The following is a 57,671-nucleotide window of genomic DNA, read 5'->3' on the forward strand; positions in this document are numbered from 1 at the left end:
ACGCTCTTTGTCCCCCTCGTTTTGATGCAGGAACACGTCCGTACTGTTGTCGTCAATGTAACGGCCCGGCACGATGTCGACGTAAAGATCCTTGCCCTTCTTGGACTTCAGCCGCAGTGCTGAACGTTTGCGCACGACGATGTATTCGTCCTCGAGCATCTCGGCGACGTTGTTGTAAATCTCTTCGAGAGTTTCGCCGGGCCCGGTGTCGTCATTGTCGAAGTAGCAGACCTCGTCGAGGTCATAGTCCTCGCGGATCATCGTGCCTTTCGCACGCGAACCGCCGTGGGTGAAATCCGGATCGGAGTTCGGGAAGGCTTCCCTGAGCAGCGCGTCGACCTTGTCGCGCTCCTCATCCAATGCGACCAACTGGTCGCAGCCCTCTTCCATCCTCTGGCTTTTGAGCAGATCCTTCAAATAATCGTTGTCACTCATAGTGGTTCACCCTGATCCTTTCTGCGAAACCGCCCACCCGTTTATCGAAGTCGTAGATGGCCAAGGCCGGGTGTGCTTTGGGCAACAAATCGAAACCGAGCGAAATCGCGACGGGGGCCGCGACCGCAGGAAAGACGTGGATCACCTTGTGGGTCGGATGCCGTCGCACGAGGTCGGCGAGCAACTGGCGGTAAGCCAGCCGGAACGCTGCGAGATCACCGCGCGTGCGCAAGAAGCCGGGGTTAGGCGCGACGCCATGGAGAGTTAGACGGTAGAGCCAGAACGTCTCATCTACCAGCAACGGCAAGGCCGGTTCCGAGATTGCGCCGCTCAAGGATAGGATCACCGCGACGTTGTCCTCGACGCTGCCTTCGCGCACCAGATCGACCGCGTATTTGGTCGAGTCTTCACCGGCATGCCAAGTCCAGCGGTCTGCCTTGTCGCGATGGCTCTGAAATAGATCGGTCTGCACTGTGTTGCTGAGCGCATTGCCAAGTACGACCAACAAGGGGATCGGCGCCAGGCCGAACACAGACAGGTGTTTCACTTCATTCATCGGGCCGCCATCGACGTAGACCGCTCGGACGCGCTCACGCAGCTTGCGCGCAGCGAACTGGTAAAAGTCAGGGTCCATCTCATCGCCAAGATCGGTCAGATCAACGACATGAAACTGCGACGAAGCCGGATAGCGCGGACGCAGCGCCGCGACGACTTCGTCCTTGCCGATTTCGACAACGCGCTCACCGATGCGGCTCTTGAGCGTCAGCACATTGGTGCGGAGTTCGGGACCGAGGTCGGCTAACATGCGGATGCGGTCCTCGTGCTCGCGTTTGTGCGCCAGCAACTCCTCGCGCGGAAAGGCCTCGGGATGCGTGTCGATGTTGTGGTGGCACTCGGCGCAGAGCAGCATCAGATTCTCGATATTGTTGATTTCGGCTGGCCGATCCGCGACGTCGCCGCGCGGCCCCGCCGCGCGGAAGGCAACAACATGCGCTGCCTCACTGAAGTTGCCGGGGTCCTTGGTCAGGGAATGCTCGAAGAGGAACTTGTTGCAGCCCCGGAACTCGCAACGGCCCGCGGACAGCGCGGCTAGGGTGGACCGGGTCAATTCCGGAATGCCGCGAGCCGTCACGACCGGCAAGGTATCGTCACCCTCCACTGCAATGGCCCGCTTGCGGAGGATCATGTTGTTCTCCCGCGGGTGCTTGCTTGCCGAACAGGCGATTTGCGCGCCCGTGTGTCATCGTCGCGCACCGGCTTGGGCACAAATGTGAACGACTCGTTGGAAACGAAGATGTCAGCGTGGTCGGGTATGGTCATGATCGCCTCCGGATGGCGGAAGTCGCCGATGCCCGGAGCCTAGCAGCTCGTCGATCAAAGTCAATTTTGTGTTACGCTTTGCGTATCATTTTTTTTCATATTTTATGAGGCGCAATCGGTATCAAGTCATTCTGATTTCCAGCCAAGCCGTTCCTTGAGGTGGTTGAGTGCATGATGTCCAAGCGCGCCGTTGTGCTGCAACTGACCGACGACGATGCCGGGGGCGATTCCACACTTGGATGCGAACTCGACTACCTCCGCGCCGTCGCCTGAGAATGTCTCCTGGAACTTTTTCATAGCAGCCGAAGGAACCAGAAAGTCTGCCGCCCATAGGTTCGCCTCGGCTTCTTGCTGCGGATTAGCGCTGCCAGGCCCCGAATGGACATCGATGAATATCTCCTTGCGGCTGTGAAGGAGAAGGTGCGCGCATTCATGGAAGAAAGTGAACCAGAAATGATCGCCGGTTAGATAACGTGCACTCTGCTGTATTAGAGCCTTGCGAGGCGATAGCCAGCGTGACGCACCGCTCGCCCGAGTCTTCGGAAGCGCCTTTTCGAGCACGAACACGACGCCGGCAGCCGCACAACGGCGCTCTATTTCTGGTAAGGCCTTATCTAACGGTACGCATGTAAGCTTACGCAGATCCCTTAACGTTCGCAGAAAGACGTCCTTATCATAAGAATCTGCTTCAATCGAAGCGGCACGTTTTTCGCCAATTCGTAACCAAGCAGCTAATGCGGGTCGATCTGCATCGAATTTCGGCGATGTTCTGAAGTCAACTTGTAATAAATCTGCTATCTTCTCCTCGCATGCCTTGACACTTCCGACACCAAAGAAGGTTAGTATTTCTCTAACTTGGTTAGGGTGGTCGGAAAACTTCTGAAGGCAGCGTCGCTCGGCCAACTCCTTGATAGGGAACACCTTCGCCCACTCGTAGGAAACAGCCAGAGACTGGTCTTCGGATGCCCGTGCCACATGTAGCCGATACGCAGCTTCCATGTTCATCCAGACCGATGCCGATACCTCCAGCACGCGTTCGAGCTGAAGTGCGGTCTCTGGCTCAACTGGTGCCTTTCCGGCGATGATCTCGGAGATAAGCTTGCCAGATCGTCCGCACCGCCGAGCAAGCTCACGCGCGGAAATGCCTAGCTCGTCCAGATACTCTTGGATTAGGTCCCCTGGTGGTGTGCTATGATCCGGCTGAAAAGTGTGAACTTGGTTTGTCATTTTGCTTTCCCTTCCGCAGCGGGAATCCTAGTCAAATCTACGATTTCGATTTCTGTGACGGAAGCCGGAACGACGCGCCGCACCTTCGCACGGCTTTTCACGCGTAGTTCAAGCCTGTGGCTCTTTCCAACGGCAATGGTGAACTTTCCAGATGACCTGCCGGGGGCAAGGCTGATCGGTGGTGAGGTGGGCACCTCGGCCAATGTGGGCGCGGCTTGGAGAACTGCCAACCGGCAGCAGAGCAGGCGCGCCACATCCTTGCCCAGAAAACGAACGAGGTTGCTACGGCAATTGTACAAGTCCTGTCGGGCTTGATCGGGGAAACAAATCTTCAAGCGCCGCCTCGAATCTGTTTCCCATTAGGTAACAGATTTCCTGGAGCAGCGCAACGCCGTGGGACTCACCGTCCTTGCCAAGTGATCGCCCGTCCGATGCCGCGAGTTAAGACGCTTCAGCTTCGGCGCCATATATCCACCAATGCGCAAAGCGGCCGTTTTGATCCTAGCCGGTACCGCCGCTTGCGATATCTAGCTGCGGATGGTCTTGGCTTGGCTGGTCGGAATTGCCGAAGGAGCAGCGCTTTGGTCAACTGCCACGCGCTATCAGATTCAACGTCGGCTTGCGCGAAAACCCATCTCAACGTCCGACATCGTTGACCGCACAGGCCCATTTAGTGTCGTTTGATCGTCCCCGACTTTTTTCTAGAGAGCAACTCCGCCACTTCGATTTCCAGCGCCTTGGCGAGACGATCGACTACATCAATGCTGGCGTTGTAGACGCCTCTCTCCAAGGAGCTGATGTACGTACGATCAATGTCGGCGCGGTGTGCAAGCTCCTCCTGCGACAGACCTTTGGCTAGCCGGGCCGTTCGCAAATTCCGAGCGAATACCTCACGTATCTCCATGGGTGGGAGATCAACTAATTGAAGAGTATTTCTCCACGGAGTATTCTCTACAAAGATTCATTGTGCTAGGATCCTCGCAGCTAAGCACGGGAGCCTGGAACTGATGGTCGATCGAATGATGGCTGCAGCACTTAAGGCCACTTTAGGCCGGAACGGCGGGCTAGCACCCCAGCGTCGGGAGAGCGGCACGGGCATGGAAACCAGCTCGGATCCGGCTATTGCGTTATTCACAAGCTGGCGGCAGGCCCAACGGGTCTCACTGGTGTTGTGTCGTCTGCAACAGCGGTTGGAGACGCGCGTACTCGACGCAGCGCGCCGGGAAGCGATGGATGAGAAGGTTAGCTACTCGATCGCCTATCAAGCGGAAGTCGAAGCTATGACGGCTGCCTTAAAGCTTCAGGACGAACTGCCTCAAACACCGGCGCGGTCGCTTCTTGGCGTTGTCGCAAAGCTCGAAATCATCGCCGGCGCAGATCGCGACATCGACGATCCCACCGACTTTCCCTGGCCGCATATAGCTTCAGTACTTGATGACTTGAAGGAGATCACGGGGGGCCTGCCGCTAGGGCGGCCAGATCGATCGGTCATCGATGCAGATTGCAGGCGATACCGCGCGATGGCTGCCGACTTAGTCGGTCTGGAGCAGCAAACCGAGGATCCGGACTTGAGGCAGAGACCCACCCTTGCCATAAAAGCGGAGTGAGAAAAGAAACAACAGCGTACATAACGGCCATTCGCCACTGAGGCAATTTCAGCGAATCTTGTCCCGATGCAGATGTGGTCGGGGCGGAACTGGTGAAACCGAAGCGGCGCGTTACAAAGCGCAGCGTTGAGCGCAACGCCCACACCAATCTGTTTTCGCGCCAGCGCGTCGTTGACGAGGCCTTCCTGGAAGGAACGGCTCGCTTGTTTAAGGCTCGTACGGGACGGTCGCTCTCAACGGAGGATGCGCGGCAAATCGTCGACAATCTCGGTAGCTTCTTCCGCATCCTTGCTGAGTGGGACCGGATTGACCGGGACAAATAGCGGCGCGTTGTGCTCACCTAATAGCCTTTGCTTTTGCGACCGTGCGATAAACGAGGGACGCCCCGATGAACCACCTTGCCAAGCCTACAGGCCTTGTGAAGGCGCTGCTATACGCGCGCGTCTCCTCCAAGGAGCAGGATAAGGAAGGCTTCTCCATCCCGGCGCAATGCAAGCTGCTGCGTGACTACGCCCTGCAGCAGCGGTTCGACATTGTGCAGGAGTTTATCGACGTCGAGACGGCCAAGACCACCGGCCGGACCAACTTTACCGAAATGGTCAAATACCTGCGAAAGCATCCCGGCATTCGAAGCGTGCTGGTCGAGAAGACCGACCGGCTCTATCGCAACCTGAAGGACTGGGTGACGCTCGATGAATTGGATGTGGAAATCCACCTTGCGAAGGAGGGTGTGACGCTGTCGCGCGACTCGCGCTCATCTGAAAAGTTCATGCACGGCATCAAGGTCTTGATGGCCAAGAACTATATCGACAACCTTTCGGAAGAAGCCCGCAAGGGGCAAATGGAGAAGGCGGAGCAGGGCATCTGGCCGACAAAGGCTCCGCTGGGCTATGTCAACACCACCGGCAAGGATGGCAGAAAGGTCATCGAGCCGCATCCTGAATTGGCGCCAGTCGTCACACAGCTGTTCGAGCGCTACGCGACTGGCCAGTATTCGCTCAAGGCCTTGGCTAAGGCAGCCCATGGCGATGGGCTGATCTATCCCAAGAGCGGCAATCCGGTTCCGGTCAGCACTGTGCATATGATCCTGCGCAACCGCCTTTACACGGGACTGTTCCAGTGGAACGGCAAACTGCACCAGGGCAAGCACGAACCTCTCGTATCAATCGAACTATGGGAGCGGGTCCAAGGCATCCTGACGGGCCGCAATGCGGTGCCGACGCACCCGATAGGGAACGAGTTCGCCTTCACCGGCCTGATGACGTGCACCGAATGCGGTTGCGCCATCGTGGCGGAGATCAAGAAGGGCAAATACGTCTACTATCACTGCACGGGGCACGCGAACAAAGGCCGAGGCGGATACGCAAACTGCCGCCGAAAATATGTCCGCGAGGAGGTGCTCGATCAGGAATTCGCCAATCTGCTCGACCGGTTGCATTTTGACGAAGAGATATTGGAATGGGTAAAGGCAGCCCTCATGGCCAGCCATGCCGACGAGCGCCGCGAGCATGAACAGGCGATCCATCGATGCCAGGTCGAGCACAAGCGGCTTGAGGATCGGCTGCACGCCATGTACCTCGACAAACTCGATGGTCGCATCGACAACGCCTTTTACGACCGGATGTCGGCACAGTGGCGAACCGAACAGACGCGGCTGCTTCGCGAGATTGAGCGCCATGGTAGCGCCGAGGAATCATATATGGACGACGGCATCCGGCTGTTGGAACTGGCGCGCAATGCCAGCCGACTGTTTGCGAAACAGCCCGTGCATGAGAAAAAGCGGCTCTTGAATCTCGTGCTGTCGAACTGCCAATGGGACCAAGGCGTGGTTCACGCGGCTTTCAGACAACCGTTTGATCTACTTGCGAAAACGGTCGCATCCGGAGCAGCAACAGGCGCACAGCAGAGCGCCTTGTCGACAGAGAGTCCAGTTTGGCTGGGGCGCCAGGATTCGAACCTGGGAATGTCGGTACCAAAAACCGATGCCTTACCACTTGGCGACGCCCCAGCAGGCGGTGGATGCCGCGCTGCGCGCGGCCTTATAGGACGAGGCGGAGCAAAGCTCAATGCCGGCTGTGCAGGAAACGCGACGGCAATCCGCCGTCACCGGCTAAGCGCGGCGATTGGTCAGCCGGACATAGAGCTCGGCATAGGCCTGCCCCATTTTTTCGGCGGTGAAGAGAGCGGAAAACCGTTCGCGCGCGGCGCGGCCCCATTTTTCCGCTTCGTCAGGCGAATCGAGAAGCCGGTTGATGGCTTCGGCAAGCCGAGCCGGATCGGAAGGCGGGACGACCAGGCCGGTGACGCCGGCCTTGTTGACATAGGAGGTTCCGGTTCCGATCTCGCATGAGATCATCGGCTTGCCGCACATCGCCGCCTCCACCAGCGAGACGCCATAGGCCTCGGAGCGCTGATTCGAGGGGAAGACGAAACCGCTGCAGGCCTGAAGCAGGGCCATTTTCCGCTGCTCGGAAACCTCGCCGAGGAAGATCACATTGCCGCGCTTGAGCTTTTCGGCCTGGCGCTTCAGTTGCTGCTCGATCGGTCCCGACCCGGCAATGGCGATCTTGCACCGCACTCGCTCCGCGGCCTCGATAAGGATATCCAGCCCCTTGTAGTAGCGCAGCACGCCGACGAAGAGTACGAAAGGCTCCGACACGATCGATTGGCGCCAGGCGCTGTCCGCCGCCGTCGGCGCAGGATAGGCGTCCTCTTCTATGCCGATCGGAATGACCTGCGATTTGTCCTTGAATTTTCTTAAGGTTGCGCTCGACGCAAGATAGTCCGGCGATGTCGCCACGATCGCGTCGACGCCGCTCAGGAAGCGCTGCATCAGCGGGTTGTAGAACGGCAGCAGCAGGCGCTGCTTGACGATGTCGGAATGGTAGGTGACGACGGCCGGCTTGCCGTGGCGCGATCTGAGATGCGCGATGTCCATGACCGGCCAGGGAAAATGGTAGTGCACCAGGTCGGACTGCCGGGCGAGCGTATCGAATTTGCGGAACACCTCGCGGGAAAATCCGGTCGAGGCCAGTTCGAAATCCAGCCTCGCTTTCACCGCCATATGGCCGCCGATGCGCCTGGTGTTTTGCTGCGGCGCCTTGCTCAGCGACAGGACTTGCGTTTCGACGCCATGGCCGGCCGTGCTTTCGGCGATGGCATGGATGGTCCGCTCCACGCCGCCGAAGCTGTCCGGCCAGTATGTCTTGAAGAAGTGCAGGACTTTCAAACAGGCGTCTTTCGTCTTAGCCGGATGGCTTGCTCGAAGATTTGCAGCATGCCCTTGGCGTGGTTCTCCCAGGTGAAGCGCTCCGCGTTGCGGCGCGCGCCGGAAGCAAGCTTTTGGCGCAATTGCGCATCGAGGCAAAGATGACGAAAGCCACTGGCGATCGCCTCGGCATCGTGCGGGTCGACGAGCAGAGCGCTGTCGCCGGCCACTTCCGGCATCGACGACGTGTTCGACGTCAATACCGGTTTGCCGAACGATTGCGCTTCCACGATCGGGAAGCCGAAGCCCTCGTAGAGCGACGGCATGGCCAGAAAGAGGCAGTTCGCATAGAGCGTCGCGAGCAAGCCGTCGTCGACGAAGCCGGTGAAGATGACTTTTTCCTCGAGCCCGCCGCGGCAGACCTCGTCCGCCAGCCCGGTCTGCTTCCAGCCGCTGCCGCCGACGATGACGAGATCGCAGCCCGAGCGGGCGCTCTCAGGCAGGAGCCCATAGGCCTTGATGAGGTTGCCGAGATTCTTTCTGGGCTCCAGCGTGCCGACGAAAAGCGCGTAAGGCCTGGCGATGCCGAGAGGTTCGAGGCTGGAAAAGCCGCCCGGTGCGGGGAGGGGGGTGGTGCCGGGCGCGATCGTGCGGATCGGCGCCTTCAGCCACGAAAACTCCGTCTTCAACGCGCTCGCCGTGGCGCCGGAATCGGCCGCCACGATATCGGCCCTTCGCAAGGCGGGTTTCATGAGCAGGCGCTCGCCGAGCAAGGTCCGCATCCGCATGGTTTCCGGCGCGTGCACCCAGACGAGATCGTGGATGGTCACCACCCGCGCGATTCCGCTGTCCAGAACGAGCGGCAGGCGATGCGACGGCCCCCAGAAAACGTCGACCGCATCGCGCGCGGCTGCAGCTGGCAGGATGGCTTGCCCCCATAGTGCCCGCGCTGGAAGCGATTGGTATCCGCCCGTCCGCAAGGCAACTTCGCGCGGCAGTTCATAGTCGGCATTGATCTGGGCGGGAGCATAGACGCAAAGCTCTGCGCCGAGCGCCGACAGCGCCTTGATCGACTTGTGAACGAACCGGCCTATGCCGTCCGTGGCCGATCTCAGGTTCCTGCCATCGATGCCGATTCTCAATGGGTACTCCGGGACGAGGGCACGGGGATGTCGAAGGACAGGCCTGGCTCGATCAGCCGGCACTTCGCCGGCGCTTGAGAATATCTGAGTCGGCAAGCTTTGCTCAGGTCGTCCCTGAAACGCCTATTTCCTGAACAGTTCGGACAGGCCCTGTTTGAAGTTGTCGTAAGCGAACTGCCGCGACGCGACGTCCCTGGCATCCTTCTGCCTGTGCGCCGCCGCGGGCCGGTCGCCGAGGATCGCCATGACGCGGTCGGCGAAGCCGTCAACGTCGCCGACGTCGACCAGATCGAGGCAGGCCGATACATCGCCGAGCTCCAGGGTGATGAGGGGGATGTTCGTGGCGACCACCGGAACGCCGAGATGCAGCGCCTCGGTGATCTGCGTCGGGAAATTTCCCTCCATCTCCGATGTGAACAGCAGGCAGAGCGCATGTCTGTAGAGATGGCCGAGTTCCGCGTCCGTGAGCTCCGGCAGCGAAATCAGATCGCTTTCCGCGCCGCCTGCCGATTTGCCGCTCAAGGGTGTGGTCAAAAGTCCGAAGAGCCGGTCCTTGCTGCCCGCCTTCTCCAGTCGCTCATTCACGATCGCCACGGTTCTTGCGAAGTCGGCGAGCCGTTTCGAGGGCCGGTTCCGGGTCGGATAGAACACGTAATGTTTCGGCAGCTTTCCCAACTGGCCGGGTGTCGCGGCGTTGAGTGAGCCGTCATTGAGGAACGGCAAGGGAATGTGGGCGATGTTCTGCGCCTGCACGGCCAATTCCGTCTCGGGCAGGTACGAGGCCGTGAAGGCGGAGTTCGTCAGGACGCGCCGTGCCTTGCCGGCCAGGCTTTTGCCAATCATGGCGGCTTGCCGCGTCGCTCCCATCTCCGCCGAACCCTTGTAGAAATGCGGCATATAGTCGGGAAGATAGAGAACGACGTCCTTGTCTTTCAAACGCGAAAGCTCGGGGAACATATAGTAGTGCGGGATCAGGACGTGATCGATGCCCGCGTCCGCGTTGATCAGATCGACATATTTCTCATGTGGCACGACACCGATCGAGACCTTGACGCCGGCGAGCTGCTGTTGCGCCTTGCGCAGAACCTTGAAGGCTGCCACGGCCACGGTCGATGCCAGTGCGCGCGGCATGCCCTTGAAATTTCTTGACCGGTAGAGCCCCTTCAGGTGATCGACATTGGCCGAGAATGGCCGTGTCGACGCGATCTCGCGAAGACGCCCTATGGCCGTCATGGGCTTTCCGCCGCCGGTACCGTCATCGTCGACCAGCATGATCCTCAGATCGGAGTTTCCGGCGGGAGCGAGGAAGCCGTGAACGCGGCCGGCGTCTTGCTTTCGGCTCGTGACGACGATCTTGAAACCGAGATCGGAGAGCGCGCGAATGATCTGGCGCACGACGCGCGCTATCCCCTCCGCGCAGTGATATTTGCCGTCGCGATGCACGATCAGCGGGCCGAAGCCATGGAAGGCGACCAGCACGGTCTCGGCGGTCGGTGCCGTCGTCTTCACGGTGGGCGTGTAGATCAACCCCGGCGCGCGGTTGGCGCCGTCGTCGCCCAGCGCCCTTGCCATCGCGGCGTCGAACAGCGGCCAGACATATTCGGGCTGATAAAGCTTGCGCACCTCGGCCTGGCTTTCGATGATTTCGCGCGAAAGCGGGCCGTCGCCTTTCCTCAATCGTTCCGAACGCCTCACCAGCTCTTCGATGCTGTCGACCCTGCCTGGCGCGTCGGCCGGGAAATAGCGCGAAAGCAGCGACCCGTCCTTGAACACCACCGGGCCGCCAAGCGTCATGAACTCGATCGGCGGAAGATAGCAGACGGTCGGCTCTTCATAGTGATAGGCAAAGCCGCGCATAAGCGCCAATCGCCTGAAGAATTCGGACCGCTCGACCGTGCCGACGACCTGCTCGTCGTGGACGGGTACATTTTGCGCGCCGAAGATTCTATAGCCCCTGGCTGGGAAGTAATGCTTTAAGTGTCTATAATTGTTGATGTAATAAGGTATGTCCATTGCCCGCGGGCAAAGCAGCCCCAGTTCCGGAACCGCCGCATCGATGGTCCATGTGTCTCGTCGGTCGACAACATCTTGCGTGAGGCAATAGGGAACGACCATCATGCGCGACCGCAGCCATTCGTCCTCTATCTCGGCCACTTTTTCGGAATGCGGCATGAACCAGAAATCGTTCCGCTCGGTGATCAGCGGCAGCCCGCCTATGTTGGTGAGTTCATTCGACAGGCTGTAAGGCTGGCCATAAGTGCGGTAGATGACGCGCCCGCGATAGACCTTGAGGAAATGCACCAGCCATAGCGGATTGATGGTTACGATCGCGGCATCGAAATAGGCATTGAGAACCTCGGCTGCGTCCACCGGTATTTCGTCATAGAAGAAATTGGTCCTGGTGAGGGTTTCCAGGGCCTCTTTCGGCAGGCTGGAGTCTGACGGTGCCCAGCCGTAGACTGCGGATTGATCGTAAACGTCGCTCAGGTAAGGGGGATTGAACACCTCGTAGCCCATCGCCCGCAGGCGGGGGAGCTCGGTCTGCGAGAGAACCTTGTGCATGCCCAGCCAGAAAATTCGTTTCTTAGTCATCCGTTTTTCCGGCTCTTGAGGGTGGTCTGGTGTTGCGATGCATCGTCGATTGCTGAAATTGAGTCCTTTGACGTCGAGGAAGATGCCGATGCACGGAGATCCCGACGCTGACGAGATCTAGTGCGCGAGCCTCCTGGCGGCGCGCGCCAGAATTCGTATCGGCTCGGTGATACGCCACGAGGTTGAGGTGTAAATTGCGCCGAGCTGGCTTTCCAAAGCTAGCCTAGCGCGTTCCTCCTCACCAATACGCGCTTCTAAGGCGGCTTTTGTTTTCTCCGCCTGAGCTGTAAGAGAGGCTCTCGCATTCTGCTCTTCGGCAAGACGCAGCTCCAGGACCGCCCGGAGGCGTTCTTGATCGGCAAGAAGTTCTTGGGCAACGGCCTTGTTTTTACTCTCGTCTGCCAGCTCTTGACGAAGAGCGCTCATTTCGGCGTTGATATTGCGCGAAAGCCAGGACGTCGTGCTGGCCGCGAACCAGTCGAAATAATTAGGTCCAACGTCAAATTGTGATTTAAGTTCAGGGTGCGAAAGATTTAAATAGAATCTATTCAAGCCATCAAAATAAACAAACTCATACCCAAGATCCAGAAGCTCCTGTTCCCAGGTCTCGTGGTTCTGCTCCTGTGAATTTGGTTTTGTGCTCTCGACGACGACGATCCACGGTCGAGCAGCCGAAGGCAGCCAGCTTTTTATCACCTGATGTTCCATGCCCTCGACATCGATTTTCATCCAGTGGATGTCTCGATCGGCATGGAGGGACAGGATCGCTGAAAGCGGCTGGGACGAAACCGATATCGGGCTGACTTTGAACCCGTTGTTCTGATGCTGCCTGGCTATTTCTTCATTGCCGGTGCTCATGCCTGTATCGGCGATCTCGAAGAACCCGATTTCGCCCGTCTCCAGGGCGATGGCCGATTGGATGACGTCCTCGTCGGGTCGCGCGGCACGGAGCTTTTCCGCGTAAATGGCGCTCGGCTCGACGTGAACGCCCCGCCAGCCTCGCTCGTAAAAGGCAAGGCTCACGGAATCGACGACCGGATCCTGTGCACCGATGTCGATGTAGAAACCATGCTCCACATGCCTCAGCGCCCGCCAAAGGATGACATCTTCAAAGTTTTGGGCGTAACACGTGATCGGCATCGTCAGGAATCTCTCCGCACTTACCTTCGCTCAAGCCACGACCTCAGTCGAACCGGGCTGAACCTGTTGGGTGGGCCACTGGCGCTCAACCATGCCCCGCTCCGCACGACCTCGCGCAGCTGCGTTTCTGTTTTAAGTCTTCGTGGCCGGTCGAAAAACCAATGGTCAAAAACGCCTGCCTCCTGTTCGCGCCCGGCCCTGCACCCGATGGAATGGCGACAGGCGCCGGTTATGAAGATCTTTGGTATGTGCGGGAAATAATCTTGGCGGTCCCATTCATTTATGAGGTTTCGGCGTCGATCGTTTCAGCGCTTCGAAAAGATTTCGTCACATAGCGCGGCGATTTGCGACTTGGCAACTGTTTGCCGGGATTGGGGCGTTAATTAAGAATGTGCTGATAAGTCAACACATTCTTATGCGAGGCTTCTTCATCTGCACGTCGCTATGATCGGGTTGTTCGCTATCTGATTTCGGCTCCGGCGGCCGTGTCCGACGGCGAAACGTGCTGCCTGTTGTCAACGCGTGTTTCTCCCTTGCCATTCTGCGGTTCCGATGCGTAGGAAGCTGGTACTCCAGGATTGGGAAGGCATGGTCGACTGCGACATCGTATTTGACATGAGATGCCTGCAGGATCCGTCCTACAAGGATCGCGGCGTCGGCAAGCTTTCGGCGAATCTGGTCCGGAATGTAGGCAGCTTCCGCACGAAAATCGAAACATCGACCCTCGGGCTGATCGATCCGCGTTTGCCTCCTTTGGAGGACCGGTTCCTTCGCCTTGTCGACCGGATCCAGGGCAACGCTTATCTGGGCGCGAACGGACGTTCGACGGTGTTTGTCGAACTATCGCCGATGACGCACGACCCGTTGTTCCCGGGTCGCATCGTGAATGACCCGGACATCCTCAAGCTTGCGATCGTTTACGACTTCATCCCGCTGATGAAGCCGGAACGCTATCTGCCGACCGCCTCCGATCGGCTCGACTACCACACACAGCTCGTCTGGCTGTCTCGCCACGATCACTTTTTCCCTATTTCGCAATACACGTCGAACGAGCTCCGGCGCATCCTCAATGTGGAATCCCGGCACATTACGAACACCGGAGCCCCGATAGGCAGCGCCTTCGAGGCTGTCGACGGATGGGGACAATGGGAAGGTTTGTCCCAACGCTACGTTCTTGCCAGTGGTGGGGCCGAACCACGCAAAAACATCGAGTGCCCGATGCTTGCTCACGCGGGAAGCCGCGTGATGCAGGACGCCGGCATCCGGCTTGTGGTCACCGGAAACTATCCGCCGGGCTGGCAGGCAAGCTTGCGCGATCTCTATGTCGCCAATGGCGGCAAATCGGAGCTTTTGATTTTTCCGGGTTTTGTCGACGAGGATGAACTCGTGGCCATCTATCGCGGCGCCCAGTGCGCGGTTGTCGCGGCGCAGATGGAAGGATTCTCGATGCCGGTCGTGGAGGCGATGGCGGCGGGCACGCCGGTACTCGCATCTTCCATACCCGCCCACAAGGAACTGGTTGGCCGCAACGATTTGATGTTTTCTCCCGAAGACGTCGAAGACGTCAGGAACAAGGTCGAGGCGCTCGTCCTGGACCCCGTGAAACGCGCTGAAATCGTCAGCGACCAGTCGACACGTTGGCAGAGATTTCGAGCCGGCAAGATTGCCGGTGAATTCTGGGCGAAGGTGAGCGATCTGGTTGCGCATCGCCAACCAAAGCCCAGGGCTATCCTCAGGCGCGCGCGGCCACGAATTGCATTTCTCAGCCCCATGCCACCCGATCAGTCCGGCGTTGCCGACTATTCTGCCGCGACCATCAGGGAACTCGGGAAGTTGGCCGATGTCCATGTGTTTTCAAAACACGCATGCGCGGCAATGCCCGAGGGCGCTGCGTCGGTCCAGCAAATCACGGCTCTGCCGTGCTTGTCGTCGGACTTTGATCGGGTGATTGGGGTTGTGGGGAACTCACATTTTCACCTGGAGGTATTCCAACTCCTTGAAAGATACGGCGGAGCCTGCATCGAGCACGACAACCGCCTGCTTGGCTTCTATAGAATTCTTCTCGGCTCGCAGCGCGCGCGCTCGCTTGCGGAGCGCGAGCTTGGACGGTCTGTGACGGAGGAGGAAATCGCCTCATGGATGCAGGACGAGTCACGGCTCAAGGCCACGTTTCTCGGAGAGATCGCTGAATGGGCTTCACCGATGTTCGTGCACTCGCGTGTGACGGCCCGGATTGTTCGGGAGCGCTTCGCAAAAGCGGCGGTTTATTTGCCTTTTTCGATCTATCGACAGTGGCAGATCGACCCCACCGAGCACGAGCTTAAACTTGCCGCCAGGACGAGGCTCGGCATCGGGTCGGAGGAATTCGCAGTCGTATCCTTAGGGCTCGTTCATTCCAACAAAGCGGTCGAGGAATGTATCTGGGCCGTCGACCTGCTGCGCAGTTGGCAGATACCTGCAAAGCTCTATCTCGTCGGCGGATTTGCCGATGACGAAGGCCGGTTCAGGAATTTGGTGTCCTACCTCGATCTGGCCGATCATGTATCCTTCTCATCGGGGTTTGTCGGCGAGGCACAATATCGCGACTATCTGCTCGCGGCCGACGCGGCGGTTCAATTGCGAACGCACTTCTTCGGAGGTCTATCCGGGGCGCTGCTTGACTGCATAGCCGTTGGGCTGCCGACCGTTGCGAACGAAGATCTGGCGATGGCGATGGAGGCGCCTCCATATGTCTCTGCCGTGCCCGATCACCCAAGTCCCGTCCTTATTGCCGAGTCGCTCGCCGAGATTCGTGGCAAAGGCGTTGATAGGTCTCAATTTGATCAGGCACGGCGACACTATTGCGAGGCGCACAGTTTCGAAAATTATGCACGCAAGCTGTGCGAAGGACTAGGTCTTGAAATCGACGCCAGTCGGCGAAGCCCATGAGAGAGGCACGATTGCCGCCAGCCCCGATCTTTATCGATTTGACCGAACTGACGACGCACCCGTTGCGCACCGGGATTCAGCGGGTGGAGCGCGAGATTCTACGCCGCTGGCGGGGCCCAAGGCCGCTTGTGCCGTGCCGCTTCGATGCCGAGAAGCTGCGGTTCTTCGCATTGCCTGACGCGGTGGTGGAAATACTGACGGACAGCAATCACACTGTGGAAGAGGACAAGGAGCGGCTCCGTACCCATCTTGAAAAAGGGACGTCGGTCTCGCAGGGCGATATCGAGGCCGGCTTGCACAATCCTGAAGTCTTTTACGAGCAACGGCGCGCCGAGGCATACAGGGCTCTGTGTCGCGGCGGCACCGCTTCGGTCAGCTGGCTCGTCTATGATTTCTTGCCCTTTCTTCATCCGCAGGGCTGGGAGCCGCGGACGACGGAGCGTCTGATGCATTACGTGCGCACGCTTCGCGAAATACCGCGCGTTGCCTTCATCAGCGAACAGACCCGCAATGACTACCTGCACCGTATCGTCCGGGATGCCGGGCGCGCGGGCCCGGTGATCCCGCTTGGCGGCGATGGAATTGCCCTGTCCCGCCAGGAATTCGATCCCCGGCGGCGGACGTTCACCTATATCGGGACGATCGAGCCCAGAAAGAACGTGGCAGATATCCTCGAGGCCTTCGAGATGCTTTGGCAGCAGGATGTCGACGTCGAATTGACCGTCATCGGCCGGATGGAAAACCGATCGACACGCGAGCCGCCGATCCTCGAGCGCCTCAAGGCCGAACCTCGGTTCAGCTACCTTGGTCACGCCAGCGACGATGCGATCAGGCAAGCCCTGCAAAGAACCAGGGCAACCCTGTTCGTCAGTTCATTGGAAGGCTTCGGCATTCCGCCTTACGAAAGTCTGGCAAGCGGCATTCCGGTTATAGCGTCCGCGAACCTGCCGAGCCTCGACCTGTTGCCGGCGGGCGGACGCGTCATCTTGGGCGACATAAGCCCCAAGGCGATCGCGGGCGCCGTGCTTCAACTGCTGGATGATCCATTCGCCGAAAAGCTCTGGGGTGAGGTGACCAGCCTGCGGATACCGACCTGGGACGGGTTCGTGCAGGGGCTTGCGCGGTGGCTGCACGATGAGAGCAATTCCAGGAAAAGTGTGTAACGTGTAGGCTCGCCGACTTCGGCATAGCCTATCCGTCCGGAATTGCGCGGAAACAAATACTGAGCGCGGTTCGGCGATTCCGTGAAGCGCTCTAAGATCAGCGCTCTCGCGACGCGTTCGATGCTATTGTGAGGGCGAGCGTTTCCAGGCTTTTCACCAACTGGGCCTGCTCCTCACGCAGCGCCTTCATGTCATCCGACAGAGGGTGACTTCCCAGGCTTCTCGCGAGCTGGACCTGCTCTTGTCGCAATCCCCGCATGTCGTCCGAGAGCGACTGATTTTGCGCGCTCCTGGCGATCTCGGCTTGCCCCTGTCGCAAGAGCTCGATCTCGCCTGAGCGGGAGCGGACGAGGGTTTCGTTTGAGTGGTCAAACCGCTCGAAGATGGGCTGCAACAGAAATGTTCTGACGCGCCACATTGCTGGCCGCACGATGGGCCTGAATAGAGCCTTGTAGATGCCGAAAACGCCCTTCTTCACGATCGGCCGTAAGCCGCCCCCAGCAGGATTTTCGGCCGGCGACATGCCAGTCGGCATGACAACGGAGCCCGGCGCCGGAGAGGGGCGGGTGGAGTTGTCGCGGCGGACAGCATTGTGAAACCGGCGAACATGCCGTGCCAATGGCAGCACCGACTTTAAGGCTCTTGGACCATCCTCGTCGCGAAGTTCAAGGACAAGACGATCGTAACGTGAGGCGCGGGAGGCCGCCAATGCGAGGGAGCCGGACAGCGCGGCGGTATCAGCCGCAAAACGCTTGCCTTCGGCCTGCGCCAGTTCCCGCTCTTGTGCGAGTTGTTTGGACAGTGCGTCCACCAGGGCTGTGAGGTGTTTGGCTTCGGTATGCGCCTGCTCTCGTTGTTGCATAAGCTGGTCGGACAGCGCTGCCGTGTCGGCGGCCTGGCGCTTGGCCTCGGCGAGCGCCAATTCCCGCTCTTGGGCAAGTTGCGTCGACAGGGACGCCATGCGGGCTGCCAGGCGCTTGCGTTTGGATTCGCCTCGGTCGATTGCCGCGGTGAGATCGGTCGATCGTTTTTGGATATCCGCGCTCTTTTGATGTTGAGCGTTGCTTTCCGCGAAAAATTGATCCCGCTCCGCAATGATCTGGGTTCGTTCAGCCGCCAGCTGCGCCACAGCCGTGTCGGAACGCCATTGCTCGAACGGCACATAGTTGTCGAGAACATTCACCGGCGCCTGGAAGTGGCGAAGCAGTCCTTCGCTCTCTGCCCTTACATAGAAGACGTTGATGCCGTCGAAATATGCGCGCAGGAACCCGTTTGCGAGCAGAACGGGTTCCCAATTCTGATTGACGAGTTCGCTGGACCATGGCGCGGTTGCTTCAATCACCAGCACCTGCGGTCGAATCGATTTCCAATTCGCGGCTCCAATGATCGCAGCCTCGGACCCCTCGGCATCGATCTTCAGAAAGTTGATCTCTTGTCCTGCGGCATGCTGGGCGATCAGGCTGTCCAGCGTCACGGCCCGGACTTGAAGCGTCCTCCCTTCACCATCTGCGGCGACCGGCCCTTCGGTCACCTTGGACATGCCTGGATCGGATGAGTTTTCGAAGAAGGCGACGTCGCCGTCGCGATCCATGACCACGGCTCTTACGTTTATGTCGCGCGGCCGTTCACGTGCCAGCTCATCGAACACCGCTCCGGGTTCGACATTTATGCCGGACCATCCGCGGTCGTAGAAGGTCTTGGTGACGGACCCTATCGTCGGATGGTAGGCGCCAATGTCGATATAGAAACCGGTCGCCGTGTCTTTGAAAACGCGATCGAGCAGAACGTCTTCCCGATTTTGCGCGTAGCTGATCATTGTAAGCGCGGCGCGCGGAGGTGCCGCCTCGACGCCCATGGCTTCTTCGTGCACCGCATTTCGAATCGAAGAGCTCCGTTGATCCCGCAATTGGTTGTCTACCTTAGCAGAGGCTGTTGACCTCGGTTGCGAAACCCCCAACCGCAATATGCCGGTATTCTCCCCGCTGGCAACCGTCGGCGCGGTGCGCAAGTCCTGCTTTTGCCGCTGGCCGGTTTGGCCCGAAAGCCAAGAGCGGTTTTGCCGAATGGCGCGCATCGGCTAAGAGACCTGCAAATCACCAAGGGGTCTTCATGCACGGCTTCGCGATCTGCACGGCGCCACGCTCGGGCAGCAATTTCCTGTCCCAACTGCTTTCGAGCACCGGCCAGCTCGGCCGCCCGCTGGAATATTTCAACGGTCCGGGACGGCGTTATTTTGACGATCCGGACTATCCCGACGACAGGAACGCGCAGATCGAAAAAATCCTGACCATGGGCGCGACGCCCAACGGAATCTACGGGCTGAAGATATTCGCCTATCAGAACGACTGGGTCGAAGACGAGATCGAGTGGACCGCGCGGCTGCCGAACCTGCAATTCATATTCCTGCGCCGGCGCGATATTTTGGGGCAGGCGATCTCCTGGGCCCGGGCGCTGCAGACCGGACAGTACCGCCATGGGCAGACGTCGACCGGTGAAGCGGCATTCGATGGCCAAGCAATACTAGATCGTCTTCGCGCGATCGCGATCGAGTATGCCCGGTGGGAGATGTATTTCGCCCGCAATGAAATAGCAGCACTTCCTGTCGTCTATGAGGACGTCGCGAATGCGCCGCAACAGGCGGTCGACAGCATAGCCGGGCTCTTCAATCTCCACCATGTGCGCGCCGACGCGCGTCAAGTCAGTGTCATCTTGCAACGGGACGAGAGCACCGAAAAATGGCGCAGGCGTTTTGTCGAGGAATTCGGCAACCTGGGCAGGGTCGATAAACTATGGAGCTAATCGTGGAGTCGTGCGATCCGGACCGCTTGGGTGCGGACAGTTCACCGTAGGAGCCCTGCCGGTCCATGATCTTCGAACGGCCCCTGACGGTCCTCATCGCCAACATCTATCTGACCGGACGGTCGGGAACCGAGATCGTCACGCGCGAAGTCGCCTTTGCGCTGCGGCGCGCCGGGCACAGGCCGATCGTCTACGCCGCCGGATTGGGACCGATCGCTGAAGAGATTAGGGCGCGCGGCATACCGGTTACCGACGACATCTCGACCATCGCCGCGGATGTCGACATCATCCATGGCAACCACAATCAGGTCACCGCCATTGCAGCGGCGCGTTTCCCGAACGCTCCGGCGCTTTATTTCGCGCATGACTTCACCGCCTGGCACAGCGCGCCGCCGTTTCTCGCCAATATCTGGAAATACGTCGCCGTCGACGACACGGTCGCCGAGCGCCTGCAGTTCGAGGCCGGCATTCCGGCGAAGCGCATCGTCACGCTGCTCAATGCCGTCGATACCGATCGTTTCGTGCCCGGGCCGCCGCTGCCGGAGCGCCCGAGCCGGGCCTTGGCCTTCGCCAAGAACGTGCAGCATCTCCATGCCGTGCGCATCGCCTGCGAGCGGCACGGCATCGCGCTGGACGTGGCGGGCGGTATCGTGGGCAACCTCGTCGACGAGCCCGAGAACCTGCTGCCGCAATACGACCTTCTCTTCACCTCCGCCCTCAGCGCCCTCGAAGCGATGGCATGCGGGCGCGCCGTTGTCGTTTGCGACGGCCGCGGCCTTGCCGGGATGGCCCGCTCCGACAATTGGGATGCGTGGCGGCGGCGCAATTTCGGACTGGGAGTGCTGCGGCAGCGCTTGTCGCCAGACGCGATCTCGGCCGAGATCGAACGCTATGACGCCATCGACGCCGCAGAGGTGACGGGGAGGACACGCCAGGATGCGGGAATGTCGCAATGGCTGGATGCTTGCCTGTCGCTGTATGACGAAGCGATCAGGCAACACAGTGCCGCGCCTGCGGACATGCGAGACATGAACCTCTCGCTGGCTCGCCATATGCAGATCTGGTTGCCAAAACCTGGACCGATCTGGCCCTGGATGACGGAGCGCGAGGATCTGCTGGCACGGTTAGCGCAGCCGGTAGAACCTGTCCCGGTCGAGCTCAAGCCGGTGAAGTTGGACGAGCCGGTGTCGTTGGCGCTGGCCGACGAACCGCAAAGCACGGTGCGCCTGACAGGCTTCTCGACGGTCGAGCATTGGGGCGTCTGGACGGAGGGCGAACTGGCAACGGTCGAATGCAGGATCGTCTCCTCGAGCCCCGTTCCGGCTGCGCTCAGGTTGAGCCTTGTGCCATTTCTTCACGGCGATCACGCGGAAGTCGCCGTCGAGCTTTTCGTCAACGGCATGAAGATCGAGCGGCAGGTTTTCCGGCCGATTGTCCGTAGTGCCCCGGTTTTTGAAGCGCGGGACTGGCTGGTGGCGTTGCCGCCCGAAGCCATGGCGGGTTCGAGCCTTATCATCGGCTTTCGCATCGATAATCCCGCAAGTCCGCAGCAGCTTGGCCTGTCGAGCGATGGACGGCGGCTTGGGGTGGGGCTGTGTCAGATCGAGCTCAAACGATGACGCGCTTGGCCAGCCGTCTGGCGATCGGCTCGACATGCTCCCTGAAACGTAGCACCGTCGTGTAATAGCCGCTCTTTACCCGCTCCTCGCCCCAGCGCTCATAGGCCGGCGGTTGCTCGCAGCAGTCTGAAACATCGAGCAGATAGTCCACCGGGGTAAGGCGCTCGACGCCGAAACTCGCCATGCCATGCGCCGCGCGCAGCCGGTCGGCCTCCTCGGTCAATTCCGGATAATTGTCGACCGCCTTGAGCTTGCGATCGAGGGCGCCGGCATCGAGATGCAGCTCTATTCCGCCTCGCGTCTGGCGCTTCAGCGTGGCGGCTTCAAGCGGAAACTCGAGGTTGGGCAGATCGCGACCATTCCGACCGCGCAGCCTTGCCAGCGCTGCATTGACGAGCAGCCGGCAGACATCGTGTCCCGGATTGAACCCTTCGACCGCGTCGGCGGCGACATAGTCGATCTCCTCATTGGCCAAGATCGTGGCGATTTCGTCGGCAAGCGCCCTGAAGGTCTCCATTTCGCCAGCCAGAATGGCGCGATAAAGCTCCCGGTCTGGCATTTTGCCGAAGAAATTCGCCGATGGGGAAGCGCCCGCGCCGGCCAGAACCGCCGCCGTACGGTCGAGCCGGCCGGCGCCGAGATGGCCCGAACCATCGGTCAGGACCAGGACCAGCGGTCTCGCGTTTTCCATCCAATGGTGGACCCGCAATTCATGTCCTGGATGAGCAACGACCAGCGCCGCCTTCTTGCCCTGCCACCAACCTTGCTCGCTGCCAGCCATGGATGCGCCTCGTACCGGTTAGGGCAATCCCGGGAAATGTGCGCAGTGGTTTTCCGTCCGGAATTGCGTAAAAAATGAAAGTTAGACAATTCTAATGAAGGTTGAACTGTTCTGATGAACGCATAGACACAGGATGAATCCCAATAAGATCCGCCCCGAGGCATTCGTTATTGTAATTCGTTCGTGGCAAAGGTGTTCCAAGGCGCCCCCTTGTCCACCTTAATCGAAAATTGCCCGGCGTCAGCCGAAAAATTCTCAGCCGAAATAGGCTGGCAGGACGTCGTTGGCAGGCCCGTCCATGCGCACGCGGCCATGGTCCATCCATAGAATGCGGTTGCAATTCTTCTGCAGCAGCTCGCGCGAGTGGCTGGCAAGGACAAGGATCTTGGTCGTGCTGACGATCTCGCGCAGCCGCTTGTCGGCCTTGTGCTTGAAATCCTCGTCGCCGGTCGACAGCCATTCGTCCATGACCAGTATTTCCGGTCGGATCGCCGTCGATGTCGAGAACGCCAGGCGAAGCTGCATGCCGGACGAATAGGTTCGGAACGGCATGTCGAGGAAATCGCCCAGTCCGCTGAACTCGGCGATCTCGTCGAACTGCTTGCGCAACTCTTCCGGACGCATGCCCATCATCGCGGCGCGGAGCCGGATGTTCTCGCGGCCGGTTGCCTCCGGATCGATGCCCAGCGAGATGTTGATCAGGGACACGCAATCGCCATCGATCGCCGCGGATCCGCTGGTCGGCCTGTAGATGCCCGACAGCACGCGAAGCAGCGTCGTTTTGCCGGAGCCATTGTGACCGACGAGTCCGATCCGGTCGCCATCCTTGATGGCACAACTGACGTCCTCGAGGCCGCGCACGATGACATGGCCATCCGTACGCCGGTCGATCGCGCCGCCGGTTGCGACGCTGAGGACCCTGTTCTTGAGCGAGCGGCTCGCCGCGTTGAACACCGGGAATTCGACCGAGACGCCGGCCAGTGTGATGGAAGCCATGGGAGTGCTCAGAGCCAATAGGGAACGCGATGACGATAACGGCTGAAGAGCAACAGCGCCGCCGTCCATCCGACGACCGCAAACCCGACGCATGCCATCCAGTTGGTTGCGGAGGGCAGGTTGCCCAGCAGCGGGTCCCGCACGACACTGATCAGATGGTAGAAGGGGTTGAGGTCCAGCAGCAGTCCCGAAATACCCTCGGGCAGCGTTTTGGGCATCCACATCACCGGGGTCAGGTACAGGATCACTTGAAGCATATTCTGCACCACCTGCGTCATGTCGCGATAACGGGCGCAGAGCACGGCCAGGATCAGCATGATCCATAGCAAGTTGAGCGTCAAAATGACGAAACCGGGCAGCGCCAGGAAAACATCCCATGTCGGCATGCGTCCCACGGACAGGAGGACGAGAGGATATATCAGGATGTTGTGGCCGAGGATGATGGCGTTGCGGTACAGCGTCCTGAGCACATGGGTGAACAGCGGCATGCGCACCTGAAGGATAATGCCCTCGGCTCCGATAAAGGCCGTGCAGCCTTCGTTGATCGACGTCGAAATGAAACCCCAGAAGATCAGGCTGACGCAGATGTAGGGCAGGTACTCGTGCATCGGGGTGCGGAAGAGCGTGCCGAAGACAAACCCGAGCGCGCCGATCAGCACGCCCATGTTGATCGTCAGCCAGAACGCCCCGACCCGCGACCGGCGGTAGCGCTGGGCCACGTCCTGCCAGCTGAAAGTCGTCGCAAGGTGGTGTTTCCGGAGCGCAGCGCCGATATCGGCGAATGCGTCTGCAACGAAGCCTGTTCTGGTCGGCAGCATATATCCCGTTCGTTTGTTCTGCCCAGGCCCGACTGTGCGCGAAAGGTGCGATACATTATTGGCTTGGCGACATCAAGTTTGACGAGCCGTCTTTTCCAGCCGGACCCTGCCGAGCGTTTTGCGCGCGACGAAATTGCACAGCGCATTTGACGGAAGTGTTCCCTACGACTTGCGCCGGGAAGGGCTACGAATGCCGCTCATGTCTCGCAACCATCCCGGCGATCCACCCGACGTCCGGCATGGGCAAGGCGCACAAGGAAAATGCTTTGATATCGTCTGTGAAGCGGCTCATGGATTGGAAGGACAGGCGGGTCCGCGCGCGGGACTGCCCGATCTATTTCCAACACATTCCCAAAACGGCCGGCGTTTCCGTCAGGACATGGCTGCATTCGCACTATACTGACCGCCTTTGTCCTGCCTGGCTCGCGGACGATCTGGTGCGGTCGACGCCGGAGATGTTGCGCAACTACCAGGCTTTCGCGGGTCACTTTCACAGCTATCTCAAGCAGTATCTCGGTCGCGATCTTGTGACGGTCACCGTCCTGCGGGAGCCTGTGGCCAGAACGCGCTCGCACTGGCAGCATGTTCGCCGCGCGCCCGAGCACCCGCATCATCTTCGGGTCCTGGGCCAGACCTTCACCGACTTTGTGATGGACGACCTCAATCGGGTAATGATCGAGGATTATCAGGCCCGGTATCTTATGAAGCTACCGCTTAGCTTGAGCGTTATGGCCGGTCGGTATTCCGACGCCGATCCCGCGCTGCCTGTCCTGTCGGAAGCGCTGGAGCAAACCTCGCTGCCGTTGCTCAAGCCGGAATTGTTGAAAGGCGCCAGAGCCGCACTCAAGAGTATGTCGGTGGTCGGGGTCACCGACCGCCTCCATGATTTTCTGGTTCGAGTGGCCAGGGTGGCAAATGTCCCTTCACCTGCGGCTCAAGCGGTGCCACGCGCAAACGCCTCCGAACAGGCCGATGCCGAGGAACTCTCACCCGCAGCCCTTCGGAAGCTGCACGACCTCACGCAAATCGATCGCGAAATCTATAACGCGGCCATTTGATTTGCCGACGGCCAGTTGGCGAAGCAGTTCTATCTTTTTTGTTCTACGCAATTCGGACGGACAGGCTACGCCGAACTCGGCGAGCCTAAACGTTTCACGCTTTTCCTGGGATCGCCCTAGATGATCTCGATCTCCGGGAACGGGAAGATGAACTTGCCGCCGTCCGCGAGATATTCACGTTCCCGGCGTAGGATTCCGTCCTTGAAATGCCAAGGCAGGACCAGAAAATAGTCCGGCTTCATCGCCCGCGCTTCCGCTTCGGAAATGATTGGGATGTGGGTTCCCGGCGTCATGCGGCCGAATTTTTCAGGGTTGACCTCGGCGATGGCCGGGATTTCGGCGGCGGTGAAGTTGCAAAATTGCAGGACGACATTGCCCTTGGTTGAAGCGCCGTAACCCAGCACCTTTTTGCCGTCGGCGACCAGTGCCTGAATGAGGCGCGATAGGTCCTGCCTGTGCCTGAACACGCGCTCCTCGAAGTCGCGGAACGGCCGCGGCGTCGACAGCCCCATGCGATCCTCCTGCTCGAGCAGCCAATCGATGACCGCCCGGTCGGGCTTGACGCTTTGGTTGCTTTTGTGGGCGGCGGTGACGGCGAAACTGCCGCCATTGATGTTGTTCATGACGACATTGACGATCTTCAGCCCGGCCGCCTCCAGGATCTTCGCCACGACTCCCAGGGAATAATATTCGACATGCTCGTGACAGATCGTGTCGTAGGAGTTCAGCCGCAGCATCGACGGCATGTAGCTCTGTTCGAAATGCCAGATGCCGTCCTCGGCGAGCACCTCGGCCACCTGACGGGCAAAGGCGATGGGGTCTTCAAGATCGTAGAACATGGCAATGGACGTCACGATCTTCGCCCGCTTCTGGCTGGCGCCGCGATAGGCTTCGGCCGAGAAGAAGTCCGGCACCAGCTTCACGTCGTCCGGATAATACTGCGCGAACTTCCTGGCCGTCGGATCGATGCCCACGCGTGTCAGCCCGGCAATTGAATAGGCCTTGAGCGTCGTGCAGTCGTTGCTGCCGATATCGAGTACGACCTCGCCGCTGCGCGGAGAAGCGAGCCGTTCGAGGAACCGGACCTTGTGCGTCAGATGATCGACCATCGACTGGTTCAGGCCCGAGCGATAGCCGTAATTGTCGCCATACATCTCGCTCGGCTCATAGGAGTGCTTCAACTGCAAAAGCCCGCTCGAGGGGGACCAGACCAGTTCGAGCGGTCCTTTTGTCACCGGCTCCGCGGCGGATTTCGGGAACACACCCGTGAGCGCCTGCTCACCCAGATTGAGGACGGAGACGAGATCCTTTTCCTTGCCGACACGGCAGGCCTCGATGGCGTGGTATCTTACCTCAGTCATGATTTCCGTACTCTCGGTTGGTGTTGGAAGGGTGGCCTTGCTTACGCCTTGGCCACGCGTGCGCGGCAATCTCTCAGAACCGCCGCAAGCGTATCTTCGAACCGATGCTCGGGCGCCCAGCCGAGTTGGTTCCGGGCACGTGTCGCATCGCCCACGATGGATGGCAGATCGCTCGGCCGCAGCCGCAGCGGATCCTGCTCTGTGACGATCTTGGCGCTGCTTTGCGCCAGCAAGAGATCGAGAATGTCGCCCATCCGCCAGGAAACGCCGGATGCGACGTTGAAAATGGTGTTTGGCGCAAGATCGCTGCTGGCCGAGACGACGCGCGCATAGGCATTGGCGATGTCGCGCGCGTCAAGGAAATCGCGCTTTGCGTCGAGATTGCCGACGCGGATGACCGGCGGAGCCAGACCTGCTTCGATCCTCGCGATCTGCATGGCGAAGGCCGGCACGGCAAATGCCTCCGTCTGGCCCGGTCCGGTGTGGTTGAAGGGACGCATGCGAACGCATTTCAACCCCTGGCGTGCCAGCGCCCCCAGGGCGAGATCGGCCGCCGCCTTGGTCACGGCGTAGTCGTCGATCGGAGCAAGCAGCGTGCTTTCGTCGAGCGGCCGTCCTGTTTTCGCGCTTTCGCCATAGACCAGGCCCGATCCGACATGGATCAGCCAGCAGCCCGGAGCATTGGCGAGGACGGCATTGGCCACGTTGAGCGCGCCGCCCACATGGATGCGCCATGTGTTCTGAGGATCGGCCTGGGCGGCGCCCAGGGCCGCGACCGCCGCCAGGTTGATGACATGCGTGGGCCGATGACGGGCAATGGCGTCATGGACGGCGGCCGGGTCGGTCACGTCCAGCGCTTCGACATGGCCGAAAGCAGGGTGCGGACCGCCATCCTTGGAGGTTGCGATTACGGCGACCTCAGCGCCGCAGACACTGCGCAGCGCGTCGTAGACATAGGGGCCGACGAACCCCTTCGCGCCGGTGATCAAAACCCGCATGCCGACCTCGCTGACCGTGACGTGTCGCGCGCGAGCACGGCCGCCACCTGCGTTGCGGGGCGGGGCGGATCTTGCCGGCGGCTTCCGGAAGCGTGCCGGCCTCTGCCCGTAACGGCAATCCGCCGGCCGACCGGGTCGTCCGTGCCAATGATCACAACATGCGTCAAGCTATCGACCATGAAAGCTGGGGCTACCTACGTGCGGGCGTCGGAATGGCGTTTGAGATCGGCATCCACCATCTCCTTGATCATCTCTTCCAGCGAAATCGTCGCCTCCCATCCGAGCTTCGCCTTTGCCTTGGCGGGATTGCCGAGCAGGATTTCGACTTCCGCCGGCCTGAACAGGTCAGGATCGATGACAAGATGGTCGTCCATCTTCAGCCCGACATGTTCGAAGGCGATCCTGCACATGTCTCGCACCGTCGTCGTCCTGCCCGTGGCAACGACGAAATCGTCGGGCTGATCCTGCTGCAGCATCAGCCACATGGCGCGGACATAGTCTTTCGAGTGGCCCCAGTCGCGCTTGGCGTCGATATTGCCAAGCCGCAGTTCCTTTGCCAGGCCCCTCTTGATGCGCGCGACCGCGTCCGTGACCTTGCGTGTCACGAATTCGATGCCGCGAAGCGGCGATTCGTGATTGAACAGGATGCCGCTCGAAGCGTGCAGTCCGAAGCTTTCGCGATAGTTGACGGTGATCCAGTGACCATAGAGCTTGGCCACCGCATAGGGGGAGCGTGGGTAAAAGGGCGTGGTCTCCGACTGCATCGGCTCCTGGATGAGGCCGTACATCTCCGACGACGAAGCCTGATAGAAACGTGCCCCGGGGATTTCGAGACGCAGCGCCTCGAGAACATTGGTGACGCCGATACCGGTGACGTTGCCGGTCAGTATCGGTTGCTGCCATGAGGATTTGACGAAGGACTGCGCGGCAAGGTTGTAGACCTCGTCCGGCCTGATGTCGCGCATGGTTCGGGCCAGGCCCGACAGGTCCGTCAGGTTGCCATCCACGATCCGCACGTCTTTTTCGACGCCCAGCCATTTCAGGCGCGTGGTGTTGACGTCGGCCGTGCTCGACCGCCGCGCAAGACCGTGGACCTCATAACCCTTCGAGAGCAGGAGCTCAGCCAGATAAGCGCCGTCCTGCCCGGTAATGCCGGTTATCAATGCTGTCTTTGTCATCAAATGCTCTCAGTATGTTTTGATAATTTCTCCCCAAGCCCCCGTTGTCGTTGCCCGCCCAGCCCCGCGGACCAATGAATCGCTATGCGCGACCGTATACGTCGTCGAAGCGCACTATGTCATCCTCGCCGAGATAGTCGCCGCTCTGAACTTCGATGATCACCAGGTCGATCTTGCCCGGATTCTCGAGCCTGTGCTTGTGCCCGCAAGGGATGTAGGTCGATTGGTTCGTCGCCAGGAACAGTTCCTCGTCGCCGTTGACCACTTTCGCCGAGCCACTGACCACGACCCAATGCTCCGAACGATGATGGTGCATCTGCAGGCTCAGGCGCCGCCCGGGCTTGACCTCGATGCGCTTGATCTTGAAGCGGTCGCCTTCCTCCAGAACCGTATAGGTGCCCCATGGCCGGTGCACGGTCGAGTGAAGCAGATGCGCCTCGTGCCCGGAAGCCTTCAGCCCCTCGAACAGTTTCTTTACGTCCTGGACCCGGTCGCGGGAAGCCACCAGCAGCGCGTCCGGTGAATCCACGATCACCAGGTCGCTCACGCCGACAGTGCCGATGACGCGTTTGTCCGAACTGATATAGCTGTCCGCCGTGTCCACCGTGTGGACATCCCCGCGGATCCTGTTCCCGCGGCCATCCGCCGGGGTCAGCTCCGCCATCGCGTTCCACGATCCGATGTCGTTCCACGCCATCTCGCAGGGCACCACCGCGAGGTTGCGCGTCTTCTCCATCACCGCGTGATCGAGCGAGATGCGCGGCGCGAGCGCGAAATGTTCGGACGAAAGTTCGATCCTGTCGGACTCTCCGTTGTTGTTGGCGTGTCCGTGCTCATAGCTCGCGGCAACCGCCTCGAGCACGGCAGGACAATGCGCGGCCATCGCATCGAGCATGGTCTGTGACTTGAAGCAGAAGATGCCGGCGTTCCAGAAGAAGCGCCCCGATGCAAGGTAGGCCTTGGCCGTTTCGAGGTCAGGCTTCTCCACGAAACGGATGACCTTCTCGCCATCGGCTTCGATATAGCCGAAGGCGGTGTCCGGCCGGCTTGGCCTGATGCCAAGGGTGGCGATCAGCCCTTGCCGCGCATGCTCGATGGCCCGGCCCATGACATTTGTGAACGCCGCCAGGTCGCCGATCATGTGGTCGGCCGGGAAAACGCACAAGATCGCGTCCGGGCCTTGGGTTGCGTTGGCGTGGATCACGGCCGCGGCAACCGCGGCCGCCGTGTCGCGCCCTTCCGGCTCGAGAAGGAAAGTATGCGGCGGAACCGCCGGCGATAATTCGTCGAAATCGTCCTTCGTCAGGAAGAGGTGGTCCCTGGAGGTCACCGCGACGAGTTCCGCGACGTCCTTCAGCGAGATCGCCCGCAGCACGGTGTGCTGGATCAGCGAGCGTCCGTCCGCCACCTTGAGGAAGGGCTTGGGGTGCGATTGCCTGGACGCCGGCCAGAGCCGCGACCCGGCGCCGCCGCTGATGATGACGGGAACCACTTTCATTCAAGGGCCTCTCACTCGTCCGCCAGTCTGGTGTTCCGCGCCCGTTCGAGGGCTATTGTCACAATTTCAGTCGCCCTGTCATGGCTGGCGGCCTCGGCATAGCAACGAAACTCCGGAGCGTTGCCCGAAGGCCGCAGATGGACGATCTCGCCGCTGGCCATCCGCGCCCGCAGGCCGTCGGTCACATCGACGTCCGCGACGGTGCCGAAAGGAGAGAGGAACTCTTGCAGCGCGTCGCGGTCGGTCAATCGACGCATCAGCCCGCGCGATTTCTCGACCGGGAAGTTCTCGAGCCGCTCGCTGGCGCAGACCGGAAGATTCCAGGTTTCGCGCAGGCTGCACAGCGATTTGCCCGTCGATGCCATCGTGCCCAGCACCGCCAGGATCGGCAAGAAGGAGTCCCGCGTCGGCAGCGCCGACAAAATCCTGCCGTTCACCGGGCAGTCCGATCCCAGAAGAACCCCGCCATTGGCTTCGAAGCCGACGACGACACCGCCCGCCTGCCGCGCGGCGTCCATTCCCGCGATGACGAAGGGGGACCCGACCTTCGTTCTCCTGACGCTGAATCCGAAAGCCTCGGAGATGCCTGAATTGGAGGTGACCGGCGTCACCACGGTGTCGGCCTTAAGAAACAGGGCCGTGGCCAGCCCGATCAGGTCGCCGCGGAACAGCTCGCCATTTTCATCGATGACAAGCGGACGATCGGCATCGGCATCGGCCGAGAGCACGGCGTCGAACTTGAATTCGCGCGCCCAGCCGTTCGCCTTTGCCATCGTTTCCTGGCTGACGGCTTCCGTATCGACCGGCACGAACGTTTCTGATTTGCCGACGGGGATTACTTCGGCGCCGTAGGATCGCAGGACCTCGACCAGCGGCTCCGCCGCGACGGTGCTGTGCTGGTAGACGCCGAGCCTCATTCCGGAAAGGGCGCCAGGAGCGAGGATAGCCTCGACACGGTCTCGAAACGCCGCGAGCGCCTGTTCATGGCCAGTTTCCCGGTCGGCACGGACCGGCGGCCATGGATATTGGTCCGACAGGTCAGCGACATAAGAGGTGATCGCTGCCTCGTCGGCTTTGTCGATCTCGCCCTTTGGCCCATAGAACTTGATGCCGTTGCGGTCGGCGGGAATATGCGAGCCGGTCACCATCAACGCCGCGCCGCCCTGACGAAGAGCGTAAAAGGCGAGAGCCGGTGTCGGGATCGGCCCGCAATCGACCGGCTGAAAACCGGACGCGGCCAGTGCCGCCATGCAGTCCTCGGCAATTGCCGGACTGCTGTCGCGCAAGTCGCGACCGACGAAAACCTTGCCTTGCTGAAATCCGGTCGCCCGCAAGCGCCGGGCAAAACCCTCGGTGTAAAGTCCGCTTGGCCTTCCAACCAATTCGGAAGCCAAACCCCGAACGCCGCTTGACCCGAACTTCATCAGTCTGCTTTTGCCGTTGGAAGATCGCCGCTACTTATTGGAGTGAGCCGGGCTGTCAACAGCAAAAAATACCTCGAAACCTGCGCTTTCCCTAATATCCCCACACCGCCAGTTCGTTGCCGGCCGGATCGGTGAAATGAAACCGCCTCCCGCCGGGGAAGGAAAAGATCGGCTTGACGACGGTGCCGCCGGCGTTTTCCACCGCGTCCAGCGTTTCCTCGAGATTTTCCGAGTAGAGAACGGGCAGCGGCTTGGCCGCTGCTTCGCCGGCATCGGCCTGGAAACCGCCGTCGAGCCCTTCGGCAAAGGCGGAATAGGTCGGGCCGTAATCGGTGAACGACCATGAAAAGGCGGCGCTGTAGAAAGATTTGACGCTGTCCAGCGTGCCGCCTGTCGCCGGCAATTCCAGATAGTCGAGTTTTCCGTTGAGTTTCATTACGCTACTCCACTATGTTCCTGTTATGTTCTATATGGCGCCATACCCGTCGGCAAGTCTTTTTGACGCAGCGTTTGCTTAATCGATTTTAGCGGCGGTGCTTGCTTTGCCGGTGCCTTGCCTTTCGCACTGCAGCATCCTATCGCTCGAACCGCGAGGGCGGGGAACCGGGCCATGGTCCGGATGTTTCTATCTTCCACGAACTGGAGGGCAAGCATGACCAAGTGGGTTTACACCTTCGGCGACGGCGCCGCTGAAGGCCGTGCTGGCGACCGCAACCTTCTCGGCGGCAAGGGTGCCAATCTGGCCGAGATGTGCAGCCTCGGACTGCCGGTGCCGCCTGGTTTCACCATCACCACCGAAGTCTGCAACGCCTATTACGCCAATGGCCGTACCTATCCCGGCGCGCTTGAGGCGAATGTCGTCTCCGCGCTCGACCATATCGGCCAGATCACCGGCCGCCGCTTCGGCGATCCTTCGAAGCTGCTGCTGGTCTCCGTGCGCTCCGGCGCGCGCGCCTCCATGCCAGGCATGATGGATACGGTGCTCAATCTCGGCCTCAACGACGAGACGGTCGAGGCTTTGGCTGCCGATTCCGGCGATCCGCGTTTTGCCTATGACAGCTACCGCCGCTTCATCCAGATGTATTCCGACGTCGTCATGGGCCTCGACCACGAAGTGTTCGAGGAAATCCTCGAGGACGAGAAGGCGAGCCTCGGCCACGAGCTCGACACCGAGCTGACGGCCGCCGAATGGCAGGGCGTGATTTCGCTCTACAAGGCCAAGGTCGAGGAAGAGCTCGACAAGCCGTTCCCGCAGGATCCGCGCGAGCAGCTCTGGGGCGCGATCGGCGCCGTGTTCTCGAGCTGGATGAACAACCGCGCCATCACCTATCGGCGCCTGCACGACATTCCCGAAAGCTGGGGCACGGCGGTCAACGTCCAGGCCATGGTGTTCGGCAATATGGGCGATACGTCCGCCACCGGCGTCGCCTTCACCCGCAATCCCTCGACCGGCGACAGGCAGCTTTACGGCGAGTTCCTGGTCAACGCGCAGGGCGAGGACGTTGTGGCCGGCATCCGCACGCCGCAGAACATCACCGAGGCGGCGCGCATCGCCGCCGGCTCCGACAAGCCGTCGCTGCAGAAACTGATGCCCGACGCCTTCCAGGCCTTCGTCGACATCTCCGACCGGCTGGAGAAGCACTACCGCGACATGCAGGACCTCGAATTCACCATCGAGCGCGGCAAATTGTGGATGCTGCAGACCCGCTCCGGCAAGCGCACCGCCAAGGCGGCGCTGAAGATCGCCGTCGAGATGGCGAAGGACGGGCTGATCACCAAGGAGGAGGCGGTCGCTCGCATCGATGCGGCCTCGCTCGACCAGCTCCTGCATCCGACCATCGACCCGAAGGCGGCGCGCGACGTCATCGGCATGGGCCTGCCTGCCTCGCCGGGCGCCGCCACCGGCGAGATCGTCTTTTCGTCCGCCGATGCCGAGGACGCCAGGGCGCAGGGGCGCAAGGTGATCCTGGTGCGCATCGAGACCAGCCCGGAGGACATCCACGGCATGCATGCCGCCGAAGGCATCCTCACCACGCGCGGCGGCATGACCAGCCATGCCGCGGTGGTGGCGCGCGGCATGGGCAAGCCCTGCGTGTCGGGCGCCGGCTCGCTGCGCGTCGATTACAAGGCCGGCACGCTGCTCTCGATGGGCCAGACCTTCCGCAAGGGCGACATCATCACCATCGACGGCGGCAATGGCCAGGTGCTGAAGGGCGCGGTCGCCATGCTGCAGCCGGAGCTGTCGGGCGACTTCGCCGCCATCATGGAATGGGCCGACGCCGCGCGCCGCATGAAGGTGCGCACCAATGCCGAGACGCCGCTGGATGCGCGCATGGCGCGCTCCTTCGGCGCCGAGGGCATCGGCCTTTGCCGCACCGAGCATATGTTCTTCGACGGCGCCCGCATCGTGGCCATGCGCGAGATGATACTGGCCGACACCGAGAAGGACAGGCGAGCGGCGCTCGGCAAGCTGCTGCCCATGCAGCGCTCCGACTTCCTCGAACTGTTCGAGATCATGGCCGGCCTGCCGGTGACGATCCGCCTGCTCGACCCGCCGCTGCATGAATTCCTGCCGAAGACCGAGGCCGAGCTCGCCGAGGTGGCGACTGCCATGAATGTTTCGGCCGACAAGCTCAGGCAGCGCACCGAGGCGCTCCACGAGTTCAACCCGATGCTCGGTCATCGCGGCTGTCGGCTCGCCGTCTCCTATCCGGAGATCGCCGAGATGCAGGCGCGCGCCATCTTCGAGGCGGCGGTCGAGGCTGGCCGCAAGGCCGGCGCGCTGGTGGTGCCGGAGATCATGGTGCCGCTGGTCGGCCTCGTGAAGGAGCTGGAATACGTCAAGGCGCGCATCGACGCGGTGGCGCAAAGCGTCATGCAGGAGACCGGCACCAAGATCGACTACCTGACCGGCACGATGATCGAATTGCCGCGCGCGGCGATCCGGGCCCACGTCATTGCAGAAGCGGCCGAATTCTTCTCCTTCGGCACCAACGATCTGACCCAGACGACCTTCGGCATCTCGCGCGACGACGCGGCTTCCTTCCTCGAAACCTACCGGCAGAAGGGCATCATCGAGCAGGATCCTTTCGTCTCGCTCGACATCGACGGCGTCGGCGAGCTGGTGCGTATCGCGGCCGAAAAAGGCAAGGCGACGCGGCCAGACATCAAGCTCGGCATCTGCGGCGAGCATGGCGGCGACCCGGCATCGATCCGCTTTTGCGAGGCGGTCGGCCTCGACTATGTGTCGTGCTCGCCCTATCGCGTGCCGATCGCCCGGCTGGCCGCGGCGCAGGCCGCAGTTGCGACTGCGAAGGGTGCCGCAAAACGCGCCTGACCGGAGCTTGGTCAGCGGCATCCGGATGCCTTACCGTTTTGTATGGAATGTCACGCGAACGTGCGCGTGACGGCCCTGAATCTCGACATCGTTTCGAGGCAGTTTCCAACACCGAACTTATTGGTGTCAGAAACTCATGCTGCAGATTTCCCCCACGACCTACCGATCGATCCTGATCCTGCAGACCAAGTTCATCGGTGACATCGTGCTAGCCTCGGCGCTGGCGAAGAACCTGCAGCTCGAATATCCGGGCGCCAGGATCGTGTTTCTGTGCGAAGCGCATTTCGCCAGGTTCCTGACGGCACACGGCATTGCCGCCCAAGTCGTCCCCTTCAGCCGCGCCAGGATGCGCGGCTCGCCGTTCGAGCGGGGACGCGAGTTGTTCCGTACGGTGCGCACTCTGCGGCAGCACCGCTTCGACATGACCATCGACATCACCGACTCGAAAACCTCGCGGATTATTTCCAGACTGGTCAATACGCCCGTCAGGGTCGGCTATTTTCCGTCGGAGCGGCGGCTGCGCTGGTATGAGCGCCAGCCAGCCAATGTCAGGATGAAGCCGTTCGGATTCGGCGAAAAACATCATCTCTACCGTTATTTGTCTCCATTGGAGGCGCTTGGCGTCGACCTGCGCGTCAGGGTGCCGGCCATTCGACCGCTGCCTTTCGAGACGACACGCGCGCTGGCGCTGCTGGCCAGACACCATATCCAGCCGGACGCCTTTGTCGCGGTCCATGCCGGAGCAAGCTTCGTCGGGCGCCGCTGGCAGCCGGAGCGCTTTGCCGAGGCAATCGACAGGATCGCCGGCGAAACCGGCCTGCGTGTGGTTCTGGTCGGCGGCCCGGGCGAAAACGAAGCGGCCGACGCGATCCTGGCCGCGGCGAAGACGCCTGTCGTCGACCTGACGGGTGCGCTGCGTCTGGAAACGCTGCTTGCCTTGCTCAAGGAGGCGCGGCTGTTTCTCGGCAACGAAAGCGGCCCGATGCATATGGCCGCTGCGGCCGGCACGCCGGTCGTTGGCCTGTTCGGCCTGACCAACCCGGTCCGCTGGGCGCCGGTCGGCGTCCCCAGCATCTCGCTGCGGCCATCCATGCCTTGCGACTGTGTCGGCGGCGACCTGTGCCGGCGGACCGACCCAAGCAAGGCATGCTGCGTCTGGCGCCTGGAAGTCGATCCGGTGGTGGAAGCGGTGCTGGAACTCCTGGCGCGCACCGAGATGGTTCTGGACGCCGCGGTCTGACATTTACGGAATTTCATTGCCGCCTCGAAGCTTTTGGGGGCGCGCAAAGACTCATTATGGTCCAGGGCGTAATCGTCCTGTATATGAGATCACGTTCACATAAGCGTGATGGTCCACATGTCGACATCTCCGCCCAGCTTCGCGGATTCCGATCCGTCCGATGCCCTGACACGGATCTTGCCGGTTCGCCCTGGCCCCATCCGCTCGATCCTGATCCTGCAAACGAAGTACATTGGCGATCTCGTTCTTTCCTCCGCGCTGGCCAAAAACCTGCAGCTCGAATATCCCGGCGTCCGCATCGTCTTTCTCTGCGACGGCCGCTTCGCCGGTCTCCTCACGGCCAACGATATCGCCTCGGAGGTCGTGACCTTCCGCCGTTCCCACATGCGCGGATCGCCGCTGCGACGCGCGCAGGAGCTCGTTCTCACGCTCTTCAGGTTGCGCCGCTACCGTTTCGACATGGCCATCGACATCACCGATACGCGGACGTCGCGGTTCATCCTGGGGCTGGTGGGTGCACGGGTTCGCGTGGGGTATCAACGGCGCAAAAGACCCTTGCCATGGCTCGACCTCCAACCCGCCAATGTCAAGGCAAAGCCGTTCGGCTATGGCGAGCGGCACTTTCTATATCGCTATCTTTCGCCGCTGGAGGCGCTCGGCATAGACCTGCGCCAGCGGGTTCCCGCCATCGAGCCGCCATCGTCTCAGGCGACGAAAGCCTTGGCGCTGCTGGACAAGTTCCACCTTCGGCCGAACGCCTTCGTTGCGGTGCATGCCGGGGCAAGCTTCCCCGGTCGCCGCTGGCTGCCCGAGCGCTTCGCCGCCGCAATCGACCGGATATCGGCCGAAACTGGTCTGGGCGTCGCCCTGGTCGGCGGTCCGGATGAGAACGAGGCGGTCGAAAAGATCCTGGCGACGGCGAAGACGCCGGTCGTCAACCTCGTCGGAGAGCTCCCGCTCGAAACGTTGCCGGCGCTGTTCAAGCAGGCAAGGCTGTTTATCGGCAACGACAGCGGCCCCATGCACATGGCGGCCGCGGCCGGCACTCCCGTCGTCGGCCTGTTCGGCCTGCAGAAGCCGATCCACTGGGGACCGGTCGGCGCGCCGAGCATCTCGGTTCGCCCGTCCATGCCTTGCGACTGCGTCGCTAAAGATATCTGCCAACGGCCCGACGGCAACAAGGCATGTTGCGTCTGGCGCTTGGAGGTCGACACGGTCGTCGACGCCACGCTCGAATTGTTGGCGCGGACGCGGACGGCTCTGGAAGCCGCGGTGTAGGGCAAAGCAAATTTTCGCGACTGCTGCTCTTTGCGCTGTTTGCTGTCCCCATTTTCGCCTAGATGCCAGTTTTGTTGAGGCAAGTTTTGGCGCGGCGAATTGCCGAGCGCGCCGGCTTGGAATGGATGATGGGTTTGCTTCGAAACTCTATTTGCGCAATGGCGCTGTCGCTCTTCACCGCGTCGGCGGGCAATGCCACCGCCTTGCTCGAGCCGACGCTGCATGTGAAGCCACAGGGTGCCGAAGGCGGCGGTGGCCGCGTCGCCCTGACGCTCGATGCCTGCGGCGGAAAGACCGATACGAGGATCCTCTCGGCGCTTGTCGACAACAGGATACCGGCGACGATTTTCGTCACCGGCATCTGGCTGAAGCACAATGCCGAAGCCGTGGAGATCATGCGGGCGCACCCTGATCTGTTCGAACTGGAAAACCATGGTGGCCGCCACATTCCGGCGGTCGATACGCCGCGGAAGATCTACGGCATCCGCAGCGCCGGCAGTCCGGACGCCGTGCAGGCCGAGGTCGAGTCCGGGGCCGCGGCCCTGGCCAGCGCAGGCGGATCGGCGCCGAAATGGTTTCGCGGCGCCACCGCCGAGTACAGTCCGTCGGCAATCGCCATGATCCGCAAGCTGGGCTTCAAGGTCGCCGGCTTCTCGATCAACGGCGACGGCGGCTCGCTGCTCGGAGCGAAGGAGACCACCCGGCGTATCGCCGCCGCCAAGGATGGCGACGTCATCATAGCCCACATCAACCAGCCGACCCACGCGGCCGGCGAGGGCGTGGTTCAAGGGCTGCTCGCCCTGAAGCAGAAGGGCATGACCTTCGTGCGTCTGGACGACGCAGAGGGTGTCGGCAATGACGGCACCACGGATTGACCGGGTCACGGCCGGCGGGCTGAGATTAGGTCAGGCCGGCTTCACCCGAGTATCAATACAGCCTCAGTCGGGCTTGGCTTCGACTGCTACCTTGCTCGCATAGAACGCGCCGTGGTTGCGGATCTCGGTCATTTCGTCGAATGGCTGCTCATAGGCCCACATCGCATTCTGGCCGGCTTCGCCGGCAGGCAGGACGGTCCAGTAGCTGGCATCGCCCTTATACGGGCAATGCGTCGAATGCTCGGTGCCGGCGAGCTTGCTGAAATCGATATCGTCGAACGGGATGTAGAAGGCGTCCGGATAGGGCGCTTCCGACAGCACCTTGGCCCGGGTCGATCTGGCGATGACGGTGTCGCCGGCGCGCACGGTGACGCTGCCGCGATAGGGTTCGACGGTGATCACCTTGTCGGGATTGCGCTGAAAGCCGGGGGCAGGATTGGCGAGCTTGTCCATGAATAGTCTCCTGGAGCAATTCCAGGAAAGTACGAAGCGGTTTTCCGTTCGGAATTGCGTCAAAACAAAGAGAGAGCGTTTCGCCGTTCGGTGAAACGGTGAAACGTTCTCGGGGGGAGACTTACATGTGTCGGGCAAGCGCGCAGCGCAAGCTCGCGCGGCATGCTTACGCCATCACCATTCATTGAACCGTCTGTTGCCCGGTCCGTCAGGCGGCCGTCTTGAAGGCATCCATCAGGCCGGCATAGGCGGCGGCGATGCCTGCGACCGGATTGGTGCTTCTCGCCGCGGTTTCGACCTTCAGCGCCCCTCCGGAGGTCGGCAGCGTGAGCAGCAGGAACTGGCGATTGCCGGCATCGCCGATGCAGGCGGCCGCGACATGCTCGCCGTCAGCGCCGTTTTCAACGCGCATCTTGAACAGCAGCGTTCCGCCGACGGCCTCCAGCGCGCCGCCGACGACTTCGGCAAATTCATCTTCGGAAACGGCCTTGGTGTCCGGCGTCGGATCGTCCAGACTTTCGGCAAGCGTGCTTTCGAGAGCTTTTTCGTCGAGCTGCGCGTCCATGCGAACCACTCCATTCGCCAATCTCACCCAGCCCGTTAATGAACCTTAACGGCGACGATGGCCGGATTATGGCGGTTTCCGCAGGGGTTTCGTTCCGTCCACCGCCTTGAACTTATGGAAGCTGGACAATCCGCCGGATCGTTTCACAATGCGTGAAACAACGACGCGAAAGCGCAAGGGGAGGAATCGATGCTCGGACTGATGCAGCAATGGCCGTTGCTTTGCCACAAGCTGATCGACCATGCCGAACGCCAGCACGGTAGCCGCGAGGTTGTCTCGCGTTCGATCGAGGGGCCGATCGTGCGCACCACCTATGCCGAAATCCATCTCCGGGCGCTCAAGGTGGCGCAACGGCTGGAGCGTGACGGCTTCACGCTTGGCGACCGCATCGCCACGCTTGCCTGGAACACCGCCCGTCATATCGAGGCCTGGTACGGCATCATGGGTATCGGCGCGATCTATCACACGCTCAACCCGCGGCTTTTCCCCGAGCAGATTGCCTGGATCATGAACAATGCCGAGGACAAGGCTATCTTCGTCGACCTGACCTTCGTGCCGCTCCTCGAAAAGATCGCCGGCGCGGTCAAATCGTTGCGACAGGTGATCGTGCTGACCGACCGGGCACATATGCCGCAAACCTCTTTGCCGAACGCCGTCGCCTATGAGGAATGGCTGGCCGAGGCCGACGGCGCCTTCGCCTGGAAGACGTTCGACGAGAACACCGCCGCCGGCATGTGCTACACCTCGGGCACCACTGGCGATCCGAAAGGCGTCCTCTACAGTCACCGTTCGAACGTTCTCCACGCCATGATGGCCGCCATGCCCGATGCCATGGGCATGTCCACGCGCGACGTCATACTGCCTGTCGTGCCGATGTTCCACGCCAATGCCTGGGGCCTTGGCCAAAGCGGCCCGATGATCGGCTCCAAGCTGGTGATGCCCGGCTGCAAGATGGATGGCGCCTCGATCTACGAACTGCTCGACACCGAGAAGGTGACATTCAGCGCCGCCGTGCCGACGGTCTGGATGATGCTTCTGCAACATCTGGAGGAGACCGGCAAGAAACTGCCCTATCTGCGCAAGGTAGTCATCGGCGGCGCGTCCTGCCCGCGCGCCATCACCGCCAAGTTCCAGGACAATTATGACGTTCAGGTCGTCCACGCCTGGGGCATGACCGAGATGTCGCCGCTCGGTACCCTCTGCACCATGAAGCCCGCCTTCGAAGCGCTTACCGGCGAGGCCCGGCTGGATGTCCAGGGCAAGCAGGGTTTTGCGCCATTCGGCGTCGAAATGAAGGTGACCGACGACGACGACAACGCGCTGCCGTGGGACGGCAAGACCTTCGGGCATCTCAAGGTGCGCGGCCCGGCAATCGCCCGCGCCTATTACGGCGGCGCCGGCGCAGAGCAGTTCGACGCCAACGGCTGGTTCGATACCGGCGATGTGGCGCATATCGATGCCAGCGGCTACATGCAGATTACAGATCGAGCCAAGGATGTGATCAAGTCCGGCGGCGAATGGATATCGACCATCGACCTCGAAAACCTCGCCGTAGGCCATCCGGACGTGGCGGAAGCGGCGGCGATCGGCGTGCCGCATTCCAAATGGGGCGAGCGGCCGCTGCTTGTCGTGGTGCGCAAGCCCGGCAAGGAGCCGAGCAAGAGCGACATCCTGACCTTCATGAACGGCAAGCTGGCCAAATGGTGGATGCCCGACGACGTTGCCTTCGTCGGCGAAATTCCGCACACCGCCACCGGCAAGATCCAGAAGACGACCTTGCGCCAGCAGTTCAAGGATTATCGCCTGCCGACGGATTGACGAAAATGTTCGATCTTTCGGCTTCAAGCCCGCGCCGAAAACCGCTAACTCTCGGCCCGGGTTGGGACGATACGGCAAAGAATGGCAACTATTCCTGAACGGCAGACGTCGAGGGCGGCCGGCTGGTCGCGGCGGATCGGGGCATTTTCCCTCGTCCTTTTGCTCACGGTCCTTGCAGCCTACAGGCTCGATCTCGTCGAGACACCGCCTTTCCTATGGGTGCTCGCGCTCGTCGCGCTGCTGGCGGCGCTCGCCCTGTTGCTGGCAGGCTTCGGCCTGTCGAGGGTTTGGAGTTTCGGCGATCGCGGCGGTCGTGATCTCAGCATCGGCGCGCTGCTGGCGCTTCTGGTGTTGGCACCCTATGGCGTCGCCGTCTACTGGGCGACGGTCTATCCGCCGCTGCGTGACATCTCGACCGATCTCGACGACCCGCCGGCGCTGGACACCAGCGACCGCACCGGCGACATGAACGAGCTGCCGCCGCCGACGCCGGGCGAGCAGAGCCTGCAGGCCGATGCCTATCCGCTGGTCACCGGGCGCAGCTACAATTTGCCTTTCGAAACCGTCGTCGACGCGGTCGAAACCGTGCTTGACCGCCGCGACTGGCAACTGACGGCGCCCTATCCCGACATCAACGGCCAGAGCGAGGCGACGATCAATGCGCTGGCCAAGGGCTTCGCGCTGGGACTTCCCGCCGATGTCGCCATCCGCGTCACCGACGACGGCGATTCCGTGATCGTCGACATGCGCTCGGCCTCGCGCTACGGCCGCTACGACCTAGGCGACAACGCCGCGCGCATCACCGATTTCCTCGGCGAGCTCGACCAGGAGGTCGCCGGGCAGGTTGGCGCCGCGCCTGCGGAATAACCTACCCGGCAGGTGTGAAAATACCGTCGATCGCGGGCCCGCCTTCGGTCGCGACCAGGCCGCGCGCGACGACATCCTCGAGATGGGCGAGCACCGACAGGCCTGCGGCGCCGTGCAGCCGCGGGTCGGTGTCGCGATAGATCGCCGCGACCATTTCCTTGATCGTCCGGTCTCCGGCGCGGATGCGCTCGAGGATCGCCCTTTCGCGCATCTTGCGATGCGCCTTGAGGCCGCGCATGAACCTCCGGGGCGCTGTTACCGGTCCGCCATGGCCCGGCAGCAGCAGGCGATCGTCGCGCGCGAGCAGCCTGTCGAGGGAACTCATATAGTCGGCCATGGCGCCGTCCGGCGGCGCGACGATCGAGGTCGACCACGCCATGACATGGTCGGCCGAAAACAGGGTTCCGGCGCCTTCCAGGGCGAACACGGCGTGATTGGCGGTGTGGCCGGGCGTCAGCACGGTGCGGATTGCCCAGCCGTCGCCCTGTGTCAGCGCATCGTCGGCCAGCACGATATCGGGAACGAAACCCAGGTCGGCGCTGGCGTCGAGGGGATTGACCTCGCCGATGCGCAAAACTCGCGCCGACCGATGCGGGCCTTCGGCGAGCGTTGGCGCGCCGGTGCGCTGCTTCAGCCGCGCCGCCAGGGGCGAGTGGTCGCGATGGGTGTGGCTGACGAAGATGTGGCTGACCGGCCTGCCGCCGATCGCCGCCAGCAGCGTTTCGAGATGGGCGTCGTCTTCCGGCCCTGGATCGATCACTGCCAGCGTATCGCGGCCGACCAGATAGCTATTGGTGCCATGGAAGGTGAATGGGCTCGGATTTCTGGCGGTGATGCGCAGCACGTCCGGCGCAACCGCGACCGCCTGGCCGTAGGCCGGATTGAAGCTGGTGTCGAATTCAAGGGCCATGCCGGGGGCTCCGTTGCAATGCGGCAAAATGATTGCCGCCCGATACGGAAGCCAATATAGGAAAACTAGTGCATGTCGCCCAAAAGTGCGCAGCGGTTTTGGGAGAACGACATCCATTAAGACAAAGTTTGAAGCGCGTTGCCTGAAATCCGTTTCTCCGCGGCGCGCTTCAAGCAGCAAATCGGCCACAACGGGGAAGACCATGGCAATTGCAACCACGATGCGTCCGCTCGTATCTCTCACCTTGCCGGATCGAGGCGCTGCCCGGCTCGCCACCCAGCTCTTTCTGGCGCTTGCCGGAACCCTGCTGCTCACGCTTTCGGCCAAGACGAAAGTGTTGCTCGGCCCGGTCGACATTTCGCTCCAGACGCTCGCCGTGCTGTTGATCGCCTCGGCCTTCGGCCTGCGGCTGGCGGTCGCGACGCTGCTTCTCTACCTCGCCGAGGGCGCTTTTGGCTGGCCCGTCTTCCAGGGCACGCCGGAAAAGGGCATCGGCGTCGCCTATATGCTGGGCTCGACCGGCGGCTATCTTGCCGGTTTCGTGGTCATGGCGGCAATCGCCGGCTGGGCCGCCGACCGCGGCTGGGACCGCAATCCCTTCAAGCTGCTCGGCGCCATGCTGACTGGCGAGATCGTCATGATGGCGATGGGCTTTGCCTGGCTGGCGGTGCTCATCGGACCGGAAAAGTCCTGGCAGTTCGGCGTCCTGCCGTTCATCGTCGGCGACCTGATCAAGGTGGCCCTGGCCGCCAGCCTCGTGCCGGCCGTGTGGGCGCTGCTCAAGCGCGGCTGAGCCCGAAACAACAAAAAAAGCCGGCTGGCTCGCCACCTGCCGGCTTTTTCGTGTCCGCGCCGTCCGATCGAATCGCTTCCGGGTGCCGGCTTGACTGCAAGTGGCGAGATTAAATCCGATATTAGGACATGCTAGGGCATAAACGAACGAGCCGACATACGAAACTCGACCGCGGGCAGCTCGATTGCTGAGCGTGCCCCCGGCAGCTCGACGGAGAGCCTGTTGAAGGGAATAATTCTGGCCGGGGGGAGCGGAACACGCCTCTATCCGCTCACGATAGCGGTCTCCAAGCAAATCCTGCCGATCTACGACAAGCCGATGATCTATTATCCGCTGAGCGTGCTCATGCTCGCGGGAATACGCCAGATCATGGTCATCTCGACCCCGCGCGACCTGCCGGTTTTTCAGGCTTTGCTTGGCGACGGCTCGGAATTCGGTCTCGAGCTTTCCTATGCCGAGCAGCCGCAGCCCAACGGCCTCGCCGAAGCCTTCATCATCGGCCGTGATTTCATCGGCAAGGACAATGTTTCGATGATCCTCGGCGACAACATCTATTTCGGCGACGGGCTGTCCAAGCTCTGCCGGACGGCGGCGTCGCGCGAAAGCGGCGCTTCGGTCTTCGCCTACCATGTCGAGGACCCCGAGCGTTACGGCGTGGTTTCGTTCGACAAGGCAACCGGCAGGGCGCTGACGATCGAGGAAAAGCCGCTCAAGCCGAAATCCAACTGGGCCGTCACCGGTCTCTATTTCTACGACAACAGGGTCGTCGACATCGCCTCCACGATCCGGCCCTCGGCGCGCGGCGAGCTCGAGATCACGGCCGTCAACAACGCCTATCTTGAGCGCGGCGAGCTGCAGGTCCACCGGCTTGGCCGCGGCTACGCCTGGCTCGATACCGGCACGCATGACAGCCTGCACGAAGCGTCGTTCTTCGTGCGTACCATCGAACACCGCCAGGGCATCAAGGTCGCTTGCCCCGAGGAGATCGCCTTCGAGCAGGGCTGGCTCGACGCCGACAAGGTCCTCGATCGCGCCGCGCGCCTCGGCAAGAATGAATATGCCGCCTATCTTCGCAGGCGGGTCGCCGATCTGATGGAGGATCAGGGTGCTTGAGGTCAGGGCGCTCGACCTGGAGGGCGTGCTGGAGATCGTGCCGAAGCGGCACGGCGACGCGCGCGGCTATTTCTGCGAGACCTGGAATGTGGAGCGCTTTGCTCAAGCAGGCATCGCCCTGACCTTCGTGCAGGACAACCATTCCTATTCCGCGGCCGCCGGTGTCCTGCGAGGCCTGCACTATCAATTGCCGCCGCGCGCCCAGGACAAGCTGCTGCGCGTGGTGCGGGGCAGCGTCTTCGACGTCGTCGTCGACATCCGCCGCTCTTCGCCGACTTTCGGAAAATGGTCGGCATTGGAAATCTCGGCCGAGAAGGGGAACCAGATCCTGGTGCCGAAGGGATATGCGCACGGCTTCGTCACGCTCGTCCCCGACACCGAGATTCTGTATAAGGTCACCGATAGCTATTCGCCGGAGCACGACCGGTCGATCCGTTTCGACGACCCCGCCATCGGCATCGCGTGGCCGTCGCTTGCCGGCGGCTTCCAGCTTTCTGACAAGGACCGCAAGGCGCCACTGCTCGGCGAGGCGGAGGTTTTCGGGTGAGGGAGGAAGGCAGGCTGAATTTTCTGGTGACGGGCGGCGCCGGCTTCATCGGCTCGGCCGTATGCCGGCATCTGTGCGCCAATCCCGCCTACCGCGTCACCAATCTCGACAAGCTTACCTATGCCGGTAACCTCGCGTCGTTGCGGCCGATCGAGAACGCCCACAATTACCGCTTCGAGCAGGCCGACATTTGCGAAGAGCGCACGGTTCTCGAAATCTTGCGCCGCGACGATATCGACATCGTCATGAACCTCGCCGCCGAAAGCCATGTCGACCGCTCGATCGACGGCCCCGGCGCTTTCATCGAGACCAACATCGTCGGCACCTACCGGATCCTGAACGCTGCGCTGGAATACTGGCGCGGGCTGCCGCAAGAGGGCCAGGCGCGCTTCCGCTTCCATCACGTCTCGACCGACGAGGTGTTCGGCGATCTTCCTTTCGACGGCGGCATGTTCGTCGAGGAGACGCCCTATGCGCCGTCTTCGCCCTATTCGGCCTCGAAGGCGGCCTCCGACCATCTGGTGCGGGCTTGGCACGAGACCTACGGCCTGCCGGTCGTGCTCTCCAACTGCTCGAACAACTACGGGCCTTATCATTTCCCGGAAAAGCTGATCCCGCTGGTCATCCTGAACGCACTCGACGAGAGGCCGCTGCCGGTCTATGGCGCCGGCGCCAATGTCCGCGACTGGCTGTTTGTCGAGGATCACGCGCAGGCCCTGGAACTCGTCGCCACGAAAGGACAGCCGGGCGAGAGCTACAATGTCGGCGGCAATTCCGAGCGCACCAATCTCACCGTCGTCGAGACGATCTGCGACCTGCTCGACCAAAGACGGCCGCGCGCCGGCGGCAAGCGCCACCGCGAGCTTATCTCCTTCGTCACCGACCGTCCCGGCCATGACCGCCGCTACGCCATCGATGCCTCCAAGATCGCGCGCGAGCTCGGCTGGACGCCGCGTGAGAATTTCGACTCGGGCCTGGCACGCACCGTCGACTGGTATCTCGACAACAAATGGTGGTGGGGGCCGATCCGCGAGCAGCGCTATGCCGGCGAGAGGCTGGGCGCAGCCTCGAAGGACGGCACCGAGGGGGCCGCTTGAGGCTTGCCGTCACGGGACGCGACGGCCAGGTCGCCGCCAGCCTTGTCGAGGCGGCACGCGGTGACGTCGATGTCGTTGCCGTGGGCAGGCCGGCGCTGGATATGACGCGGCCCGACACGGTGTTTTCGGCCCTGCAGGCGGCAAGACCGGATATCGTCGTCTCCGCCGCGGCCTACACCGCCGTCGATCAGGCCGAGGACGAGAGGGATCTGGCCTTTGCCGTCAACGCCGTGGGCGCCGGCAAGGTCGCGGAGGCGGCAGGCAAGCTTGGCGTGCCCGTCGTCCATCTGTCGACCGACTATGTTTTCGACGGCACCAAGGCCAGCGCCTATGTGGAAACGGACGGAACGGCGCCGCTTGGCGTCTATGGCGCTTCCAAGCTCGCCGGCGAAGAAGCTGTCGCTGCCGCCAATCCGCGTCACCTCATCCTGCGCACCGCCTGGGTCTACAGCCCCTTCGGCAAGAATTTCGTCAAGACGATGCTGAGGGTCGCCGCCGACCGCGACGAGATTTCGGTCGTCGCCGACCAATGGGGCAATCCGACATCGGCGCTCGATATTGCCGACGCCATCCTGCACGCGGCCGCTGTCCTTGGCCGGGGCAGGGGCGCTGCCTTCGGCGTCTATCATCTGGCCGGCAGCGGCGAGACCAACTGGAGCGGCTTTGCCCGCCACATCCTGGAGACGAGCCGGACGCTTGGCGGCCCGCATGCCCGCATTCGCGACATCACGACCGCCGACTACCCGACAAAGGCAAGGCGGCCGGCGAATTCGCGCCTGTCGAGCGCCAGGTTCAGTGCCGCGTTCGGCTGGACCGCGCCGGATTGGCGGGAGTCGACCGCGGCTGTCGTAGGTCGTATCGTCGCCGACCATCCGGTCCGGGCACGCTGATCGAGAGTCCTTGCATGGACTTCACGTAAGCTCAAAGCAATCCGATGCCCGTGGAAAGACAGCCTGAGGCGATGAACAAGTCAGGAGAGACATCGGCGAGCGAGGGGTCCGAGTTGGACGAGGAGCCGGCGGATGGCCGCGCCCCGTCGCTTCGTCAACTCTACGACACGCATGACGGCAAGGTCTCCGACAAATGGCCGGCTTATCTCGCAGAGTACGATCGGATATTTGCGCAGCACAGAGACAGGCCGGTCAGGATCCTCGAAATCGGAGTCCAGAACGGCGGCTCGCTCGAGATACTGGCAAGATATTTTCCGCAAGCCGCGATGATCGTCGGGTGCGATATCGATCCCACCTGCGGGACGCTGCGCTTTGACGATGACCGGATCGCTGTTGTCGTGGGCGATGTCAACGACGACGAAACCGAACGTAGAATTGTCGGGTTGGCCGAACAATTCGACATCGTGATCGATGATGGATCGCACAGGTCCGCCGACATCATACGTGCGTTCGCCCGCTACTTCCCCTATGTGGCGCAAACAGGCATGTACATCGTCGAAGACCTGCATTGCAGCTACTGGCGCGACTATGAAGGCGGCCTCTACGATCCTCTTTCGTCGCTCTCATTTTTCAAACGCCTGGTCGACGTGATCAACAACGAGCATTGGGGACTTGATCTGCCAGGAAGTCAGGCGCTGGCAGTCTTTGCCGAAGCCCACAATGTGACCTTTGACGATGCACAGCTTGCCTCGATCCACGCCGTCCGATTCCTGAATTCGCTTTGCATTGTCGCGAAGCGTCCGACTCAGGAAAACAGGCTTGGCGCACGCCTGGTGGAAGGCAGCGTTTCGGCTGTCGCTGCGAACATGACGCCGCTGAAGGGAACGACAAGCAAGGCTGCCGACCAGACTGGCAACCCCTGGTCGCTGGGTTCGATCGCGGGGGACGAGGAAATCCAGACCGGTCGGGAACTTCGACAGAAGGCGCGCATCGACGCGCTGGCGCGTGACCTGGTCGAAGCGCACAGCGCCAAGGCCACTGAAGTCGAGGCGCTACGGGCCGAGCTATCGGCCGCGTGGGCAACGAGGGCAGGGCTCGAGGGGAAATTGGCCGGGCGCGAAATGGAGATTCGAGGTCTGAAAGATTCGACGAGCTGGCGAATGACCGCGCCGCTTCGAGTGCTTTCACGCTGTGCAAGGCGGTTGCTTGGCAACATCCGCCGCCCCTGACCGTGGCGCCGCAGCGTTGAACATCGGCAATATGACGCGATATGAACAAAAAATCTCTGGCGATACGCCCGACTCCGCGCTATTGCGGTAGCGGGTAAGGGGGTCAGGAACTTGCAATCTAGAGTGGCGGCGGATGCTGTTTGTCCGGCGCCAGTCGGGTGGTTATAGTTCCGTGCCTGGAGTTCAGTGCAACCCTATGACGTCCTACGTAGAAGCCGTATCTGGACTTCGGCCTAAGATGCGGCGCGCCATAATCATGATCCAGGATCTCGTCATGGTCCTGGTCGCCGTGGCGTTGAGCCTGATCCTGTCGCAGTCGCGGCTTTCTTTCGAGGCGCTGTCCTATGGCGGACTGGCCTGCTGGACGCTGATCGTCCTCGTCGCCCATCTGCTGTTTCGTTATTGCGGTCTCTACAACACCGTCTGGCGCTTTGCTTCCACGCCCGATTTCTTCAACATCCTGAAAGGCTGCGGAATACTGACGGTCGTCCTCTATTTGACCTCGCTCGCCTTCCGCTTCTCTTTCCAGCCTGTCGCCGGCCTCAACGAGCGCCAGTTCATCGTCTTTTTCCTCGTCTCCTTCACAATTATTTCCGCGCCGAGGCTTTACTACCGCTTCCTTCGCGACGGGGCGAGCTGGCGCATCCTGCGCCGTACCCCGGGCGACGCGCCGATCAGGCAGGCGCTCTTCATCGGCCGGCTGAGCGAAGCTGACGTCATCGTCCGCTTCACCCGCACGGCAGTGCCGGCGGAATATGCCATTCGCGGCATCATGGCGACCGAAGGCGATGCGCCGCTCGGCACGCAGATCCAGGGCGTTCCCGTGGTGGCGGTCCGCCCGCGCCTGGTCGACGTTCTGGAAGAATATGTCAAAGGAACGGAGAATCTCGACTTCGTCATCTTCGGCAAGGGTGTCGAGCGCGAGATAGAGGACTATGCCGAGCTGGTACGCGTTGCCCGCCACAGCGGCATCACCGTCGTCCAGTTTTCCGGACTTTCCGAACTGGGACAGGGCGGCAAGCTTGTTCTCGACGCGGTCGAGATGGAAACGATCATGCGCCGCTCGGCCGTCGCCACGGATATCGAACGCATCGGCACTTTTGTCGAGGGCAAGCGCGTGCTGGTGACCGGCGGCGCCGGCTCGATCGGCCGCGTGCTCGTCAAGCGCTCGCTGGAGCTCGGCGCAGAGGCGGTCCTTGTTGCCGACAATTCCGAGTTCGGCATCTTCCAGCTCGACCAACTGCTTGAGGATAGCGAGCGCGACCGGCTGACCAGCCGCATCGTCGACGTCACCGACCGGCGCCTGATGATGCGCCTCGTCAAGGAGTTCGAGCCCGCGATCATTTTCCATGCCGCCGCGCTGAAGCATGTGCCTATCCTTGAAGAGAACTGGGAAGCAGCGATCGAGACCAACGTTTTCGGCACGCTTGCCTGCGCCGAAGTCGCCGCCAAGTGCGGTGTCCCGCAGTTTCTGCTTATCTCCAGCGACAAGGCGGTGGACCCGACATCGGTGCTCGGCATCACCAAGCGTGCCGCCGAGCAGATTGTCGCTTCGTTGCATGAGATGCATGCCGCGCGTCCGCCCGCGCTGCATGGCGGGCTGAACGGCCATGATGCCGTCGGCCGCAATCCGGGGACCAAATTCATCGCCGTGCGCTTCGGCAATGTCTTCGGCTCCAACGGCTCGGTGGCGACGATCTTCCAGACCCAGATCGAGGCCGGCGGCCCGCTTACCATCACCGACCGTCGCATGACCCGCTATTTCATGACCGTTGCCGAGGCCGTCGATCTCGTCATCATGTCGGCCGCCGACGCCGAGCAGCGCCAGGGCGCGGATGACTACGCCATCTATATGCTCGACATGGGCAAGCCTGTGCCGATCCTCGAAGTCGCCGAAACGATGATTCGCATGGCCGGCAAAAGTCCCTACACCGACATTCAGATACGCTTCACCGGCGTCAGGCCGGGCGAAAAGCTGCATGAGACGCTGCACGGCGACAACGAGGAGGTGGTCAAGCTCGATACCGCCAAGATATTCGGCCTCAGGACCGAGGTTCTGAGCTGGCCGAAGATCCAGGCCGGGCTGACCGCGCTGCAAGCCGCCCTGCGCGATCAGGACAAGGCAACGGCTCTGGCGGTGCTGACGGGAGTGCATGAGGCGCTGAACACGCCGGATCGAATTGTGCCGAAAGCGGCAAGCCAATCGGCCTGAAAACAATACCAGAAAAAGTCGCGAACGGGTTTTCGTTCGAAATAACGCAAAAACCCCGGAATAGCGCCAAAACAGGGAGTTTGAGCGGTTCACCGTCGCCCACCCAACGATGTATCGCCCCGGCCTGCCTTGCCCATGCGTAGCCGTTATTTTAGCCTGCCCGGATATCGGCAGCGGGCGATTTCGAATTGTGAGTGGGCAAGATCAGCGCGTGGCCGTTCTTCTGGGCACGAAGGACGGCGCGGCATTCATCAATCAGCAATTGGAGTCGTTGGCTGCGCAGTCCTGGCCCCGCGTCGATCTCTGGGTTTCCGATGACGGCTCGACCGACGGCACGGCATCCATCATCGAGGCCTGGCGGACCCGCTGGGCCAAAGGCCGCGTCACTCTGGTGGACGGCCCGCGGCAGGGCTTTGCCGCCAATTTCCGCTCGATGATCATCGATCCGCGCGTCCAGGCCGACTACTACGCCTTTTGCGACCAGGACGATGTCTGGGAGCGCGACAGGCTGGAGAGCGCCATCCGGTGGATGGGGACCCAGGATCCGGAGACGCCGCTCCTGTTCTGCTCGCGCACGGCGACCATTTCGGAGACCGGCCAGGCGGCGGGCCATTCGCCGCTGTTCCCGCGCCCGCCCTCGTTTCGCAACGCGCTGGTGCAAAGCATCGCCGGTGGCAATACCATGCTGCTCAACCGCAAGGCGCGCGACCTTTTGGCGAAGGCATCGGCAAGAACCGAATTTGTGAGCCACGACTGGTGGGCCTATCTCATCGTCGCAGCCGGCGGGGGCACGATCCGCTACGAGCCGCGGCCGCTCGTCAGATACCGCCAGCACGGGGCAAATCTCGTCGGCGCCAATGTCTCGTGGCGGGCAAGGTTCATCAGGATAGGGCGGCTTCGCAAAGGCCAGTTCGCCACCTGGACCGACAGCAATCTCAGCGGCCTGGTCGTCAACCGGGATCTGCTGACATCCGATGCCGAGCATTGCCTCGAGATGTTCATCGAGGCACGCAACAGTGCTGTTTTCAAGCGCTTCCGGCTGTTGCGCAAGAGCGGGGTTTACCGGCAGACGGTCCTTGGAACGTTGGGACTCTATCTCGCCGTTCTGCGGAGCTGGATTTGATCATGACGGCGAAGCGCGCGCTCGACCTGGCGGTCGCTGCTCCGATGCTGGTGCTGGCGGCGCCCGTCCTTCTTGTCGCGATGCTGGCGATCCGGGCGACGTCACCCGGCCCGGCCATCTTCTCGCAAATCCGCGTCGGCCGTGGCGGAGCCCCCTTTGCCTGCCACAAGCTGCGCACGATGCGTCGCGAAACGCCGTCACTGCCCACCCACGAGGCGCCGGCGAGTTCGGTCACGACTGTCGGCAGGACGCTGCGCGCCACCAAGATCGACGAACTGCCGCAGCTCTGGAATGTGCTCAGGGGCGAGATGAGCCTCGTGGGGCCGCGCCCGTGCCTGCCGACCCAGACGGAACTGATCGAACGGCGCAGGGAACGGGGCGTGCTCGCCGCGCTGCCGGGCATCACCGGGCTCGCGCAGATCAAGGGGATCGACATGTCGGACCCAAAACTCTGCGCCGAGACCGACGCGGCCTACCTCAAGGCCGCCTCCACCGGTCTGGATCTCAAAATATTGCTGGGTACGTTCTACCGTGCCCAGAACGTTTCACCGTAACGGTGACGCGCTCAATCTCCTGGTTTTGACGCAATTCCGGACAGAAACGCTGCGCACTTTTCCTGGAATGCTCTAACCGGCCCGTCGCGCCAGGTCCTCGAGCCGGCCGAGCGTGTCGGTTTCCGGCATCCAGCCTTCCGAGGCCAGCAGCGACTGATCGCAGATCTGCGTTGCCAGCAAAGCCTGCCACGACGCCCGTCCGCCGAGCATCGTCGCCAACAGCCGGATCGGCCAGGCCGGCATGGGGAGAAGCCGGGCCGGCCGGCAGTATCCACGCCGGAACGCGGCGATGATATCGGACATCGCGACCGGGGAAGCGTCGCCCAGGACATAGGTCGGGCGCGGCGACGTCGGGCGAGTCAAGAGAAGCGTCGCGGCGCCGGCCACCGCATCATGCGATATGAGCGAACGCACCGCTGCCAAGGCGGCTGTGGGCAGCGGCAGGCCAGTGGCTGCGAGCCGCATCAGTCCGCGCAGATTTCCCTTCATGCCTTCGCCATAGACCGGCGGCAGCCGCAGCGCCGTCCCATCGGCGCGTCCGGCCGCCGCGAAAGCCTCCAGCATTTCGATCTCGCCCTCGCGCTTGGAGCGCCCATAGGCGCATTGCGGGGCAGGGGGCGTGGCCTCGCCGATGGTGCCGCTGAAACCCGGTCCCACGACGGCCCGGATCGAGGAGAGATAGATGAAGCGCCCGGCGGTGCGCGTTGCGGCCGCTTGGGCAAGCCGTCCCGTCAGCGTCGCATTGACGGCTCGGAAGTCGGCCTCGCTTGCGCTGCGATCATTGTTGAGCGCCGCGCAATGAACGACATGGGTGACGTCGCGCATCAGCGCCAGAAACGCTTCCTGCGCCGCGTCGGCGCCGGGCAGCTCGACGGCGTCGTCCGCGCCTGCCGGCGGTTGCGGCGCGCGGGAGGCGACCCGTATGTCAAATCCGGCCTCGCGCAACCGGCCGACGACCCGGCGTCCAATGAAGCCTGTCGCGCCGGTGACCAGGACCTTCATGGTCGCGGGCTGGCGTCCGGCGCCATGGCAGGCGCGCTTTCGCCGGTCGGGGCAATCGTGCGCCCGGACGCAAGGTAGGTTCCCGAAATCAGGAACACCATCAGCGTCGCATCGAGGATATCGTGACCGATGAGGATGCCGGCCATTCCGCCGGTGAGATAGGTGATGACCGCGACAAGCACCATCGTTGCGCCGAACCGTTCGACCGGATCGGCGCTGACGCGCAATGTCTTTGCAGCGTTTCGCACGGCGATGACGAAGATCGACGCGAGCGCCAGCCCCCCGAGCAGGCCCGCCTCGACCAGCGCCGTCAGGAAGCCGTTGTGGAAATGGCTGAAGCTTTGACTCAGGCCGAACTGGTCCTGAAAACCCTGCTTGATCAGCGCCCGGCTTGCCGAGATGCCGTGGCCGAAAATCGGCTTCTCGCGAAACGCGGTGGCGCCCATTTCCCACATCGCCACGCGCAGGCCGAGCGCCGTCGAATGATCGCCCTTGGCATTCAGCGCGTCCCAGTCGCTGACCAGGAAGTCGGTTCGATCGACGATGACGTGCGAGCCGATCGCGGCAATCACCAGGGCGACGACGACGCCGATCACCGCGAAGCGCGCCACATTGGCGTTGGTGAAGCGGCGGCGATTGACGAGCAGGACGACGATGCCGGCAATCGGCACGGCCACCCAGATCATGCGCGACGCCGAATAAACAACCGCCAGGGCTCCAGCCATCGCCGCCAGGACGAGCAGCTTCCAGCGCTTCTCGATGCCCGACAGCGCGCCGGCAAGGCATAGCATGACGGCAAGGCAGGTAACGGTAGCAAAGACAATCGGATTTCCGGCGCCGCCCTCGGCCCTCACGCCAAGCCGGTAATTCTGGAAGATGGCGAGAGCCAGCGCGCCGAAGCAGGCCGCGGTGCTTGCCAGAATGGCGATGCGCGCCAGCGTGATCTTCTCGGTGATACTCCAGGTCGAATAGGAGATGGGGAAGAGCAGGAAGGTGATCAGCGGCAGGAACAGCCGTAGATCAGCGGCGAGCGTGCCGTTGACGATCGAGGCGAGGACCATGGCCGCGCAATAGGCATAGATCGCCACCGTCAAGGCGAGCATCGGCCGGTCGATGTTGAAGCGGCGCCGTTTCGTGGCGAGCAGAATCACGGACCACACGCCGCCGGCATTGAAGGTGACGCTGACCAGCGATCCAAGCACCGGCGGCGAAAAAAAGCAGAGGATCGAGAAGTAGAAATTGATCTGTGCGGGGGTGAGGTGGCGCCGGAGCGTTGTAAACGGGTTCAAATGCTTTGCTTCGCAATTCCAGCTTGCGCCCGGACCCTTGGAGCCAGCCGAAGACTGCCTCGATGAACTCCGTTTGCCGCGCCTTGCCCGCCCCGAGCCCGTATAGCTGCTGGCGCCATTCCGCGATAGGGCAGTCGGCAATGTTCCGGCAAAAATCCTCGGTCCGGGCGCAGACGTTAGGCTGGGTGTCCCAAGGCTATGTTTCAGGCGATCGTTCTCCGCGCTTCCGCGTTTCGAGCGCCCTGGCAGGATTTTCCGCTTTACCGGCCTCGCTTGGAAAATTCGTTCCCTAATCACCTTGCGCCGGGCGCGTCTTGCATTGTTATGGGCGATGCCGATCTGTTAGAACGCCCGCACGAAACAGTTTGTCCAAAGTGAAATTTGCACCCGTGCGGCCACAGAATTGCCCCGGCAATGCAAGATTTCCACTCGACGGCACGAGAGAACGCTCGACAGTCCATGAATATCGCGCTCACGCATCTGCAGCGGCTCGAGGCCGAATCCATCCATATCTTCCGCGAGGTCGCGGCATCCTTCTCCAAGCCAGTGATGCTCTATTCGGTCGGCAAGGATTCCTCGGTGCTGATGCATCTGGCGATGAAGGCCTTCTACCCGGCCAAGCCGCCTTTCCCGTTCCTGCATGTCGACACCACCTGGAAGTTCCGCGAGATGATCACCTTTCGCGATCAGATGGCGCAGAAGCTCGGCTTCGACCTGCTCGTTCATGTCAACGAGGACGGCGTTCGCGACGGCATCAATCCCTTCGACCACGGCTCCAACACCCACACCCATGTGATGAAGACGGTGGGGCTGCGCCAGGCGCTCGACAAATACGGCTTCGACGCCGCGTTTGGCGGCGCCCGCCGCGACGAGGAGAAGTCGCGCGCCAAGGAACGCATCTTCTCCTTCCGCAACGCGCAGCATTCCTGGGATCCCAAGAACCAGCGGCCGGAAATGTGGAAGATCTTCAACACCCGCATCGCGCCGGGCGAGTCGATCCGCGTCTTCCCGCTGTCGAACTGGACTGAACTCGATATTTGGCAGTACATCCTGCAGGAGAACATCCCGATCGTGCCGCTCTATTTCGCCAAGGAGCGGCCGGTTGTCGAGCGCGACGGCATGCTGATCATGAAGGATGACGATCGCATGCAGCTGCGTCCCGGCGAGACGGTCGAGAGCCGCCTGGTGCGCTTCCGCACGCTCGGCTGCTATCCCCTGACCGGCGCCATCGAATCGGACGCTGACACGCTGGAGGCGATCGTCGGCGAGATGCTGACCGCCCGCACCTCCGAGCGCCAGGGCCGCCTCATCGACCGCGACGAGGCGGGCTCGATGGAAAAGAAGAAGCGCGAGGGTTATTTCTGATAATGCGCCACATCATGGCAAAGAGCCTCGCCCCGACCGACGGCATCCGCGACTACATGGCCGCGCAAGAGAAGAAGTCGCTGCTGCGCTTCCTCACCTGCGGCTCGGTCGACGACGGCAAGTCGACGCTGATCGGCCGTCTGCTCTCCGACACGAAGCAGATTTTCGAGGACCAGCTCGCCGCGCTCGAGAAGGACTCGCGCAAGCACGGCACCACCGGCGACGATATCGACTTCGCGCTTTTGGTCGACGGGCTGGAGGCCGAGCGCGAGCAAGGCATCACCATCGATGTCGCCTATCGCTTCTTCGCCACGCCGAAGCGCAAGTTCATCGTCGCCGACACGCCCGGCCACGAGCAGTATACCCGCAACATGGCGACCGGCGCCTCGACGGCGGATCTGGCCATCGTGCTGATCGATGCGCGCCAGGGCGTGCTGCGCCAGACCCGGCGTCACTCGATCATCGCCTCGCTGCTCGGCATCCGTCACATCGTGCTCGCCGTCAACAAGATCGACCTTGTCGGCTTCGACAAAGCCGTATTCGACCAGATCGTCGCCGACTACGCCGAATTCGCCCAAAACCTCGGCTTTGTCAGCGTCGCGCCGATCCCGATGTCGGCGCGTTTCGGCGACAATGTCACCAGCCGCTCTGAGCGCACACCCTGGTATTCCGGGCCGTCGCTGATCGAGCATCTCGAAACCGTGTCGGTCGATGAAGCGGCAGCCGAACTCCCGTTCCGCTTCCCCGTCCAATATGTGAACCGCCCGAACCTCGATTTCCGCGGCTTCGCCGGCACCATCGCCTCCGGCACGGTGGCGCAGGGTGACGAGGTTGTCGTCGCGAAATCCGGCAAGGCGTCCCGCGTCAAGCGCATCGTCGCGCATGGCGGCGACCTCAAGGAAGCCGTCGCGGGCCAGGCCATCACGCTGGTCCTCGACGACGAAGTCGAGGTATCGCGCGGCAATCTGCTGGTGTCGCCGGCGGCGCGCCCGCAGGTCGCCGACCAGTTCGCGGCCAACATCGTCTGGTTCGACGAGCAGGCATTGCTGCCCGGCCGCTCCTACATATTGCGCACCGAGACCGATCAGGTCAGCGCCACCGTCACCGAGCTGAAATACCGGGTCAACGTCAACGATTTCGCGCATGAGGCGGCAAAGTCGCTCGACATGAACGAGGTCGGCGTCTGCAACCTCTCGACCAGGGCGCCTATCGCTTTCGATCCCTTCGCGGAGAACCGCACCACCGGCGCCTTCATCCTGATCGACCGCATCACCAACGCCACGGTCGGCGCCGGCATGATCCTGCATTCGCTGCGCCGGGCCGAGAACATCCACTGGCAGTCGCTCGATGTCGGCAAGCGCGGCCGCTCCGACCTGAAGAACCAGCGTCCGGCGGTGTTCTGGTTCACCGGGCTCTCCGGCTCCGGCAAGTCGACCATCGCCAACCTCTTCGAGAAGAAGCTGTTCGCGTCCGGCCGCCACACCTACATCCTCGACGGCGACAATGTCCGCCATGGTCTGAACCGCGATCTCGGCTTCACCGACGCCGACCGCGTGGAAAACATCCGCCGCGTCGCCGAGGTGGCCAAGCTGATGGCCGATGCCGGCCTGATCGTCATCGTCTCCTTCATCTCGCCCTTCGCCGCCGAACGGCGCGTGGCGCGCGAACTGATGGCCGAGGGCGAGTTCGTCGAGGTGTTCGTCGACACGCCGTTCGAGGAATGCGCCCGCCGCGACCCGAAGGGCCTTTACGCGCGCGCCCTGAGTGGCGAGATCAAGAACTTTACCGGCGTCGATTCCCCCTATGAGGCGCCGGAGCATCC

Annotated in this window: 48 protein-coding genes, 1 tRNA gene and 1 pseudogene (2 of these 50 running past the window's edge); 26 read left to right on the plus strand and 24 right to left on the minus strand. The window is 61.9% G+C overall.

The window, feature by feature from the left end:
* The 4 genes from DPM33_RS03070 to DPM33_RS03085 all read right to left on the minus strand — a co-directional run.
* A protein-coding gene (locus DPM33_RS03070) for a nucleotidyltransferase family protein (protein ID WP_112095422.1) crosses the window boundary here: on the minus strand, nt 1–435 show its beginning. The gene continues 462 nt to the left of window position 1, outside the view; 435 of the gene's 897 nt are visible here — the first part of the coding sequence; its start codon is at nt 433–435; its stop codon lies beyond the left edge, outside the window.
* The gene (locus tag DPM33_RS03075; protein ID WP_112095424.1) at nt 428–1,621 is read right to left on the minus strand and encodes an SAVED domain-containing protein; all 1,194 of its coding nucleotides are present in this window, start codon (nt 1,619–1,621) and stop codon (nt 428–430) included. Before DPM33_RS03075 ends, DPM33_RS03070 begins: the two co-directional genes overlap by 8 nt.
* Nucleotides 1,622–1,881: 260 nt before the next feature.
* Nucleotides 1,882–2,982: a HigA family addiction module antitoxin gene (locus DPM33_RS03080; RefSeq protein ID WP_112095426.1), complete on the minus strand. Its 1,101-nt coding sequence runs from the start codon at nt 2,980–2,982 to the stop codon at nt 1,882–1,884.
* 670 nt (nt 2,983–3,652) lie between these two features.
* A complete protein-coding gene (locus DPM33_RS03085) occupies nt 3,653–3,886 on the minus strand; it encodes a helix-turn-helix domain-containing protein (RefSeq protein ID WP_112095428.1) in 234 nt (77 codons plus the stop codon).
* A 193-nt stretch (nt 3,887–4,079) separates the two neighbouring features.
* Here DPM33_RS03085 and DPM33_RS03090 point away from each other — a divergent pair, with 193 nt between their 5' ends.
* From DPM33_RS03090 to DPM33_RS37700, 3 genes and pseudogenes are all read left to right on the plus strand, one after another.
* Nucleotides 4,080–4,589 carry a hypothetical protein gene (locus tag DPM33_RS03090; protein WP_245441970.1) on the plus strand — a complete coding sequence of 170 codons (510 nt, stop codon included), beginning with the start codon at nt 4,080–4,082 and terminating at the stop codon, nt 4,587–4,589.
* A 92-nt stretch (nt 4,590–4,681) separates the two neighbouring features.
* On the plus strand, nt 4,682–4,912 hold the full coding sequence (locus DPM33_RS03095) for a hypothetical protein (RefSeq protein WP_208648351.1): 231 nt from the start codon (nt 4,682–4,684) through the stop codon (nt 4,910–4,912).
* Nucleotides 4,913–4,977: 65 nt separating this feature from the next.
* Nucleotides 4,978–5,952 (plus strand): annotated as a pseudogene (locus tag DPM33_RS37700) (recombinase family protein); the annotation flags it as partial.
* Between the two features lie 570 nt (nt 5,953–6,522).
* On the opposite strand, the gene DPM33_RS03115 reads toward DPM33_RS37700, so the two are convergent.
* From DPM33_RS03115 to DPM33_RS03135, 5 genes are all read right to left on the minus strand, one after another.
* Nucleotides 6,523–6,597 (minus strand) — tRNA-Gln (locus DPM33_RS03115).
* A gap of 102 nt (nt 6,598–6,699) precedes the next feature.
* Nucleotides 6,700–7,818 carry a glycosyltransferase family 4 protein gene (locus DPM33_RS03120; RefSeq protein ID WP_112095432.1) on the minus strand — a complete coding sequence of 373 codons (1,119 nt, stop codon included), beginning with the start codon at nt 7,816–7,818 and terminating at the stop codon, nt 6,700–6,702.
* Nucleotides 7,815–8,939, minus strand: coding sequence for a glycosyltransferase family 4 protein (locus DPM33_RS03125; RefSeq protein WP_112095434.1), 1,125 nt, complete (start codon nt 8,937–8,939; stop codon nt 7,815–7,817). The genes DPM33_RS03120 and DPM33_RS03125 overlap by 4 nt, the downstream gene beginning before the upstream one ends.
* Before the next feature lie 123 nt (nt 8,940–9,062).
* Nucleotides 9,063–11,531 carry a glycosyltransferase family 4 protein gene (locus DPM33_RS03130; RefSeq protein WP_112095436.1) on the minus strand — a complete coding sequence of 823 codons (2,469 nt, stop codon included), beginning with the start codon at nt 11,529–11,531 and terminating at the stop codon, nt 9,063–9,065.
* 117 nt (nt 11,532–11,648) lie between these two features.
* On the minus strand, nt 11,649–12,671 hold the full coding sequence (locus DPM33_RS03135) for an FkbM family methyltransferase (protein ID WP_112095438.1): 1,023 nt from the start codon (nt 12,669–12,671) through the stop codon (nt 11,649–11,651).
* Between the two features lie 161 nt (nt 12,672–12,832).
* On the opposite strand from DPM33_RS03135, the gene DPM33_RS36080 reads away from it, so the two are divergent.
* From DPM33_RS36080 to DPM33_RS03145, 3 genes are all read left to right on the plus strand, one after another.
* Nucleotides 12,833–13,006, plus strand: coding sequence for a hypothetical protein (locus DPM33_RS36080; RefSeq protein ID WP_167448926.1), 174 nt, complete (start codon nt 12,833–12,835; stop codon nt 13,004–13,006).
* 253 nt (nt 13,007–13,259) lie between these two features.
* Nucleotides 13,260–15,599, plus strand: a complete 2,340-nt coding sequence (locus DPM33_RS03140; protein ID WP_167448927.1) for a glycosyltransferase — start codon at nt 13,260–13,262, stop codon at nt 15,597–15,599.
* Nucleotides 15,596–16,762: a glycosyltransferase gene (locus tag DPM33_RS03145; protein WP_112095441.1), complete on the plus strand. Its 1,167-nt coding sequence runs from the start codon at nt 15,596–15,598 to the stop codon at nt 16,760–16,762. Before DPM33_RS03140 ends, DPM33_RS03145 begins: the two co-directional genes overlap by 4 nt.
* Before the next feature lie 97 nt (nt 16,763–16,859).
* Here DPM33_RS03145 and DPM33_RS03150 read toward each other — a convergent pair whose 3' ends face one another.
* Nucleotides 16,860–18,632 (minus strand): FkbM family methyltransferase, encoded by a 1,773-nt coding sequence (locus DPM33_RS03150; protein WP_167448928.1) that lies wholly within the window; start codon nt 18,630–18,632, stop codon nt 16,860–16,862.
* A gap of 239 nt (nt 18,633–18,871) precedes the next feature.
* On the opposite strand from DPM33_RS03150, the gene DPM33_RS03155 reads away from it, so the two are divergent.
* Both DPM33_RS03155 and DPM33_RS03160 read left to right on the plus strand, forming a co-directional pair.
* A complete protein-coding gene (locus tag DPM33_RS03155) occupies nt 18,872–19,561 on the plus strand; it encodes a Stf0 family sulfotransferase (protein ID WP_112095445.1) in 690 nt (229 codons plus the stop codon).
* Nucleotides 19,562–19,626: 65 nt separating this feature from the next.
* Nucleotides 19,627–21,180, plus strand: a complete 1,554-nt coding sequence (locus DPM33_RS03160) for a glycosyltransferase (RefSeq protein ID WP_112095446.1) — start codon at nt 19,627–19,629, stop codon at nt 21,178–21,180.
* Here the strand turns inward: DPM33_RS03160 and DPM33_RS03165 are convergent.
* The 3 genes from DPM33_RS03165 to DPM33_RS03175 all read right to left on the minus strand — a co-directional run bounded on the left by DPM33_RS03165 (nt 21,170) and on the right by DPM33_RS03175 (nt 23,775).
* Nucleotides 21,170–21,961, minus strand: coding sequence for a hypothetical protein (locus DPM33_RS03165; RefSeq protein WP_112095448.1), 792 nt, complete (start codon nt 21,959–21,961; stop codon nt 21,170–21,172). The genes DPM33_RS03160 and DPM33_RS03165 overlap by 11 nt on opposite strands.
* Before the next feature lie 255 nt (nt 21,962–22,216).
* Nucleotides 22,217–22,957, minus strand: coding sequence for an ABC transporter ATP-binding protein (locus DPM33_RS03170; protein WP_112095450.1), 741 nt, complete (start codon nt 22,955–22,957; stop codon nt 22,217–22,219).
* A gap of 8 nt (nt 22,958–22,965) precedes the next feature.
* Entirely contained in the window at nt 22,966–23,775 is an 810-nt protein-coding gene (locus DPM33_RS03175) for an ABC transporter permease (RefSeq protein WP_112095452.1), read from the minus strand.
* 146 nt (nt 23,776–23,921) lie between these two features.
* On the opposite strand from DPM33_RS03175, the gene DPM33_RS03180 reads away from it, so the two are divergent.
* Nucleotides 23,922–24,833: a hypothetical protein gene (locus DPM33_RS03180; RefSeq protein WP_167448929.1), complete on the plus strand. Its 912-nt coding sequence runs from the start codon at nt 23,922–23,924 to the stop codon at nt 24,831–24,833.
* 116 nt (nt 24,834–24,949) lie between these two features.
* On the opposite strand, the gene DPM33_RS03185 is transcribed toward DPM33_RS03180, so the two are convergent.
* From DPM33_RS03185 to DPM33_RS03210, 6 genes are all read right to left on the minus strand, one after another.
* Entirely contained in the window at nt 24,950–26,194 is a 1,245-nt protein-coding gene (locus DPM33_RS03185; RefSeq protein WP_112095456.1) for a class I SAM-dependent methyltransferase, read from the minus strand.
* Nucleotides 26,195–26,235: 41 nt separating this feature from the next.
* The gene (locus DPM33_RS03190) at nt 26,236–27,192 is read right to left on the minus strand and encodes a GDP-mannose 4,6-dehydratase (RefSeq protein ID WP_112095458.1); all 957 of its coding nucleotides are present in this window, start codon (nt 27,190–27,192) and stop codon (nt 26,236–26,238) included.
* 194 nt (nt 27,193–27,386) lie between these two features.
* Complete coding sequence (gene gmd, locus DPM33_RS03195; RefSeq protein WP_112095460.1) at nt 27,387–28,370, minus strand: GDP-mannose 4,6-dehydratase; 984 nt, start codon at nt 28,368–28,370, stop codon at nt 27,387–27,389.
* Between the two features lie 82 nt (nt 28,371–28,452).
* Nucleotides 28,453–29,868, minus strand: coding sequence for a mannose-1-phosphate guanylyltransferase/mannose-6-phosphate isomerase (locus DPM33_RS03200; RefSeq protein WP_112095462.1), 1,416 nt, complete (start codon nt 29,866–29,868; stop codon nt 28,453–28,455).
* An 11-nt stretch (nt 29,869–29,879) separates the two neighbouring features.
* Nucleotides 29,880–31,292: a phosphomannomutase gene (locus DPM33_RS03205; protein ID WP_112095464.1), complete on the minus strand. Its 1,413-nt coding sequence runs from the start codon at nt 31,290–31,292 to the stop codon at nt 29,880–29,882.
* A gap of 91 nt (nt 31,293–31,383) precedes the next feature.
* Nucleotides 31,384–31,728, minus strand: coding sequence for a VOC family protein (locus tag DPM33_RS03210; protein WP_112095466.1), 345 nt, complete (start codon nt 31,726–31,728; stop codon nt 31,384–31,386).
* Between the two features lie 216 nt (nt 31,729–31,944).
* On the opposite strand from DPM33_RS03210, the gene ppdK reads away from it, so the two are divergent.
* The 4 genes from ppdK to DPM33_RS03230 all read left to right on the plus strand — a co-directional run bounded on the left by ppdK (nt 31,945) and on the right by DPM33_RS03230 (nt 38,022).
* Nucleotides 31,945–34,629: a pyruvate, phosphate dikinase gene (gene ppdK, locus DPM33_RS03215; RefSeq protein WP_112095467.1), complete on the plus strand. Its 2,685-nt coding sequence runs from the start codon at nt 31,945–31,947 to the stop codon at nt 34,627–34,629.
* A gap of 136 nt (nt 34,630–34,765) precedes the next feature.
* Nucleotides 34,766–35,869, plus strand: a complete 1,104-nt coding sequence (locus DPM33_RS03220) for a glycosyltransferase family 9 protein (RefSeq protein ID WP_112095468.1) — start codon at nt 34,766–34,768, stop codon at nt 35,867–35,869.
* A gap of 177 nt (nt 35,870–36,046) precedes the next feature.
* Nucleotides 36,047–37,147 carry a glycosyltransferase family 9 protein gene (locus DPM33_RS03225; RefSeq protein WP_245441973.1) on the plus strand — a complete coding sequence of 367 codons (1,101 nt, stop codon included), beginning with the start codon at nt 36,047–36,049 and terminating at the stop codon, nt 37,145–37,147.
* A 158-nt stretch (nt 37,148–37,305) separates the two neighbouring features.
* Nucleotides 37,306–38,022 (plus strand): polysaccharide deacetylase family protein, encoded by a 717-nt coding sequence (locus DPM33_RS03230; RefSeq protein ID WP_425373464.1) that lies wholly within the window; start codon nt 37,306–37,308, stop codon nt 38,020–38,022.
* Between the two features lie 63 nt (nt 38,023–38,085).
* On the opposite strand, the gene DPM33_RS03235 is transcribed toward DPM33_RS03230, so the two are convergent.
* Both DPM33_RS03235 and DPM33_RS03240 read right to left on the minus strand, forming a co-directional pair.
* The gene (locus tag DPM33_RS03235) at nt 38,086–38,475 is read right to left on the minus strand and encodes a DUF427 domain-containing protein (protein WP_112095470.1); all 390 of its coding nucleotides are present in this window, start codon (nt 38,473–38,475) and stop codon (nt 38,086–38,088) included.
* A 208-nt stretch (nt 38,476–38,683) separates the two neighbouring features.
* On the minus strand, nt 38,684–39,040 hold the full coding sequence (locus DPM33_RS03240; protein WP_112095471.1) for a hypothetical protein: 357 nt from the start codon (nt 39,038–39,040) through the stop codon (nt 38,684–38,686).
* 189 nt (nt 39,041–39,229) lie between these two features.
* Here DPM33_RS03240 and DPM33_RS03245 point away from each other — a divergent pair, with 189 nt between their 5' ends.
* Both DPM33_RS03245 and DPM33_RS03250 read left to right on the plus strand, forming a co-directional pair.
* Nucleotides 39,230–40,858, plus strand: coding sequence for a fatty-acid--CoA ligase (locus DPM33_RS03245; protein WP_112095473.1), 1,629 nt, complete (start codon nt 39,230–39,232; stop codon nt 40,856–40,858).
* Between the two features lie 81 nt (nt 40,859–40,939).
* On the plus strand, nt 40,940–41,725 hold the full coding sequence (locus DPM33_RS03250; RefSeq protein WP_112095474.1) for a DUF1499 domain-containing protein: 786 nt from the start codon (nt 40,940–40,942) through the stop codon (nt 41,723–41,725).
* A 1-nt stretch (nt 41,726) separates the two neighbouring features.
* Here DPM33_RS03250 and DPM33_RS03255 read toward each other — a convergent pair whose 3' ends face one another.
* Nucleotides 41,727–42,635 (minus strand): MBL fold metallo-hydrolase, encoded by a 909-nt coding sequence (locus tag DPM33_RS03255; RefSeq protein WP_112095476.1) that lies wholly within the window; start codon nt 42,633–42,635, stop codon nt 41,727–41,729.
* 202 nt (nt 42,636–42,837) lie between these two features.
* Here DPM33_RS03255 and DPM33_RS03260 point away from each other — a divergent pair, with 202 nt between their 5' ends.
* From DPM33_RS03260 to DPM33_RS03300, 9 genes are all read left to right on the plus strand, one after another.
* Nucleotides 42,838–43,428: a biotin transporter BioY gene (locus DPM33_RS03260; protein WP_112095478.1), complete on the plus strand. Its 591-nt coding sequence runs from the start codon at nt 42,838–42,840 to the stop codon at nt 43,426–43,428.
* 222 nt (nt 43,429–43,650) lie between these two features.
* Nucleotides 43,651–44,541 (plus strand): glucose-1-phosphate thymidylyltransferase RfbA, encoded by an 891-nt coding sequence (rfbA, locus tag DPM33_RS03265; protein ID WP_112095480.1) that lies wholly within the window; start codon nt 43,651–43,653, stop codon nt 44,539–44,541.
* Nucleotides 44,534–45,088, plus strand: coding sequence for a dTDP-4-dehydrorhamnose 3,5-epimerase (gene rfbC, locus DPM33_RS03270; RefSeq protein WP_112095482.1), 555 nt, complete (start codon nt 44,534–44,536; stop codon nt 45,086–45,088). Before rfbA ends, rfbC begins: the two co-directional genes overlap by 8 nt.
* Before the next feature lie 14 nt (nt 45,089–45,102).
* Nucleotides 45,103–46,185 (plus strand): dTDP-glucose 4,6-dehydratase, encoded by a 1,083-nt coding sequence (rfbB, locus tag DPM33_RS03275; protein ID WP_112095955.1) that lies wholly within the window; start codon nt 45,103–45,105, stop codon nt 46,183–46,185.
* Nucleotides 46,182–47,075 (plus strand): dTDP-4-dehydrorhamnose reductase, encoded by an 894-nt coding sequence (gene rfbD, locus DPM33_RS03280; RefSeq protein WP_112095483.1) that lies wholly within the window; start codon nt 46,182–46,184, stop codon nt 47,073–47,075. Before rfbB ends, rfbD begins: the two co-directional genes overlap by 4 nt.
* Before the next feature lie 113 nt (nt 47,076–47,188).
* The gene (locus DPM33_RS03285) at nt 47,189–48,304 is read left to right on the plus strand and encodes a class I SAM-dependent methyltransferase (protein ID WP_167448930.1); all 1,116 of its coding nucleotides are present in this window, start codon (nt 47,189–47,191) and stop codon (nt 48,302–48,304) included.
* A 238-nt stretch (nt 48,305–48,542) separates the two neighbouring features.
* A complete protein-coding gene (locus DPM33_RS03290) occupies nt 48,543–50,516 on the plus strand; it encodes a UDP-N-acetylglucosamine 4,6-dehydratase (RefSeq protein ID WP_245441974.1) in 1,974 nt (657 codons plus the stop codon).
* A 211-nt stretch (nt 50,517–50,727) separates the two neighbouring features.
* Nucleotides 50,728–51,639: a glycosyltransferase family 2 protein gene (locus DPM33_RS03295; protein ID WP_245441975.1), complete on the plus strand. Its 912-nt coding sequence runs from the start codon at nt 50,728–50,730 to the stop codon at nt 51,637–51,639.
* A gap of 2 nt (nt 51,640–51,641) precedes the next feature.
* Nucleotides 51,642–52,193: a sugar transferase gene (locus DPM33_RS03300; RefSeq protein ID WP_425373465.1), complete on the plus strand. Its 552-nt coding sequence runs from the start codon at nt 51,642–51,644 to the stop codon at nt 52,191–52,193.
* Between the two features lie 72 nt (nt 52,194–52,265).
* Here the strand turns inward: DPM33_RS03300 and DPM33_RS03305 are convergent, their stop codons facing one another.
* Nucleotides 52,266–53,195, minus strand: coding sequence for an NAD-dependent epimerase/dehydratase family protein (locus DPM33_RS03305; RefSeq protein ID WP_112095489.1), 930 nt, complete (start codon nt 53,193–53,195; stop codon nt 52,266–52,268).
* Entirely contained in the window at nt 53,192–54,484 is a 1,293-nt protein-coding gene (locus tag DPM33_RS03310) for an O-antigen ligase family protein (protein ID WP_112095491.1), read from the minus strand. Before DPM33_RS03310 ends, DPM33_RS03305 begins: the two co-directional genes overlap by 4 nt.
* A 459-nt stretch (nt 54,485–54,943) precedes the next feature.
* On the opposite strand from DPM33_RS03310, the gene cysD reads away from it, so the two are divergent.
* The gene (cysD, locus tag DPM33_RS03315) at nt 54,944–55,849 is read left to right on the plus strand and encodes a sulfate adenylyltransferase subunit CysD (RefSeq protein ID WP_245441976.1); all 906 of its coding nucleotides are present in this window, start codon (nt 54,944–54,946) and stop codon (nt 55,847–55,849) included.
* A gap of 2 nt (nt 55,850–55,851) precedes the next feature.
* Nucleotides 55,852–57,671 carry the 5' portion of a sulfate adenylyltransferase subunit CysN gene (gene cysN / locus DPM33_RS03320; protein ID WP_146770191.1) on the plus strand. The gene runs 118 nt beyond the window's last position, so 1,820 of the gene's 1,938 nt are visible here — the first part of the coding sequence; its start codon is at nt 55,852–55,854; its stop codon lies off the right edge, out of view.

Source organism: Mesorhizobium hawassense, from assembly GCF_003289945.1.
In the GTDB taxonomy this organism is placed as follows: domain Bacteria; phylum Pseudomonadota; class Alphaproteobacteria; order Rhizobiales; family Rhizobiaceae; genus Mesorhizobium; species Mesorhizobium hawassense.

Bases quoted from the DNA above. Each gene is read 5' to 3' on its own strand.
- DPM33_RS03170 (WP_112095450.1), bottom strand. From the start codon at position 22,957: ATGGCTTCCATCACACTGGCCGGCGTCTCGGTCGAATTCCCGGTGTTC.
- DPM33_RS03205 (WP_112095464.1), bottom strand. From the start codon at position 31,292: ATGAAGTTCGGGTCAAGCGGCGTTCGGGGTTTGGCTTCCGAATTGGTT.
- DPM33_RS36080 (WP_167448926.1), top strand. From the start codon at position 12,833: ATGGTCAAAAACGCCTGCCTCCTGTTCGCGCCCGGCCCTGCACCCGAT.
- DPM33_RS03160 (WP_112095446.1), top strand. From the start codon at position 19,627: ATGATCTTCGAACGGCCCCTGACGGTCCTCATCGCCAACATCTATCTG.
- DPM33_RS03230 (WP_425373464.1), top strand. From the start codon at position 37,306: ATGGCGCTGTCGCTCTTCACCGCGTCGGCGGGCAATGCCACCGCCTTG.
- DPM33_RS03080 (WP_112095426.1), bottom strand. From the start codon at position 2,982: ATGACAAACCAAGTTCACACTTTTCAGCCGGATCATAGCACACCACCA.
- DPM33_RS03155 (WP_112095445.1), top strand. From the start codon at position 18,872: ATGCACGGCTTCGCGATCTGCACGGCGCCACGCTCGGGCAGCAATTTC.
- DPM33_RS03305 (WP_112095489.1), bottom strand. From the start codon at position 53,195: ATGAAGGTCCTGGTCACCGGCGCGACAGGCTTCATTGGACGCCGGGTC.
- DPM33_RS03165 (WP_112095448.1), bottom strand. From the start codon at position 21,961: ATGGCTGGCAGCGAGCAAGGTTGGTGGCAGGGCAAGAAGGCGGCGCTG.
- DPM33_RS03255 (WP_112095476.1), bottom strand. From the start codon at position 42,635: ATGGCCCTTGAATTCGACACCAGCTTCAATCCGGCCTACGGCCAGGCG.
- DPM33_RS03300 (WP_425373465.1), top strand. From the start codon at position 51,642: ATGACGGCGAAGCGCGCGCTCGACCTGGCGGTCGCTGCTCCGATGCTG.
- gmd (WP_112095460.1), bottom strand. From the start codon at position 28,370: ATGACAAAGACAGCATTGATAACCGGCATTACCGGGCAGGACGGCGCT.
- DPM33_RS03130 (WP_112095436.1), bottom strand. From the start codon at position 11,531: ATGACTAAGAAACGAATTTTCTGGCTGGGCATGCACAAGGTTCTCTCG.
- DPM33_RS03250 (WP_112095474.1), top strand. From the start codon at position 40,940: ATGGCAACTATTCCTGAACGGCAGACGTCGAGGGCGGCCGGCTGGTCG.
- DPM33_RS03200 (WP_112095462.1), bottom strand. From the start codon at position 29,868: ATGAAAGTGGTTCCCGTCATCATCAGCGGCGGCGCCGGGTCGCGGCTC.
- DPM33_RS03235 (WP_112095470.1), bottom strand. From the start codon at position 38,475: ATGGACAAGCTCGCCAATCCTGCCCCCGGCTTTCAGCGCAATCCCGAC.
- DPM33_RS03190 (WP_112095458.1), bottom strand. From the start codon at position 27,192: ATGCGGGTTTTGATCACCGGCGCGAAGGGGTTCGTCGGCCCCTATGTC.
- DPM33_RS03175 (WP_112095452.1), bottom strand. From the start codon at position 23,775: ATGCTGCCGACCAGAACAGGCTTCGTTGCAGACGCATTCGCCGATATC.
- DPM33_RS03085 (WP_112095428.1), bottom strand. From the start codon at position 3,886: ATGGAGATACGTGAGGTATTCGCTCGGAATTTGCGAACGGCCCGGCTA.
- DPM33_RS03090 (WP_245441970.1), top strand. From the start codon at position 4,080: ATGGAAACCAGCTCGGATCCGGCTATTGCGTTATTCACAAGCTGGCGG.
- DPM33_RS03145 (WP_112095441.1), top strand. From the start codon at position 15,596: ATGAGAGAGGCACGATTGCCGCCAGCCCCGATCTTTATCGATTTGACC.
- DPM33_RS03075 (WP_112095424.1), bottom strand. From the start codon at position 1,621: ATGATCCTCCGCAAGCGGGCCATTGCAGTGGAGGGTGACGATACCTTG.
- DPM33_RS03185 (WP_112095456.1), bottom strand. From the start codon at position 26,194: ATGACTGAGGTAAGATACCACGCCATCGAGGCCTGCCGTGTCGGCAAG.
- ppdK (WP_112095467.1), top strand. From the start codon at position 31,945: ATGACCAAGTGGGTTTACACCTTCGGCGACGGCGCCGCTGAAGGCCGT.
- DPM33_RS03245 (WP_112095473.1), top strand. From the start codon at position 39,230: ATGCTCGGACTGATGCAGCAATGGCCGTTGCTTTGCCACAAGCTGATC.
- DPM33_RS03210 (WP_112095466.1), bottom strand. From the start codon at position 31,728: ATGAAACTCAACGGAAAACTCGACTATCTGGAATTGCCGGCGACAGGC.
- cysD (WP_245441976.1), top strand. From the start codon at position 54,944: ATGAATATCGCGCTCACGCATCTGCAGCGGCTCGAGGCCGAATCCATC.
- DPM33_RS03260 (WP_112095478.1), top strand. From the start codon at position 42,838: ATGGCAATTGCAACCACGATGCGTCCGCTCGTATCTCTCACCTTGCCG.
- DPM33_RS03290 (WP_245441974.1), top strand. From the start codon at position 48,543: ATGCGGCGCGCCATAATCATGATCCAGGATCTCGTCATGGTCCTGGTC.
- DPM33_RS03220 (WP_112095468.1), top strand. From the start codon at position 34,766: ATGCTGCAGATTTCCCCCACGACCTACCGATCGATCCTGATCCTGCAG.
- DPM33_RS03140 (WP_167448927.1), top strand. From the start codon at position 13,260: ATGGTCGACTGCGACATCGTATTTGACATGAGATGCCTGCAGGATCCG.
- DPM33_RS03240 (WP_112095471.1), bottom strand. From the start codon at position 39,040: ATGGACGCGCAGCTCGACGAAAAAGCTCTCGAAAGCACGCTTGCCGAA.
- DPM33_RS03135 (WP_112095438.1), bottom strand. From the start codon at position 12,671: ATGCCGATCACGTGTTACGCCCAAAACTTTGAAGATGTCATCCTTTGG.